The following is a 57,121-nucleotide window of genomic DNA, read 5'->3' as shown; positions in this document are numbered from 1 at the left end:
ACGATCAACAGGACGATGCACAGAACCGTCGCCAGGCCGAACGCCAGACTGATCAGGGCGTTGAATCCGCCCAGGGAGGTGACGGCGTTGCCCGCCGCGCCGAGGATGAGCAGTGTCCACAGCACGCCTCGGAACGCCGCACGTCGCCCCCTGGGGGCGACGTCACCTCGACGCCCCTGTTCGGCGGGGGTGTTCGAGAACCTGTAGGGGTCGGTCATGTCGTGTTCTCCTGTGGTCTCGGCCGCGCGGACGGGCGAGGGACAACCGTCATGACGGCCCGTGGGTTGGGCACGCACACCACCCTAGGAACCCCCCGTCCCGCCATCCATCCCGCTGTCTGCCCGCCCGGGGTACAGCAGGCTGTACCCGTCCGCTCGGCCCGAACCGCCGCCGGGTCGGGCGGGTAGGGTTCTGCCGTGCCCCCGCAGGAGACGAACACACCCCCCGGCCCGGCGACACGGAGCGGTTCGCCCACCCCCGTCCGGAACCTCACCGTGACCGGGCTCCACAACATGTTCCTCAGCCTGGAACGGCTCTCGGGAGGGCTGCTGACCGGGTTGGCCGCACTGTTCACCCTGATCTTCCTGGCCGCGGTCGCCCTCACCTCCTTCCTCGGGATCGGTCTGCTCCTCGTACCCGCCGCCCTGCGCCTGCTGCGCACGGTGGCCAACTGGGAACGGGACCGATTCCTGCGCTGGGGTTCCGAGATCATCCAGCCCTACAGTGACGAGGTCCCGCGCGGCCCCCTTCGGGCGCTGGGCTCACTCCACGACGACGTCCAGGTGGGGCGGAACCTCCTGTGGCTCGTGTGTCACTCCTTCCTCGGCCTGCCCCTCGGCCTGTTCGGGGTCCTGCTCCCGATCATCGCCGTCCGCGACGTCACCTTCCCCTTGTGGTGGCACCTACTGCCCCCGAACACTGCGGGCGCCTCGGTGGGGCTTCCCGTGCACAGCTGGCCCGGCGCCCTGGCCGTCGGCTTCCTGGGCCTGGCCTGGTGCGCCATCATGTTCGGCCTGAGCCCGACGTTGGCACGTGTCCAGGGCCTGCCGGGCAAGTGGTTGCTCGGATCGCGTTCCCAGGCCGTCCTCACCGAACGCATCCACCACCTCACCGCGACACGGGCCGCCGCGCTCCAGGCCCACACCACCGAGCTGCGCCGGATCGAGAGGGCCCTGCACGACGGCGCCCAGAACCGGCTGGTCGCCGTCACGATCCTGTTGGGGACCGCGCGGCGGGCCGTGCGCACGTCCCCCGAGGAGGCCGATGACGTCCTGGAACGGGCACAGAGCGCCGCGGAGGACGCCCTGGCCGAGATGCGTGGACTGATCCGGAGCATCCTCCCGCCGGCTTTGGAGAAGAGGGGCCTTGAGGGCGCGCTCAACGCGTTGGCCGGTGGCTGCCCGGTGCCCTGCATCGTGGAGGTCCATGGCCTGAAGCGATACGCCTCCAGCATCGAGGCCACGGCCTACTTCATCGTGGCCGAGGCCATCACCAACATCACCCGGCACAGCGACGCCACGCGCGCCCGGGTCAGCGTCACCGAAAGGGAGAACACGTTGCGCATCGACGTCCATGACGACGGCCGTGGTGGGGCCGGTGAGGGGGCCGGCACCGGTCTGGCCGGGATCCGCACGCGGGTCGAGGCACACGACGGGTCGTTGACCGTGACCAGCCCCATCGGTGGGCCGACCCACCTGCACGCGGAGCTACCGTGCGCATCATGATCGCCGAGGACGACACGCTCCTCAGGGAAGGGCTCGCCGCGCTGCTTCGGGGAGAGGGGTTCGAGATCGCCGCGACGGTGGGCGATCCCGACGCCTTGATCGACGCCGTGACCGAGAAGGCACCGGACCTGGCCATCGTGGACGTGCGCATGCCGCCGACCCACACCGACGAGGGGGTGCGGGCGGCGATCCGCGTCCGCGAGATCCACCCCGGTCTGCCGGTGCTGGTGCTCTCCGCCTACATCGAGCAGTCCTTCGCCAGCGACCTGATGGCGGTGAGCGCCTCGGGCGTCGGCTACCTCCTCAAGGAACGGGTCGGCCGGGTGGACCGGTTCCTTGAGGCCCTGCGCCGGGTGGCCAAGGGCCAGACCGTGATCGACCCCGAGGTGGTCACACAACTGTTCGCGCGGCAGAACGCCGACGAGGCGCTCGGCAGGCTGAGCCCGCGCGAGCGCGACGTGCTGGCGCTCATGGCCGAGGGCCTGGGCAACGCGGCCATCGCCAAGCAGCTGTTCGTGACCGACGGGGCGGTGCACAAGCACATCCGCAGCATCTTCGGCAAGCTCGGTCTCTCCCCCGACGACAGATCGGACCGGCGTGTGGCCGCGGTGTTGCGTTACTTGGACTCCGAACGCGCCTGACCCCTACCGCCGGTTCTTCCATGTGGGCGTCCACGTCCGCGCCCGACCGTTCTCCGGGCTCCAACCCTCGGGGTGACGCATCGCCTTAGTCTGTGTCCCGCACACACACGAGGAGGACTCAGACGTGGTCGGGATCCGCAGGCAGCGCCAGGAGCGCACCCGTGAGGCATTGCTCGACGCCGCCACGACGGTGTTCGCGAGTTACGGATACGGCGCCACTTCCATTCCACGGATCGCGCACGAGGCCCGGATGTCGACCGGTGCGATCTACTCGAACTTCAGCGGCAAGCAGGAACTCTTCCTGGCCGTGGTCCGACGCGTGGTCGAGGCGGGCGCGGCCTCGCGTCGACACCACGCCGACGTCACCGCCGACCACGACGAGCTGATCGCCCGGATGGTCACCAACTGGACCTCCACGATCGAGACCGCGCCCGACATCGTCCTCCTCATGGCCGAGTTCTGGCTGTACGCGCTGCGGCATCCTCCGTTGGAGGAGGCCGTCGCGCAGCTGTTGGCCGAGGTGCGGACCAACCTCTTGACGAACATCGTCGACGCCGGTGTGGTGGCCGATCCCGACGTGGCGAAACGGCTCGCCGGCGCAGTGCAGGCCATGGCGTACGGGTACGCGATGCAGCGGCTGGTCGACGAGAACGCGGTCTCGCCGGAGCAACTCGTCGAGTCGGTGGGCTGGCTCCTGCGCGGCGCCGTTCCGCCCGCACAGGGGGTTGTGGCGGGCACCACATCCCAGTAGCCTCCGATTTCAGAGAATGATCATTCTCTGAAATGCGACATGGAGGCCCTGATGGGAGAAAGCACGCAAAAATCCTCCGATCCCGGAAGTCGACCCGACGACGCCACACTCGAACGGTTCCGGCATGACGGCGTCGAGGTCGCGGTCCGACGTGCCGGCGACGATGGACCCGGCGTCGTCATGCTCCACAACGGCGGCACCTCCCACGGCATCTGGCGGCACCAGATCGCCGACCTCGCCGCCGACCACCGCGTGGTGGCCATCGACCTACCGGGCTTCGGTGCCTCTCCCATGCCGCCCGAGCCGATCGACCTCGCCGCGCACGTGGACCTGGTCGCGGCCCTCGTCCGGCACGACGGGCTCTCCCCCGTCACGCTGATCGGCAACTGCATGGGGTCGGCCATCGCCGCCGGGGTAGCCGCCCGCGACCCGAAGAACGTGCGGGCTCTCGTCATGGTCAACCCCCTGACGGACGCGACGTTCCGCCGCGGTGGCCTCGGGATCCTCATGGCCCCCACCGAGGCCTGGTCGCCGGTGACCGCTCCGGTGCGGGCGGCGCTGCGTCGAATCCGTGTCCCCCGCGCCGCCGTCCCCTTGGCGCTCCGCTTCCAGTTGGGTCCGGCCGGTGTCCGCGCCGGGCTCCACCACGACCCGGAACTGACCGCCTGCATGCTCCGGAACGACCAGACACCGGCCCTCACCGACGTCCTCACGGACCTGCCCGCCAGTTACCGCATCGTGCGCGGACCAGACGGGCCCCCGCTCTGCACCATCTGGGGCGCCCGCAACCGGGTCCTGTCACCGGTCGCCGGGGTGCGCCTCGACGCCCTGCTGCGCTCCGAGCACCGTGTCCTGGTCCACGACGCGGGCCACATGCCCATGCTCGAACGGCCCGAGACGGTGACCCAGGAGATCCGTTCCTTCCTGGACAACGTCGACTCCCCCGCCCGATGACCCCGGAGGTGCCCCCGATGACGGGACCGACCCCCACCACCCCCGACCGCATCCGCGTCGCCGACCGAGTCCTGGACGTGGCGCGCGCCGACCCCGACCGCGTCGCCATGGTCCAGACCGACAGTGGGCGCGACGGTGTCCTCATCCACCGCAAGCGGACCTATGGCGAGCTGTCGGACCGCGCCGAACGCCTGGCCGAAGGCCTGCGCGCCACCGGGATCCGAGAGGGCACCCTCTGCTCGTTCATGGTCCCGCCGAGCTTCAACGCGCTCGTGCTGGGCACGGCGCTCTTCCGTGTGGGCGCCACGCTGGTGGGCATCGAGCCCTACAGCCACGGCATGCGCCGGGTCCGGCAGTGCCTCGACCGGATCGGCCCGGAGGTGTTCTTCGGTACGCCCCGCGCGCACCTGGCCAAACGGCTCTTCGGTTGGGGCAGGCGGACGGTGCGTCAGGAGTTCGTCGTGGACGGCGCCTGGCCGGGCGTGCGGTCGATGGACGACCTGCTGTCGGACCGGGCTCCGGACGTACCGGAACCCGCCGACGTCGAACCCGGCGATCCGGCCGTCATCGCCTTCACCACCGGCAGCACCGGCAAGCCCAAACCCACGGTGCTGCGCCAACGCAACTTCGCCGCCATGGTCGAGTTGGTCGGCGCCCAATGGGCGCTCGGTGACGGCGGCGACGTGATCGACATGCCCACGTTCCCGATGTTCTGGATCATCGCGCTGTCGGCCGGCGGGCAGGTGGTGGTCCCCCCGATGGACTTCACCATGAAGGGGCCCGGCGACGCCGACCCGGCGGCGCTGCTGCGCACCATCGAGGAGCGCGGCGTCCGGTCGATGTTCGGTTCGCCCGCCCTGCTGCGAAACCTCTCGGCGCACGCCCGCCGCGAGTCGATCACGGTGGAGAGCGTGCGGCGTATCGTCGCGGGCGGCGCCGAGGTCCAGGGGCCGCTGTACGCGGCGGTTCGGGACATGCTCGGCCCCGAGGGCGAGCTGTACTCCAACTACGGGGCCACCGAGGCGCTTCCCCTGTGCGAGATCTCGGGAACGACGGTGTTGGAGGAGACCTGGGAGCGCACCGAACGCGGTGAGGGCCTGTGCGTGGGTCCGGGCCTGCCCGGTGTCGAACTCCGGATCGTCCCGGTGACCGAGGGGAACATCGCCGACATCGGTGACGTGGAGGCCCTGCCGGCCGGTGAGGTCGGTGAGGTCATCGCCCGTAGCCCGCACATCAGCGAGGACTACTTCCAAGACCCGGTCGCCACCGCCGCGAACAAGGTCCCCGATCCGGACGGCACGGTGTGGCACCGGTTGGGGGACGTCGGACACCTCGACGACCAGGGCCGTCTGTGGTTGGGCGGACGACGTTCGCATCGGGTCATCACCCGGGGCGGGATCTTCCTGCCGTTGCGGGTCGAGCCGGTCTTGGCCACCCACCCGGCCGTCCACCGGGCGGCCCTGGTCGGTGTGCCCCGGGCGGGGAGCATCGCCGCGGTGGTCTGTGTCGAACGCTCCGACGAGGACCGACGCGACTCCGCGACGGTGGCCGCCGAGCTGCGCGCGCTGGCGGAACGCAACGAGTCGACCCGGGGCCTCACCGAGTTCGTCGAGGTGCGGCGCCTTCCCGTGGACCGTCGGCACAACGCCAAGATCGACCGACCGGCGTTGGGGGCCTCGTTGGCCCGTCGAAGAAAGCGGTGACGCGGGGCCCGCTCGGGGCAGGGGCGGGTCCACGGTGGTGCGAACCGGGCCACCGATGATCGAGGACGTAGGACCCGCCCCTGGGCGATCGCGGCCATGCCGTCAGTCCATGGACGCCATGATCTCCTCGGCGACCCGGAGCGCGCCCTCCGACAGTTCGTCCTGGTCGGCCTCGCCCATACGGTCGTAGGTCACCTCCACGAGGACCTGGCCGTCCACGACCGTCACCCCGGCCCCGTCGCCGACGCCCTCACCGGTGACGGCGAACTCACCGAGGTCGACGTCCGGGTCGGCGTCCTCCTCGCTGTAGGAGGCGAGGGTGCTTTCGACGTAGGGCCCCTCGTGGACCTCCATCGAGAAGTGGATCGTCCCGCCCGCCGCCGAGACGAGCATGCAGCTCATCCGCAGCCGGTCGAGGTCGTCCAGGTCATCGGGGTCGGGGATGCCCGTCGTCCCGTGTGTGTCGCTGCGCGTGTCCTCCTCTCCGAGGAGGTCGTCCAGGGTCTCCTCGGAGAGCACGGTGCACAGGTTCTCGGGGGCGATCGTCAGGGGGTCGACGAGGTCTCTCTCCGGCCGATCGTTCTCCCCCTCCTCCGGTTCCCTTTCCGTCTCGGGTGCGTCGGCGGCGGCCGCGTCCGTTTCGGTCGTCTCCGGATCACCTCCGCACCCGCTCAACATCAGGGCCAGGGCCAGACCCGAGGAGAGGGCGGCGGAGGCGGACATGTGCTTGGGCACGAAGGGCCTTTCTCAAGAGGTTGGAACGACGTCGCCACCCTAGAACCCAGAGCGACGGGCCGATCGCCCGGGGCCGCGCACCTCGACGTGGTCCATGCCCCGCGTGACGGCGAAACCGCCTCGCGCGCTCCGGAGAATCGGCCGGTCACAAACCCGCCGAACCGACCGTCCCCTCACGATCGCCCTCTCACCTGCGCGAACACCGCACCACCGTTCGGGCGGAGTTTCGTGGTCGCGCTCAAGGGCAGGAGCCGCACAGGAGGTACCCCCCGTGGAGACCCAAACCATAGTCATCATCGCGATAGTGCTCGTGGTCGCGGTCGTCCTCGCCGGAGGTATCGCGTTCGCCGCGCGGTCCTCGATCCTTCCGGCCCGGCGCACCGCCCGGCTCAAACAGCGCTTCGGCACCGAGTACGACCACACCGTCGAGGCCCACGGCGACACCGCCGTCGCCGAACGGGACCTCGCGCGACGACTCGACCACCGCGAGGGCATCGACCTTCGCGAACTCACCGACGAGGAGCGCGGGGCCCACACCCACACGTGGACCTCCGTACAGCAGGGGTTCGTGGACGACCCCGTCCGAGCCGTACACGACGCCCGCGGCCTGGTCGAGACCATCATGCGGGACGTGGGCTACCCCGACGTACCGACCGTCACCGCCGACGACGACGGGTTCGAACGCCTGGCCAAGGTCCTGTCCGTGGACCACCCCACGGCCGTCGCCGACTTCCGCCGCGCCCACGCGGCCGGCCACCTCGCCGAGGCCGACCAGGAACAGACCGAGAGCCTGCGCGAGGCGCTCGTGGCCTACCGCGGTCTCACCGACTCACTGCTCGGCGGGCTCCCACCACGTGGGGAACCCTCTCCGGCCGGTGAACGAGCCATCGAGAACGCCGCCGAGGAGGGTCGGTGAGCGGGGCCGACCTTCCCGGTGGCTCCGGGCGCGGAGCCCGTTGGACCCTGCGGGCGCACCACGCAAGGATTCCACGACCGGGTCAGGAGGCACGACCAATGCAGACCCCGAAGGAACCGCACGATCCCCCGAAGGACCCCGCGTCCGCCGACGGCGGCCCGTGGCTCCCCGCACCCGACCACGTCGATCCCACCACCACCGAGGTCGAAGCCGTGGTGAAGGACCCCGACCCCCTGCCCAAGCGTGAGCCCAAGAGCGGTGCGGGACGCCGTAAGCGGGTCCCGGCGGCGCAGAAACGCCCGTCCTCCCCGGGGCGGCCCTCGAAACGGGACGGGGAGCCCTGGCGGCTCCGGCCCCAAGGGTTGGAGGGTTCCGGGCTCCTCGACCGTTGGAAGGAGGTGCAGATCGGTTTCGTGGACGATCCGCGCTCCTCCGTGGCCGAGGCGGACGCGCTGGCGGCCGAGGTCGCCGAAGCGGTGGTCGCGGCCCTGGAGGAACGGCGCACGGCGCTGCGTGCCGCCTGGGACGGCGCCGAGGACGTCGACACCGAGGTCCTGCGATTGGCCCTGCGCGACTACCGTTCCTTCGTCCGGCACCTCAGCGGGGAAGAAACCTGATTCCACTGCCCGGTGGGGCCTCGGCCTTCGATGGCGGGCCCACCGGGCGGTAGCATCTGTAGCGGTTTCTCCCCCCCGTCCGCGTGCCCCCGCCCCCTCGGAGAACGCCGTGTGACGGGGTCACCCCAGACACGGAAACGGACGGCATGGACGCTGAAGAGACCCAGGTCATGACAAGGACCGCCGAGTTCACCACCACCCAGGGTTGGGAGACCGAGGTCCGGGGGCGCGTGGCCGCCGCGGTCGACCGGCTCGCCGGCCCCCTCGCGGAGCTCGCCGAGCGCGACGCCAACGACGGTGACACCCGGCTGCTGGTCGCCGACTTCTTCGACGTCGGACTCAATTTCAGCAAGTACCGGGACATGACCACCGAGTACCGCACCAGTGGTGACTCCGTCGACTACGCGATCGTTTTGGACGGTGCGCTCTTCGCCCCCGTCGAGGTGTGCCGGATCGGTCAGGAACTGGACCTGCGCAACATCCAGGTGTCGCGGCGGCTGGCCGTCGACAAGGGCGCGGAGTGGATCTACCTCACCAACGGCCGGGTCTGGCGGGTCTATCACATGCGCCCCGACCCCGACGGCGGCGCGCCCCGGCCGGTCACCGTCGTCGACGTGGACCTGCTGGACCAGGACGCCTACGACCGCAACGTCGACGGTCTCTTCCACATGACCCGTGACGCGGTGGAGCACGGCCGCTTGGACGCACTGCGCCGTTGGCACGAGGCCATCGAGCCCGGTCCGCTCGCGCGGGCACTGCTCGGTGACGAGGTGGTCGCGGCCGTGCGCGCCCGGCTGCGGGAGGACGCCGAACACCCCGGTCACCTCGGTGAGGAGGAGGAGATCCGCCGTGTCCTCACCGAGGAGGTCATCCCGAGCGGCCTGATCGGCTGACCGGTTCCGGCCCTCCTCGGGCCGGGCCCCGGCGAGGCCCGCCCTGGTGGGGCCCCGGCCCCTGTCGTGAGGGCCGCGGGTCACTCCAGGGGCACGTTCATGACACGGTCGTCACCGTCGGAGGGCGAACCCCAGGCGTCGAGGTTGCTGGTGGTCAACCACAGCGCGGAGCCGTCGGGGTGGGCCAGAACCGTGCGCAGTCGGCCGAATCCGTCGACGAAGTGGGCCTGCGGTTCACCGACCTCGCCCCCACCGGTCAGTGGGATCTCCCAGAGTCGCGCGCCGCGCAGGGAGGCCACCCACAGGGAATCGCCGGCGATGGCCGCACCACTCGGTGAGGCCTCGGCCGGCTCCCAGGTGAGCAGCGGATCCGTGAACTCCTCTCCCCCGCCGGGCCCCTCGACGATCGGCCAACCGTAGTTGTCGCCCGGTTCGATCAGGTTGACCTCGTCCAGGGTGTCCTGGCCGAACTCGGTGGCGTACAGGTTCTCCTCCTCGTCCCAGGCCAGACCCTGCACGTTGCGGTGACCGTAGCTGAGGACGTGGTTGTCGAAGGGGTTGTCCGGAGCCGGGTCGCCGGCGGTGGTCATCCGGAGGATCTTGCCACCGAGCGAGTCGGTGTCCTGGGCGTTGTCGGTGTCCTGGGCGTCACCGGTGGCCACGTACAAGTGGCCGTCGGGCCCGAAGGCGATCCGGCCGCCGTTGTGGGTGTTCGCCGCGGGGATGCCGTCCAGGATCACCTCGGTCTCGCCCAGGTTCCCGGACTCCTCGTCGTAGGCGACCCGGGCGACACGGTTGTCCGAGGAGGTCGTGTAGTACACGTAGGCGTAGGGCTCGTCGGGGAACCCGGGGTCGATCGCGAGCCCCAGGAGCCCGCCCTCGCCGCCGTGCGCCACCCCGTCGATGGTTCCGGCCTCGGTCACGTCGCCGTCCGGGGTCAGGTGGGCGACGGCCGCGGAGTCCCGCTGGGCCACGAGCGCCGAACCGTCGGGGAGGAAGTCGACACCCCAGGGGACGTCGAGGTCCGTGGCCAGGTCCCTGGGTTCACCGAGGTCGAGGGCTCCGGCCCCGTTCGAGCCCGTCGTCTGGCCCTCTTGGTCACTCATGTTCCGGGTCTCCCCGTTGGCGCAGGAGGTGACGAGAAGGACGGTGCCCAGGAGGGCGATGGTGTTGGTCGTCGTTCTTCGGGATCCGATGGGCGTGGATGTGCGATCCATGCCGCAACCCTGCCCACCGGGCGCACGAGTACGCTCACCGATCGTCGGACCGCTCGGCGTTCTCGTAACCTTGGTCCACTTCCTCAAGAAGGCGCTCGACGTCGGTGAGCAGAGCGCTGTACACCGGCCACTGCTCATCACCCCACTCCCGACGCCCACGTTCGCGGACCCTGTCCAACTCGCGCAGGGCGTCGTCGACCATCGCGCACAGGTCGTCGGAGGCGGTGCTGCGCTCGGGTTCCTCCTGATCATGCACGACCCTGAAGATCTCCGAGGCCCGCTCCAGCAACGGAGCGAGTTCCCGTAGGAACGCGTCGTCGAGGACGGAGAACCGAGAGCCCGAACGTGTGGTGCTGCGCAGCGCGCGCACCAGGGACTGCACGTGCTGCGCGGCTCGGCTCAGGGCCTGAACCCAGTCACGGTAGATGTCGAACTGCGCGGGCGACGGTTCCTCACGTGACAGGAGCCGCCGTGGGTTGAACCACAACCGGTCTTCCTGCCGACGGATCGACTCCTGGGCATTGCGCACCGTCCCGTCGAACCCGTCCGCGGTCTCAGCCCAATAATCCGGGTCCAACCCCTCCTTGCCCTGGCTCAGCCCCGCAGCTATCTCACCGGTCAGGGAACGCAGGCTGTCGGAGAAGACCAGGACGGCGTTCTCGGCGTCACGGAAACGCACCGCCGGGGCCAAGACGATATTGGTCAGCAGGGCGCAACCCGCACCCACGCAAACCATCAGCAGGAGTGACCCCAGGTCCGAGAGGCTGGTGGCGGTTCCACCGGCCAGGGCGAAGGCCGCCACCACGGAGACCTGTGTTCCCTGTTCACCGAAGAAGCGTGTCTGCCCGACGATGAGGGCCGCTAGGACGACCAAGGCGAACATCCACATGGTGGGGCCAACGGTGAGACCACTGATTCCGGCCATCAGGGCGCCAACGAACACCGCCGCGACGTATCGACCGGATTGGAGCGCCGACCCGTACACGCTGGGTCGGACGACCAAGAGCGCGGTGAAGGGGGCGAAACCGATCTGGGTGGACGCGCCCATCAGGTGTCCCACCACGTAGGCGAGGGTCGAGGCGATCGCGCACTTGAGGATGAGGACGAAGGTCTCACGCTCGAATCCACGTCTGCGCCGGGCCCGGTCGATCCTCCGCCACAGTTGTTCCCAACCGCCCTTGGCCATTCCACTCCTCCTAGGGTCACAGTTCGTGTGGTGGCCACTACTACCCGAGGAAGGGGCGGGTCGAACCCTTCAATGACGGGCCCGGGTGGCTCACGGTCCGGCCCGGGGCCGCAGCAGGGAAACCGTTCGGAAGCCGGCCCAGAGGGAATCGGGTCAGCGTCGGACCATGACGAGGACCCCGCAGGACCAGCCGAGCAACGGTAGCCGTTCCCACCCCGCTCGGGACTCCAGGTCCTTGATCAGGGCCTCCACCGCCAGACAGTGGTCCTCGGGAAGGGAAGTGTTTCGCGGTTGCCGGGCCAGGTCGTCCACCACGTAGAAACCACCCGGGTCCACCAGGGACAGGGCTTCGTCCAGGTGGGTGAACTTCCCCGGCCAGGTGTCGGCGAAGACCATGTCGTACCCGGGTCCGTCGTCGGTGGCACGGTCGATCAGCCACTCACCGCCGTCGGCCTCGAAGAGGGTCACCCGAGGATCCCGGGTGTGGTGTCGGCGGGCCACACCCAAGCGCTCGGGATCGTTGTCGAGGGTGTCCAACCGGGCGTGTTCGTCCATTCCGGCGAGCAGCCACGCGGTGCCCGCGCCCATTCCGGTGCCCAGTTCGAGGAGGCGACCGCCGGGTTTGGACGCGGCCAGGGCCCGTAGGAGCTGTCCGACCGCCTCCTCACAGGACATGCCGAACCCGAGGCTCTCCGCGTCGGTCTCGATGGCGTCCAGGATGAGGGGCCGTTGCTGCGTCTCTGTCACGGGACACTCCCTGTTCGGTGCGGCCGGGACACCAGGCTAAGCCCGAGTGTCGCGTCGATCCAGGAAGGGGAGAGGTGACCGCCGGAATGGTTCCGTCCTCACCACTCCGGCGGCCGGAACCGCTCTTCTCCACCGGGGAGGGGGCGCCGGAGGACTGGGCGCTGGGTGGAGCGAGGGTCGGGGCATGGTGCCCGAAAGTCATTGTGTCGCTTTCAGGACCACCGGACCACCGATCAGTCCGCAATCCCTCACGCGTTCTCGTAGATCCCCTTCAACCGCTCCATGTCGACGATGACGACGTTGCGGTATCCGGACACCAGTATCCCCTCCGACCGGAAGCGGCGGATGGCGTTGCCGACCGCGTCGGTGCGCGCGCCGATGAGCTTGCCGAGGTCGGTGTGGGAGAGGCGGACACCCAGGTCGATCCCGTTCGGGGTCGGGATGCCATGACGCTCGGCCAGTTCGATGAGCACCCGGGCCAAGCGCGCCTCCACCTCGTAACCGACGAACTCGGCACGGTGGCGATCGGCCCACTCCAACCGTTCGGCCATCATCGTGATCAGTGCGCGCCAGGCCTTGGGGTGTTCCTCCAGGAAGGCCTCGAACACCGAGTGGGAAAAGGTCCGGACCGACAGCGGGGAACACGAGGTGACCGTGGCGATCGGAGCGGTGCCGCGGAACATGCTGAGCTCGCCGACGAGGTCTCCGCGTACCCGGATACCGAGCATCGCCTCGGTGCCGTTGCGCATGACCGAGGTGACCTTCACACAGGCCGCGTCCCAATTCCGCGCTTCCGGCGGTGGGCCGAGGAGCATGATCTGCTCGTCCTCGTCACCTTGGGAGATGAGCACCCGGTTGGCCCGCAGGTAGCGCGGTGGCGCCAGTGACAGGAGCCGCTCGGCTGCGGGTCCCCCGATCCTGGACATGAAGGTGCCCATCGGCCAATCGGTCATGCGTCCTCCCCATCACTCCCCCTTCATCATGCCCAGGAGACCACCCGATCGCGCGAATCAGCACGGAAACCGAGAAGATTCGTGATCCACGGACGTGGCCCGGTACTTCCCGGAATCGGTACCGGGGCCCGGGGTTCCGGGCCCCGGGTCGTCATCGTCGGGCCGGTTCGCGCTCCCGAGGTTTCCGGGTCAGGGCGACCACGGCGACCGACACCACCGCGACGAGCGCGGTGAGCAGTAGCGCCACCAGGTGCAGCGCCTCGGTGAAGTCCGCACCCGCCAACCGGCCACCGGTCAGTACCGCCAGGAGAGCGCCGACCACGGCGATGGAGACCGTCTCCAGGCTCAGCCGGGTCGCGTTGAAGACACCCGAGGCCGTACCGACGCGTTCGGGCGGGACGGCGGCCAGGCCCAGCCCGTCGATCATCCCGCCGGTGAGCCCGACACCCGACCCGACCAGAAGGAACGGCAGCATGACCGACCACATGGACGCGTCGGGGGCCAGGGTGGTGAAGCCGAGGACCCCCGTTCCCAGAAGCAGCAGGGCACCGACCACCACGGCGACGTGCGGCAGCCGGTTCACCAGTTCCGCGCCGACCGTGGGCAGCAGCAGGGTCGGCACGGTCAGGAACAGCAACCACAGGCCCGCCGTGCCGGCTCCCAGCCCGACCACGTTGATCAGGTACGACGGCAGGTACACGAGCAAGGGCACCAACACCGACATGAACGTGGCCGCGGCCAGGGCGTAGGCGACGAAACGACGGTTGGCCAACAGGGAGACGTCCACGAGGGGCTCCGACCGACGGCGTTCCACCAGCACGAAGCCCACCGCGGCGACGGCCGCCAGGGCGATGAGCCCCACCAGGACACCGACGCCCCGCGCGGGTCCCTCCACCAACCCACCGATCAGCAACAACAGCGCGACGGTGAACAGGGCTCCGCCCCACCAGTCGACGGAACGGCCATCGCCGCGCATCGCCGGGATTCGCGAAGCCGATAGCAGGGCCAGACCGGCAACCGTCGCGGGGCCGGCGAAGGCGAACCGCCAGCCCAGGGCCTCCACCAGCAGGCCGGCGACCGCGGGACCGAAGGCCGTGCCGGCGCCCAGGACGGTGCCGAGCAGACCGAACGCCCGGGCCCGAGCCGGACCCTCGAAGGCCAGGGCCAGCATCGACCCGCCACCCGCGACGGCCGCGGCGGCGCCGACCCCGCCCAGCGCGCGCAACGCGACCAAGGCCTCGATGCCGGGGGCGAACAGGCACAGCAGGCCGCTGACCAGGAACAGGCCGACCCCGAACACGTAGACGCGTTTACGGCCGGCCGCGTCCGCGATCGAACCGGCGCACACGAGGAAGGCGGCGAAACACGCGTTGTAGGCGTTGACGACCCACTGCGCCGAGGTGAGGCCGACCCCCAGGTCCGTCTGGATGTCGGGCAGCGCGACCGAGGCCCCGGTCAGGGACAACGGCAGGGTCAGAGTGGACAGCAGAACGGTGACGAGCACGAGGGTGCCGCCACCCGAAGGTGATTTCACGAGTGACATCCGGCGTGGTGAGTAGGACGCCGGGCAGCCCGAGAGACCGCACCGGCGAGGACGCTGATGCGGCGGTCGGAAACTACGAGGATCTGGCCGCCGCTAGAGGGCGGCCTGCTCTTCCGTGAGCGGCATGGGCACGAGTCAACCGCTTTCGGGGTCGTCTCGCCAAGGGATTTTCCGGTGGGGGTCCGGATCCGGCGCGGAGGAGGCGCGGAAACGGCCCTCACACGGGCGTCGTAGGCTTCCCCACGACCCCCAGCAGACGAGGTTCGTATGTGTTTCCTCCGGCGACGACGGCGATCCCGGCATGATCCAGGGACTTCCGCGTCACCCGAGCCCTCCGCCCCCGGGCCGTTGACGGGCGAACTTCCCGCGCACTACGACCACGTGGTGCGCATCGGGGTGGAGGTCGAACCCCGGGACGAGCCGGCCTTCCTCGCGACGGTGGGTGGACGTCCCTGGCAGACACGGCACCTGGGCGCGGGTCGGTACGACGTGCGTGTCGCGGTCTCCGGTGTGGCACTGGGCGCCACGCGGGCGGCCCTGGCGGAGTTCCAACACGCACTGTCCAAGTCCGGAACGGAGGTCCGGGTCACCTTCGCGGCCCGACCGCTGCACACTCCGTCGACGTCACGCCGGTACCTGGTGCTCCCCCGGGACCGGATGCCCCGGTGGGAATGGCTGGCGGCCCCCGCCCGTGTCCTGAGGTCGTGGCGTTCCCGGGGGACCATCCAGGCGTCCTCGCTCGCCGAGGCGAGGTCGATGCTGGAAGACTTCGTGAAGCGCAACCCCGAGGCCGGACCACCCGATGGACTCATGGTGGTGGGCCCACCGGACCCGCCCGGCGCCACGCCCCCCGCGGGGGACGGAAGGGGTTCGGCGGTGAGGGACCCGCTGGACGACCGGCGTTTCCTCCCGATCGTGACGCTCATGATCCTGGCCGTGGGAGGGGTGGCGCTCTTCGGCCTGTACATCGCCGCTTGGCGACCGGAGGGGAACCTGTTCCCGGTCGTCGTCGCCCCACTGCTCGCCCTGCCCTGTGGGTTCGGGGTGTGGCAGATGTTCCGCCACATCCCGGAGGGTCGGATCAACACCTGGCTCCCCTTGGGGCTGACCGCCCTGGTCCCGCCCCTCACGATCGCCCTGAGCACCGCCAACCAGGACGCCTACCTGGAGGCGTTCGGGATCTCTCCCGGGGACGTGGTGACCAGTGGTCCGGGCCGGCTCTTCGCCTTGGCCGGTTTTCTGCCGGTGCTGGTTGTCCTCCTCGTCTCGCTGGGGGCCTTCGGTCTCCTCCGCTACTTCCACATCGGTACCCCGGGAGCATCGTTCTTTCCACGGCTGCTGACGATCCTCGCGGTCTGTCTGTACGGGCTCGCCACCTTGTACGTACTCCTCACCACCATGAAGGGGCCCTTGGAACAGGGCGCCCAGGTCGGTTCCGACCACGTCGCCCACTACCGCTCGGAGGGTGGCGAACCGCGTGGCCACGTGGGGGTCACCCCGTCCGTCGTGTGCGTGGAACCGGGTGGTGATCCGATCCAACGGATCGGACCACCGCCGACCACCGACCGGCCGGTGTTGTACTTCGACGGAGCGAACGACGTCGACCTCCTGTGGGACCGCGAGCACGGCCTCACCAAGGTGCCCCGCTTCTCGGTGAGTCTGACCCCCGTGCCCGACCTGAACTCCGTCTGCCCCGAACCGGAGTCCATGGAACCGGCGTCCGCCGATTGAGGAGCCTCGTGGTTCGGCGGTCGCCCGTCCGGGGAGGCGGCATCGCCGGGAAGCCGGAGGTCCTCCGTGGATCTGCGCGTTCCCCCGCGGGGAAAGCCCCTGGCGTGCTGAACCTCTGATGTCGGGCACACCGGCACCACCGAATCGACCACTCCGACCCCGCTCCCAAGCCGCTCGGAGAGCACGGTGGAGGCCGCCGAGCGCGGCCTCCACCCCCGTTCGGGGGAACCTATCCGTCGAGGTGTTTGTCGACCCAGGCGTCCAGGGGCTGGTCCTGGATGGCGGCGGCCATCAGCTCGGGGAACACGTCCGGGGTACAGGCGAACGCCGGGACGCCCAGTTCGGCCAAGGCGGCGGCGTTGTGGCGATCGTAGAACGGCGCGCCCTCATCCGACAGGGCCAGCAGCACCACGACCTGGACCCCGGCGGCCCTCATCGCCGCGACCCGCTTGAGCATCTCCGCGCGAACGCCCCCTTCGTAGAGGTCGCTGATGAGCACGAAGATCGAGTCGGTGGGACGGTCGATCAGTCCCTGGCTGTAGGCGATGGCCTTGTTGATGTTGGTGCCGCCGCCGAGCTGGGTGCCGAACAGGACCTCGACGGGATCGGTGAGTTGTTCGGTGAGGTCCACGACGGCGGTGTCGAACACGACCAGGGACGTCTTCAGGGTGCTCATGGAGGCCAGCACCGCACCGAAGACACTGGCGTAGACGACGGAGGACGCCATCGAACCGCTCTGGTCGATGGCCAGCACCACGTCCTTCTGGACTCCCTGGCTGCGACGCCCGTGGCCGATGAGGGTCTGCGGGATCACCGTGTTGTACTCGGGCAGGTAGTGCGCGAGGTTGCGGCGGATGGTGGCGTTCCAGTCGATGTCGGCCACGCGCCGGGGCCGGTGGGTCTTGGTGGAACGGTCGATCGCGCCCTTGATCTCGGAACGGGTCTTCTGCGCGACCCGCTTCTCCAGGTCCTCGACGACCTTGCGCACGATCTCCCGGGCGGTCTCGCGCGCCTCCGCGGGCATCACCCGATTGAGGGAGAGCAGGGTCCCGACCAGGTGCACGTCGGGTTCCACCGCCTCCATCATCTCCGGCTCCAGCAACATCTGCTGTAGCCCGAGCCGCTCCATGGCGTCGGTCTGCATCACCCGGACGACGGAGGAGGGGAAGTACTCGCGGATGTCGCCCAGCCAGCGGGCCACCCGTGGCGCGGAACCGCTGAGGTCGGCGCCTCGGCCACCGGATCCGCCGAGACCGCCTCCGGAGGAACGGCCGGAGCGGTTGTACAGGGCGGCCAGGGCGGAGTCCATCGCCTGATCGGCACCGGACAGGGTGGCGCAGTTGGACTCCTGTCCCAGGACCAGCCGCCAGCGGCGGGCCCGTTCGGTGGTCTCGGCCTTGGTCGTGGCGTTCACGCACCGCTCCTTTCGAGTAGTCCCAGTACCGCGGCCACGGCCGGAGCCGCCCGGTTCGCGTCGATCGGCCGTCGTTCACGGCTGTCGGTGACCCCACCGCCGTCGATCCTGGTCACCGCCGAACCGATCTCCTGACGCTCGGCGCCGTCGAAGGCCCCGAAGGTGCGACGGAGAAGGGGCAGGATCGCGGTGAAACGCTCCTCGGGCAGGGCCAGCAGCCAGGTGTCGATCATGCCGAGCAGCTCTTCGTCGTGGACCAGGATCAGCCCGCTGCCCTGGAGGAATCCCTCCAACCAGGCGACCGCCTGGGCGGGTTCGGTGCCCGGCGACATCACCAGACCGAGCCTGCGGCGAAGCTCGGGGGCGTCGACCCGTCCGCTGTCGGACAGGATCCGGTTCACCCGACCGGCGATCCGGCCGGGCACGTTGTCCCGGACGGCGAGGTCGGCGAGGGTGTCCAGCCAGGCCGGCAGGTCGTCGTCGAGCAGGGTGGCGGCGTTGTGGGTACGGTCCAGGGCGTTGACGAAACGGGCCGCGGCGTCGTCGTCGAGCCCGCGAACGGCCGGCGCCAACCCGGCCCGGACCCTGGCCAGGATCTGCTGGGCGACCGTGCGCAGGTGGCCGCTGTCGGTTCCACGCACGTCGCCGTACCGGGTGGAGCGGGCCAACGGTGGCAGCGCGGACATCAGGTGGGTGATGTCGCTGTCGGTGGCGGCCTTGTCGGTGAGCGTGGCCAGCACGGCCGGCAACGCCTCGCCCAGTTCGGCGAACAGGCACTGTTCGGTGAGCGCGGTGAGGGTGGGCAGTTCGGCGTCGGCCGCGATCTCCACCACGCGGGCGGAGGAAGCGGACGCCACGGTGGTTCCGTACGGGGCCGCCTCGATCAGCGCCACGTCCATCTCGGGTTCCCAGCGCAGTCGCCAGCTCTCCCGGAACGTGCCGCGTTGACCGCCGTCGGGCGTGCGCGGCACACCCCATTCGACGCCCAGGAGCCGGAGCCGGTGCAGCAGCACGCTGCGTTCGTGCTGACCGTCCTTGCGCAGGTCGAGGTCGAGGTCGCGGTCGAAGGCCTCGGGCTTGAGGCGGAGCCGTTTCTGCGCGGCCATGAGGTCGCGCTGCAACGGCACCATGGGGGTCTCCGGTGGCACGGAACCGAGCCGTTCGCCGATCGCCATCCGCCCGTGCACGAGGGCGGCGCGTGTCTGCTCGCCCTCGCAGAGGACGGCGGTGGTCGCCTCGGCGACCTCGTCGAGTCCGGCGAGCGGTCGTCCGCGCAGGATGGCCAGGCTCTCGGCCAGCCGCACCCCCTCGATCACGTGCGAGGAGGACACCTGCTGGCCTTCCTCGCGCAGCATGCGGGCGGCCGCGGTGAGCCACCGGTGCACCGGACGATCCGTGGCGGTGAACAGGTGGTGGTACCAGCCCGGGGCGGTCACCCCGGCACCGTAGCCACTGGCGGAGGCGAGCCGCCCGTGGGTCCAGGGCACCCAGGTGGCGGCCGTCTTCACCTTGGGCAGCCCCTTGAGCAGGGCGGTGTCGTCCTTGATCGAGTAGTCGCCCAGGTCGCGCAGGGCCGGGGCGTGCCAGGCACCGCAGACCACCGCGATCCGCTCGTACCCCTGTTTGAGCGCACCGCGCAGGGTCTGGCGCATGTACGCCTCCCGGCGCGCGTCCCGCCCGGTCTCGGGTCCGGACTCGGCGCGCACGGCGGCCATGGCGTCGGCGATCGCGGGAAAGGGCGAGGGCTCACCGTCGGTGCGCTGCTCCACGACGTCGTCCCACCAGCGTTCGGCGTCGTCGTAGCCGGCGGCCTCGGCGAGCACCCCCAGCGGGTCCAACCGCACCCGTGGTTCCTCCGCCTGTTCTGGAACCTGTTCGGGCTCGGGGTCCTCCGCCTGTTCCGGGGTCTGGTCCGTCTCCTCGTTCTCCGCCGCCTCGCTCGCGGCCCTCTCGTTCTCGGCCTTCTCCCGCCGTTCCTCGGCTTCCTCGGCACGGGCGATACGTTCGGCGATGGTGTGGGCCGCGGGCAGGTCGCAGAACCGCACCGGTACGTCGTTGTCGTGGGCGTGGCGCAGGGCGGCCCACTCCGGGGAGAAGCTCGCGAACGGCCAGAAGCCCCAGCCCTGCCGCGATCGGACCGAACCGGCCTTGGGGGTGTCGGCCAGGTGCACCAACAGCGCCACGGGTGGTTCGAGCCCACCGACCAGGGAGGTGATGGAGTCGGCCTCTGGTGGCCCTTCGATCAGCACCAGGTCGGGCTTGATCTCGTCCAGGGCGGCCCGCACGGCCCGGGCGGAACCCGGGCCGTGGTGGCGGACGCCCAGGACACTCACCTTGGAGGTGTCCACTCGGGGGCGTCCCATCAGGCGCCCACCTCGCGGCAGGCCTGGTAGAAGTCGTTCCAGCCCTCGCGCTCGCGGGCGACGGTCTCCAGGTACTCGCGCCACACGACGCCGTCGGCGACGCGGTCCTGCACGACGGCGCCCTGGATGCCGGCGGCCACGTCGGAGGGCCGCAGCTCCCCGTCGCCGAAGTGCGCGGCCAGGGCGATTCCGCTGGTGATCACCGAGATCGCCTCGGCGGTGCTGAGGGTGCCGCTGGGCGACTTGACCTTGGTGGTGTTGTCCTCGGTGACCCCCGAACGCAGTTCCCGGAAGACCGTCACCACGCGCTGGATCTCGGTGAGGCTGGTGGGCACCTCCGGCAGTTCGAGCGAGCGGCCGAGCTGCTCCACCCGCTGGGTGACGATGCGGACCTCGTCCTCCGCGCTGTCCGGGACGGGCAGCACCACCGTGTTGAACCGACGGCGCAGAGCACTGGACAGGTCGTTGACGCCGCGGTCGCGGTCGTTGGCGGTGGCGATGATGTTGAAGCCGCGCCGGGCCTGGACCTCGATGCCGAGTTCGGCCACGGGCAGGGCCTTCTCCGAGAGGACGGTGATGAGACCGTCCTGCACGTCGGAGGGCATACGGGTGAGTTCCTCGATGCGACCGATCGACCCGCGGGCCATCGCGTTCATGATGGGGCTGGGCACGAGCGCCGCCTCGGAGGGCCCTTCCGCGAGCAGGCGGGCGTAGTTCCACCCGTACCGGACGGCCTCCTCGGAGGTGCCGGCGGTGCCCTGGACCAGCAGGGTGGAGTCACCGGCGATCGCGGCGGCCAGGTGCTCCGACAGCCAGGTCTTGGCGGTACCGGGCACACCGATGAGGAGCAGGGCGCGGTCGGTGGCCAGGGTCGCCACCGCGACCTCGACGACCCGACGGGAACCGATGTACTTCGGGGTGATCTCGGTGCCGTCGTCGAGGGTGGTGCCCAGCAGGTACCGCGTGACGGCCCACGGGGACAGCTGCCAGCCCGGAGGGCGCTGACGGTCGTCGACCTTGGCCAGAGCCTCCAGCTCAGCGGCGTAGGTCTGCTCGGCGTGGGGGCGCAGCGCGCTCGCGGAGTCGGTGCTGAGTGCGGTGGTGGTCACGAAAGCTCCTTGTGCATTTCGAGGCGGAATCGGAGGGTGTCGCGGAGGCGGAGGTATTCGTGCGCCTCCTCCTCGTTGGGCGAGGACTCCGGAAGCAGGTCCAGGTGTTCGGGTGGCATGGACTCGGCGGCGATCACGCAGAGCCGCTGGTGGGCGTGTGTGTCCGTGGGGCTGCGACGATCGGTCGATCGGCTCAGGACCTCGACGACGTCAGCCGACAGTTCCCGGGTCCACGGGGTGGGGAGGGCGGTCAGGACCTGGCACAGGGTGATCTTGCCCTTGGTCCGCCCGATGACCGCGCGGATCCGTTCGCACCGTTCGTCCACCGGCAGTGGGGCGAGCAGCTGCCGGATCCGCTGTCGTTGTAGATCATGGACCGACCCACCGACCATTCGGGACAATCCGACGGTCGGGTGGTCGAGCACCGCTCGTGCCCAGGTGGCGTCCCCGCGCAGGCCCACCGCGTCGATGATCGCCTCCCGCAGAAGGTCGTCCTCGGCGACTCGGGTGAGGACCCCGTCCGGGGTGGTGTCGAGGAGTTCGGTCCACACGTCCGGCGGTGTGTGCGTGATGAGGACCTGGTGACGCTCGCGGTGTTCGTCCTGGGGGCGTGGGTCCTTGACGCGCGACCGGGTCTTGGCGGCGACCAGGGCGAGGTCGCGCAGGAGTTCCGGTTCGTCGGGGTCGACGTTCTCCAGGTGGACGGGGTTCGGGGCGTCCGGGACCACCCGCAGCCGACGACGCAGGTACCCGCGCAGCCGGTGGGCGTGCGCGCCGTCGGGAAGCCCCACCAGGAGGGACAACGCACGTCCTCGGACGCTGGCGTTGCCGTCGTCCAGGGCCTGGTCGAGCAGCGGTTCGTCCTCGGGTTCCAGCGTGGGTTCGAGGGTTTCCAGGAGATCTCTGCGCACCTCGCCACGGCCCTCGTTCGGCCATGCCTTCCGGACCAGGTCACGGCCGGCCGCGGGGTCCTGGGCTCGGAGGGCGGACAGCGCACGGCGGCGTCGCTCCGGGGTGCCCTGTTCCCAGGTCCGCTGGTCGAAGGTGTCACCGGGCATCGGTTCCGCGGTGATGAAGGACCACGGCTTGTTGAAGCCGGCCAGCCAGACACCGCGCGTTCCCACGGCGGCGGCCACGGCCGGCCGCAGCTTGCGGTCGCGGGCCGCGCGATCGAGCAGGTCGGGGATGCGGGCGCGGGGCACGCACCGACCGGAGCGGACGAGCAGGTCGAGCCACTCGGCCAACAGTTCGGGACGGCCGGCGAGGATGACGTCGAGACGGTGTGTCTCGGCCACGCCGATCTCGGGGAGCGGGTCGGAGGGGTCCGGGTCGATGGGGGTGGCGGTGTGCGCGATGTACCCCGCCTTGGCGCGGACCGTCTCGACGACGGCGAGGTCGAGCAGCGCGGTGGCGTTCTCGGAGCGTTCGGGCAGACCGGGCGGGGTGGGCACGGTACGTCGGGCGGTGCCGACCAGGGCGGCGGAGACCAGCCGTCCCCAGTCCGTACCGGTGTTTCCACGGGGGTCGGAGGCGTCCGCCTCGTGTTCGGGGGTCGAGGGTTCCTGGTTCACAGGGCTAGGGCTCTTCCTTCGTCGTCCCACAACGTCATGGGGGCCAGTCCGGCCTTGGGCGACCATTCGGCGGCCACGGTGGTGGGCCGGCCTCCGGTCGCGGCGAGGACCGCCCAGAGGGTTCCGGTCTCCAAGGGCAGCGCGGCGCCGTTCGGGTCGGCCATGTACCAGCCGTTGCCCGCGCGGGCCGGAACGGCGTGCTCCAGCACCACGGGCCATTCCTCCAACCACGGGTCGTCGGCCAAGGCCCTCGCGTGCGAGTCCAGGGCCTGGTCGATACCGCCGCCCGTCGGTGGGGTGCAGGCCCGTTCGGTCATCCGGTCGGTCCGCACCGCCCGTCGCCCGTCCGGGTGGAAGGCGAGTTCGCCCTCGGCCTCGGTGCCGGACCGGAAGGGCGACTCCGGGGTCTGTCCCGTTCGCGCGTAGCTCAGGACCAGGGCCACACGCCCGGTGTCGGCCCCGCGCAGCCAGGTTCGACGGCTGCGCATGCCGTCGGGGGTGAGTCCGTCGTTGTGGCCCAGGACCCGCCAGGTGTCGTGGACGCGCTCACCGGAGGTGAGGACGTCCTCGGAACGGGTGCTGATACCGACTCGTGCGCGCAGCACCGCGCGGGTGCGTTCGTCGACCTCTTCCCTGGCCAGGTAGCCGTCGACCAGTAGGTGGAGCATGCCCAGACGTTCCAGGAGACGGTCCGGCCAGTGGTCGCCACCGCCCCGTTGTGGCAGTTGGGTGACCAGGGAGGCGGCGCCGGAGGCCTTGGCGTCCACCAGGCGTTTGGCCATGCGGTCCCAGTGGTCGTAGCCCAGACGCGGCACCTCGGCCAGACCGGCGTCGACCTGGTCGTGCAACCAGACCCTCAGCTCTTCGAGGCCCACCGCGACCGCGTCCTCCCTGGCCTTGAGGGTGGCGGCGGCCTTCTTCGGATCGACGGGCGCAGCGGCGGCCCCGCCGGCGGCGCGATCGGCTCGGGTCTGTCTCCCGGAGAGCCACTTGGCGACCCACTCGGGCCGTTCCTCCGCCGGTTCCACCGAACCCTGACTCCACAGGGCCAGCAGCGCGAGGACGTGCTTGCAGGGGATCTTTCGGCTGGGGCAGCTGCACTTGTAGGCGGGGCCCTTGTCCCCGTCCAGGTGCGCGGCGGCCAGGTACGGCTTGGACCCACTGCCCTTGCACTCACCCCACACCGCCGAGGTCGCTCCACCCTCGGCGGCGATCACGCCGCTCGCGGGCCAGGACCCGGACTTGGCCACCTTGAGAGCGGCCTTGTGGGATGAGGCGTCCGGTGCCAGCGCCCAGACTTCGTCGGTACTCCATCGATCGCTCACACAGGAAACATTAGTGATCACCACTGACAATCCAGGGGGCTTCGGGACAACTTCGACCCAACTCCGATGACCGTGTCACCGGAGCGTCCCGGCCGCCCCTCCGCGCCCCGGGGACACTTCCCGAAGGAGGGACGATTAGCGCTAAAGCACCGGAAACACGAAGGCGAATACCTATTGCCCTTTCTCTCACCGAAAGCCACAAATGAATACGACGCTGTTGTGAGGACGCCGGGCCGAACCTAGAATGCGACGACCGCGGTGGCCCATCCCCGACCACCGGTCCCCCGTTTTTCCAACCTCTCCCCCTTCCCATCACCACGGCAGTGTCACGACTTCTCGAAGGGAGGGAAGGGGGACCGCGAACCCTCATTCCCGGTCGCCCGTACACCCTGATGAACACGACCCGACCCGATGGAGAACACGGGATATCCGCCCTCGCCCAAGGAAATTCGGCCGAAGCCACGCCCCTGTACGGAACGACTCCGCCCGGTGGACGCGACGGCCTGTGGCGCAGGCTCCGCGAACGACACGGGCCCATCGCTCCGGTGGAGCTGGAACCGGGGGCCAAGGCCTGGATCCTGCTCGACTACCACGAGAACCTCACCGTGCTCCAGCAACCGCACCTGTTCTCGCGGGACACCCGTCGCTGGCGGGAGGTGGTCGAGGGCCGGATCGACCTCGCCAAGACCCTCCCGATGATGTCCTGGCTGCCCAACGCGCTCTTCGCGGACGGCGAGGAGCACCACCGCCTGCGCGCTCCGATCATGGACGGTATCGGCGGGATCGACATGTCCGCCATGGCCGGGACCGTGCGCGACATCGCCGACGAACTGGTCGATTCCTTCGTCATCCGTGGCGAGGCCGACCTGATCGAGGAGTTCGCCGCCACCCTGCCGGTCCTGGTCCTCAACCGGCTCTTCGGTCTGGCCGACGGTTACGGACACATGCTCGGAGACCTGACCACGACCGTGTTCGGTGAGGACGCCGGCCGCGCCGAGGAGGCGGTCGAGCGCATGCAGCAGTACTTCGCCGGGTTGGTCGCCCGCAAGGCCGAGCACCCGGGGCCCGACCTCGTCACCCGGATGCTCGAACACCGGTCGGGACTCAGCCCGAGCGAGGTCGCCTATACGGCCGCCCTCATCATCAGCGCCGGCCACATGCCCACCACCCACCTCATCGGCAACAGCGTGCGCACGCTGCTCACCGACGAGCGCATGCACGAGGCCCACACCGACGCGCGTCTGTCCACCCACGATCTCCTGGACCACGTCATGTGGACGGACACGCCCTTCCAGGTCCTGGCCGGGCGGATCGCCATGCAGGACATGCGGATCGGTGACGCGCGCATTCGCTCCGGCGACGCCCTCTTCATCGGTATCGACGCCGCACACCGGGATCCGAGCGTGCGGGGCGGCCACCCCGACCCCGACACCGGGTTGGCCAGCGGGCGCCGCGCCCACCTGGTGTTCGGGGCCGGACCGCACAGTTGCCCCGCCCGCTCACTGGGGCGGTTGGTGGCCTCCATCGGGGTGAACGTCCTTCAGGAACGGCTCGGCGGCCTGCGGTTGGCCGTGCCACCGGAGGAACTGAGCGTGGTGAACTCCCCGTTCCTGCGCGGGCTGCGTCGGCTGCCCGTCTCCTTCACCCCCGGACGACCGAGCGAACCTCCTGCCCTCCGGACCCGGCGGACCGAACAGGTGCCGGTCCCGGTAGAGGAGGAGGAACCCCCGGAGGACCTGCTGGGCCGCCTGCTCCGCTGGTGGCGCGGGTTGTGATCGCACGGCCCGGGTCGTCCGGTGTCGGGGCGTCCGGAGGAGGCCTCCCTCATGCGCCGACGGGTGTCCGCGTCATGTCCCGGATCGGCCCGGCCAGCTCTCTCTCGAAGAACTCGAAGAAGCCCTCGGTGTCGGGCCCGGCGTTGATCAGGGCCAGGTGATCGAATCCGGCGGACACGAAGGAACGGACCACCTCCAGGTGACGTTCCGGATCCGGGCCGTACCCGAACACGTCCGCCATGGCCTCCCGGCTGATCAGTGAGGTCGCCGCCTCGAAGTTCACCGGGTTGGGCAGCTCGGACTGGACCTTCCAACCGGTGAGCGCGAAGCGGAACAGCTCACGGGCCGATTCCAGCGCGGAACCGTCGTCGGCGGCCCAGGCCAAGGGGACCTCCCCGAAGCAGGGGCCGTCGCCGCCCTGGCCCCGGTAGGTCTCGGTGAGCGCCACTCCGGGTTCGGTCCCGAAGAGTCCGTCCCCGTACCGGGCCGCCAGGCGTGCCGACCTCGCCCCCGACGCGGCCACGATCACCCGTGGCGGCCGTTCGGGCAGGTCGAACACCCGGGCGTCCTCCAGGGTCAGGTGTTCTCCCTTGTAGGAGTGGTAGCCACCGGACCACAACAGCCGCATGATCTCGATGGATTCGCGGAGCATCTCGTGGCGGGTGGTGACGTCGGGCCACCCCTTGCCCACCACGTGTTCGTTGAGACGTTCCCCCGATCCCACCCCCAGGGTGAAACGCCCATCGGAGAGCAGCGCGGTGGTCGCGGCCGCCTGCGCGACGATCGCCGGATGGACCCTGATGAACGGGCAGGTCACACCTGTGACGATCTCGATCCGTTCGGTCCGCTCGGCGATCGCGGCCAGCATGGACCACACGAACCCGGAATGTCCGTGGCTGAACAACCACGGGTGGAAGTGGTCGCTGATCTCGACGAAGTCGAACCCGGCGCGTTCGGCGCGCACCGCCTGTTCGACGATTTCCCGAGGTCCGTATCCCTCGGCGAAGAGCTTGTAACCGACTCGCATGAGAACCCCCTCGTCCAGTGCCCTGACCGGCTCGGTCGCAACGGAAACACCACCGATCGGAAAAAACACCCTCCGGTCCGGGGCCACACCCCCTGACTCCATGTGTGGCCGCGCCACCGGTCGGGCAGGGCGGCCGGTGGGAGGGGAGAACACCATGAACCACGAACAACCGCCCGCTCAGAGCCAGCCGTACCCGGGCCGGACCGAACCCATGGATCCTCAGCCTCGGGACGAGATGCGCGACTACGAGGGGCGCGGTCTCCTCAGTGGCCGCCGCGCCCTGATCACGGGAGGCGACTCCGGTATCGGGCGTGCCGTGACGGTGGCCTTCGCCAAGGAGGGCGCCGACTCCGTCTTCGGTTACCTGAGCGAGGACGCCGAGGCCCAGCACACGGCCGACCTGGTGCAGGCGGAAGGTCGTAGGGCCGTGGGGATCCGAGGCGACCTGGCCGACGAGTCGCACTGCGGCCACCTGGTGCGACGGGCCGTCGAGGAGCTCGGCGGGATCGACATCCTGGTGGAGCACGCCGCCACCCAGACACCGGTCGAGAACTTCACCGACCTGACCACCGAGCAGCTGCGTCGGACCTTCGACGTCAACGTGATGGGGGTGTTCTGGACCATCCGGGAGGCCCTCCCGCACATGTCCGACGGGGGATCGATCATCATCACCGGCTCGATCAACGGGCTGCGGGGCAACGATTCCCTGATCGACTACGCGTCGAGCAAGTCGGCCGTGATGAACCTGTCGCTGTCCCTGTCCAAGGTGTTGATGAACCGGGGAATCCGGGTGAACTGTGTGGCCCCAGGCCCGGTGTGGACCCCGCTGATCCCCGCCACCCTGGGCGAAAGCGGCAGCGAGGGGTTCGGGAAGCAGGATCCCATGGGTCGGGCCGCGGACCCGGACGAGATCGCGCCCTCGTACGTGTTCTTCGCCAGCGAGCGGCTCTCGTCCTTCTACTCGGGCGAGACGCTCACGCCCACCGGGGGCGAGATCCAGGGCAGCTGAGGCACACGACCGACCAAGGGGAAGGGCGGCGCACCCGCGGGTGCGCCGCCCTCGTGTGTGGGCTCGTGTGTTCGGGCCCGCGTGCGAGGCCCGATGTTCAGCTGGAGCGCCGCGAGCCCGAGGTCCTGCGGTTGCTCTCCTTCTGCAGGGCCTTCACCAGCTCGTCCTTGCGCATCCGGGACCGCCCGGAGATACCCAACTGGCGGGCACGCTGGTAGAGGTGCTCCTTGCTGGCGTTGGCGTCGACACCACCGGCCGTGGGTCGGTCCGAGCCGGGACGCCGCCCCGCCGAGGGGTTCTTCGCCTGCTGGTCCGAGGGGCCCTTGCTCTCCTTCGGCTCCCAGCGGTCACCGACCTTCTCGAACTTGCGCTTGACCGCGGCGAAGGCGACCCGATGGGCGCGTTCGCCCTCCCCGTACTCCTGGACCGCGCTGTCGTGCGCCTCGATCCACGTGCGCTGTGCCTTCTCCGGCGACCGGCGCAGAGTGTCCGGTAGTTCGTCGACTCCTGGCACCGTCCTCACCCCCTGGGCTTCGGTTCCTTACGGGCCGCCCTGCCCGACCCCGCGCCAAGGGAAACACCGACAACCCTCTCGAACTGGGAACACACGGACGCTGGTGATTCGACGGATGCGCGTTCACACAATCGACCGCATAGTGAACCCACATCCCGAGAACCAGTAAGGGAAAGGCGATTCCCTCACCTTTGACCTTTCCTCGGGAAACCCCCGATCCGCGATAACCGAAAGGCCGCGGATTCCCGCTGCACGAGAAAGGGAAATCACGTGCTGACCGAAACTCCCCCGTCCCCCGAAGGGCGTACCCGCCCCAGAACGCGGGCCCGCTCCTGGATGTCCGGACTCGCCGCGAAGTCCGCCCTCGTCTTCGGACTGTCGCTGATCGGCGCCGGCACCACCGTCGGCCCGGCCCTGGCCGAGAGCCCGCACGAACGCGGCCCGGACCCCACCGAGTCCAGCGTCACCGCGCCCCGCGGGCACTTCGACACCGACACCACTTCCGTCTCCTCACTGGTCAGCGGCTTCGGTGGGGGCACGATCTACTACCCGACCGACACCAGCGAGGGCACCTTCGGCGGTGTGGTGATCGCCCCCGGTTACACCGCAGGCGAGTCCTCCATGTCCTGGTACGGGCACCGCCTGGCCTCGCAGGGGTTCGTGGTGTTCACCATCGACACCAACACCCGCTTCGACCAGCCGAACAGCCGCGGCCGCCAGATCGAGGCCGCGCTCGACTACCTGGTCGAGGACAGCGACGTCAACGACACGGTGGACGGTGACCGACTGGCCGTCATGGGGCACTCCATGGGCGGCGGCGGAACGCTCGCCGCGGTGGACGACCGGCCCGAGGTGCGCGCGGCGATCCCGCTCACCCCCTGGCACACCAGCAAGAACTGGTCGAGCGTCGAGACGCCCACGCTGATCGTCGGCGCCGAGAACGACGTGACGGCCTCGGTCCGCTCGCACGCGATCCCGATGTACGAGAGCCTGCCGAGTTCTCTGGACCGCGCCTACCTGGAGCTGCGCGGCGCGAGTCACTTCGCGCCGAACGTCTCCAACACCACGATCGCCAAGTACAGCATCTCCTGGCTGAAGCGGTTCGTGGACGAGGACGAGCGGTATGAGCAGTTCCTGTGCCCGCCGCCCAGGACCGGGTTCGGCACGGACTTCTCCGACTACCGGGACTCCTGCCCGCACGGCGGCTGACCCTCTCTTGTGAACATCCGACCCCGCACCACGGCGGCCCGGAGGAATCTTCCTCCGGGCCGCCGTTCGTCGTTCTCCCTCGCCGTCGGTTCGGGAGCGTCGGTACTAGTCGTGGAAGGGCAGGGTGTCCGGCATCAGGGGCTCGAAGTCGACCTCCTCGATGTCACCGCCCTCGCGGTCGGTGACACGCGGCTCCTGGACCACCTCGATGGCGCCACCCTCCTGGTACTGGACCACGTACACGCCCTGGTGGCCACCGTGGTCACCCTCGGAGGAGGAGAAGGGCACCGGGCCGGGTCCCTGCCACTCCTGGCTCTCCATGGCGTCGATCAGGGACTGGCGGGTGAGGCCCTCGCCGGCGGACTTGAGGACCTGGGCGAACATCACGGCCTGGGTCATGCCGAAGACGTGCGTGTTGGTGACGGTGTCGCCCTCGCCGTACTCGTCGTAGATCGAGAGGAAGAACTGTCCCCACTCGTCGTCCTCGTCCTCCACCCGGGGCATGTAGGTGGTGATCAGCATGTCCGACAGGAACTCGTCGGCCGGGACGTCCTCGGCGTCGCTGCCCTCGGTGAACGTCGCGAGCAGCCCCTGCAGGGTCGTGGTGTCACCACCGATGCTGGAGACCACCCACTGGGGCTCGTAGCCGATCCGCGCGGCCTCCAGCATGCCCAGCGCGACGAACGCCGGGATGCAGGAGCACACGACGACCTCGGCGCCGGAGCTCTCCATCTCGGCGATCTGCGCGCTCAGGTCGCTGACCTCGGACTCGTAGTGCTCACGGGCGACGACGTCGTCACTGAGGTACTGGTCGAGCCCGGCCTGGGAGTCCTCTCCGACGTCGTCGTTCTGGTACAGGTAACCGACGGACTCACCGGGGAAGTTCTCGGTGATGTACTCACCCTGGATCTTCGCTTCCTTGGTGTAGTCGGTCTGCCAACCGTAGGTGAGCGGGTGCTCGTCCGGGTTGTTCCAGGCCAGGGCGCCGGAGGAGGGGAAGATGTCGGGCACCCCCTCCTCGTTCAGGTAGTCCAGGACACCGCTGTGGGTGGGCGTGCCCAGACCGCCGACCATCGCGAAGATCTCGTCCTCGATGACGAGCTGACGGGTGACGTCGATCGTCTGGGACGGGTCGTAGACGTCGTCCTCGATCCGGTAGTCGATCTCGCGCCCGTTCACCCCGCCCTGGGCGTTGACGAACTCGAACACGGCCGCCGCCCCCTGGGAGACCGCCAGGTATCCGGCCGACGCCGGTCCGGTCAGGGGCTGGTGGGTACCGATGACGACGGCGTCGTCGGTGACGCCCGGGGACACGTCCAGGTCGACCTCGGCGCTGTCGCCGACCTCGCCCGCGCCCGTGCAGGCGGTGGCGAACAGGACCAGGGCCAGGCCCGGAGCCAGAAGGGCCCGGGTTCCGGTACTTGTACGCATGGTTCTCTCCTTTGAAAGGGGGTTAGGAGTTGCGGGCTCGGAGGCGGGCTCTGAGGCTCTGGAGGGCCCCGTGGACACCCAGGGGCCAAAAACGCAGGACGAGGATGAGCACGACGCCGAAGAACACGATGGGCAGGTTGTTCTCGACGTCCCGGCTCAGCTCCATGGCGCGTGCCAGGTCGGTCGCCCAGATCTGCAGGTAGACGATGGCGATGGACGCCCACAGGGCACCCCACAGGCTGCCGATACCGCCCAACACCAGCGCGGCGAGCAGGGTCAGCGACAGCACGAGCGTGAAGCTGCTGGGTGTGACGGTGCCCAGGACGTAGGCCTGCAGGCCACCGGCCAGACCACCGGCGGTGGAGGCGATGACGAACGCGACCACCTTGGTCTTGCCGACGGGGACGCCGGCCATGGCGGCGGCGGTCTCGTCGTCGCGGATGGCGCGCATCCGACGGCCGAGGCGACCGGCGGAGATGGTGGCGAGCACCGCCAGGCCGATGACGACGGTGGTCCACACGACCAGTGCCCGCCATTCGCTGATGCTGAGGACGCCCTGAAGGAAGGGCGGAACCCCGGCGGTGCGGATGTTGAGCCCGTTGCTGCCACCGAGGAGGTCGTGGAAGCGGTGCGCGAGTCCGGGCAGTCCGACCGCGAGGATGAGGGTGGCGCCGGCCAGGTAGGGCCCGTGCAGGCGGGCGGTGGCCGCGCCGACCGCGACGCCGGCGACGATCGACACCACGACGATGATGCCGAGGTTGGCGCTGATCGGCAGCATCGGCTGATGCAGTACGAGCAGGGCCATCGCGTAGGCGCCGATCATCATGAACGCGCCGTGGCCGAGGGACACCTGCCCGGAACCGCCGACCAGCAGTTGGAGCCCGGCGATGGCGAGCATGGTGTACCCGATGGCGGCGATGCGCAGGGCGGTGAGATCACCGGTGACGAACAGCAGCCCGGTGACGGCGGCCAGGCCGAGCGCGGCCAAGACCAGGTGTCGGACGGGTAGGGGCAGTGCCGCCCAGCGGGACGGCCTGGGAACGGCCGCGGCCTCGGTGGGCGCGGTGCGCTTCTCGCGCTGTGCGGTGGGCTGGGACATGGCTACACCTTTCGCGCGGTCGGCCGGGACAGGATGCCGTCGGGGCGCACGCTCAGGACGAGGACGACGATGACGAGGGCGGACAGGGTGGCCAGCTCGGGCCCGAGGTACCCGGACACGTACGACATGCCGAGACCGATGAGCAGGCCGCCGATGACCGCGCCGAAGGGGTTGTCGAGGCCGCCGACGACGGCGGCGGTGATCCCGAAGACGAACACCACGTCGAAGACGTTGGGCGAGATGAACGGGGGCCCGGCGAGCATGCCCGCGAGGGCGCCGATGAGGGAGGCGATGCCCCATCCCGCGGTGAGCATCAGACCGACCTTCACCCCGCTGAGCCGTGCGGCCTCCGGGCGGAAGGCCGCGGCGCGCATGCGCAGGCCCAGCGGGGTGAACCGGTACACCAGGAAGAGCAGGAGGGCGACGACGCCCACGGCCGCCAGCGCGAAGGTGTCCGCGGGTGAGAAGCGGCCCACGTAGCTGAACGCGTAGCTGAATCCGTGTTGTTCGTTGCCCCAGGTCATGCCGACACCGCCCTGGATCACCAGAAGGAGGCCGAGGGTGACGATGATGGCGTTGAGCTGTGAGGTCTTGGCGATGGGCCGGATGATGACGCGCTCGACGAGGGCGCCCGCGGCCAGGCCCACGATGAGGGCGGCGGCGAACCCGATCCAGTAGGAGCCGGTGAGTTGGGTGATGGTGTAGGCGGCGTAGACCGCCACCAACGCCAGGGCGGGTTGGGCGAAGTTCACCAGCCGGGTGGCCTGGTAGATGATGACCAGGGACAGCGCGAGGGCCGCGTACGCCGCCCCGGACGCCAACCCGTTCAGGGTCAGGTTGATGAAGTGGGTCATGGGGATCTCCCTCAGAAACCGAGGTAGGCGTGGCGCGTGCGGTCATCGGCGAGGAGGTCGTCGGAGGGGCCCTCCGCGGCGACGCCGCCCTGGTTCAGCACGAACCCGTGGTCGGTGACCGACAGGGCACCGGCCGCGTTCTGTTCGACCAGGACGACGGTGAGTCCGGTACGGTCGCGCAGATCGCGCAGCAGGGTGAAGATCTGCTCGGTGATGAGCGGGGCGAGGCCGAGCGAGGGTTCGTCGAGCAACAACACCTTGGGGCGGGCCATGAGGGCACGGCCGATGGCGAGCATCTGGCGTTCGCCACCGGACAACGTGCTCGCGGACTTGTTCCGGCGTTCCGCCAGGGGCGGGAAGAGCTCCAGGACCTGGTCGAACGTCGTTCGGTCACGCCGGTCCGAGCGCCACAGGGAGCCCAGGCGCAGGTTCTCCTCGACGGTGAGTTCGACGATGACCCCACCGCCCTCGGGCACGTGGGCCAGCCCACGGGTGATGACCTTCTCGGTCGGCAGCCGGGTGATGTCCTCGTCTTCGAGCAGGACCCGGCCGGAGGTGGCGCGATGCAGTCCGGTGAGGGTGCGCAGCAGGGTGGTCTTGCCCGCGCCGTTGGCGCCGAGCACCGCGCAGAGCCCCCGGGCCGGGACGTCCAGGGAGACGTCGTCGAGGGCGCGGACGGGGCCGTAGTGGGCGGTCAGTCCTTGGATGGACAGGAGGGGTTCGGCGCTCATCGGACGGCTCCGTTCCGTCGCGTTCCGTTGAGTCCCCGCTCGTCGGCGCCAGGGCCGCCGGCGGTCGGCGTCTCGTCCGCGGGGGTGCCGAGGTAGGCCTGGGTGACGGCGGGGTCGGCCCGCACCTCGTCGGGGGTGCCGGCGGAGATGACCTTGCCGAAGTCGAGGACGAAGATGTGGTCGCACACGTCCATGACCAGGTCCATGTGGTGTTCGACGAGGACGACCGCCATGTCCCGACTGAAGCCGCGGATCTGTTCGGCGAGGGCGTTCATCTGCTGACCGGACAGGCCGCTGGCGGGTTCGTCGAGGAGGAGGAGTTCCGGCTCGCCCACGCAGGCGCGGGCCAGGGCGACCTGCTTCTGCACGCCGTAGGGGAGGGTGCCGGGCAGCCGCGTGGCGTACTCGGCGATACCGAACCGTTCGAGGGTCGCCAAGGCCCGCTCGCGGAGCTCCCTCTCGTCCTTGTGGTGTCGTCCGAGCCCGCTGATCAGGGAGAACGGGCCACCGCCCGCGAGCCGGTCCGCACCGACCATGACGTTCGCGATCACGGGCATCATCGGGAAGAGGTTGAGTCCCTGGAAGGTGCGGGCGATGCCGGCCTTGGCCAGGTGGTGGGTCCGGCGTCCGGGCGGTGGTTCCCCCTTCCAGGAGATGGTCCCGGCCGTGGGGCGCAGGACCCCGGACAGGACGTTGAACAGGGTGGTCTTGCCCGCACCGTTGGGGCCGATGAGTCCGACGACGGAGCCCGGTGCGACGTGGAGTCCGACGTCGTCGAGCGCGGTGAGGCCTCCGAAGCGCACGGTCACCCCGTCCGCTCTCAGGAGGTGTTCCGGTGCTGTCGTTTCCATGACTGCCTTTCTGGTGACGGGCCGGACGTACCGACCGGTCGGCACGTTACGGTGATCCGTCCGCCCCATCGCGTCCGGACCGGGATGCCTCCCCCTTCAGTTGAAGAGGCGGGCCAGATCCACCCGGGACCTGATGTTGAGCTTGCGGAAGATGCCGCGCAGGTGGTGCTCCACGGTGCGCGGGCTGATGAACATGTGCGCGGCCACCTCACGGTTGGTGGCGCCTTCCGCGACCAACCGGGCGATCTGCTGTTGTTGCGCGGTCAGCTCACCGGTGGGAGGGGTCTCGGGTCCGCGTTCGGAGGTGCCGATGGCGCGCAGCTCGGCGCGGGTCTGTCGGACCCACAGCCGCGCCCCGAAACGTTCGAAGGTCTCCAGGGCGTTGTACAGGTGTTCGCGGGCCCGGCCGGGTAGGCGGCCCCGTCGCAGGTGGGCGCCGAACAGCAGCTGGGTGCGCGCGTGTTCGACGTCGTCGTCACCGCAGGCCCGGTGCAGGGCCAGGGCGGTCCCGAAGTGGTCGGTCGCCTCCTCGCCCGTGGCGAGGAGGCCGTCCCCGCGCGCGGCCAGGGCCAGGGCGCTCGTGCTGTCCACGGACTCGGCCCAGCCCCGGTATCCGGTCAGGGAGGCCCGTGCCCACTCCATCTCGCCCATGCGGACCGCCGCCTCCACGAAGTGCGGGGCGGTGAGCAACCGCATGGTGGGGTGCCCGTTCCCGGGGCCGGCGTGCACCAGGGAACGCAACCGGAAGAAGGCGTCGGCGGCGTTGCCTCGGGACAGTTCCAGGACCGCCAGCGCCCAGGAGGCCAGGGCGGCGGGGAGACCGAGGCTGTTCTCCCCCGCCTGGGTGGCGACCGCCCGTGCCCGGATCCGGCAGGTCTCGACGTCGCCCTGGATGGCGGCGATCATCGCCAGTGACGCCAGGTTCTGGGTCGCCCAGATGGCCTGACCCGATTCTCGGGAGGCCCTCAGCCCTTCCAGGGCGGTCCCGGCGGCGGACGGGAAGCGCCCGCTCCAGAACTCGGAGAAGACGAGGAAGGCCAGGGCCGAGGGGACGAAGGTGTGTTCGCCACGGGACCGGGCGGTCTCCGCCGCGCGCGAGGTCACGCTGCGGACGAAGGGCGCGTCGCCCAGACGCAGACCGCAGATGCCCGCCCACACCAACTCCGTGGGGGTGGACACCTCCGAGGAGAGCCGGACCGCCTCGCGCAGCAGCGGGGTGGAGCCCGTGTAGTCGCCCCGGAAGGAGATGCTGCACCCCTCCAGGTACGCGGCGGTCAGCCGCATCGGGGTGGGGTCGTCCGGGCGCACCAGCCGGATCGCCAGGGCGGCGGCGCGGTCGTGTCGTACCGGATCGCCCGCGTAGGAGGCACTGTCGGCGGCGCGGGCCAACGCGCGCAGAGCCAGGTTCCGATCGTGCGGGGCCAGGTCACGGCCGATCTCGAATAGGCGCTCGGCGGCGTCGATGGCGTTGGAGTCGCGCATCTTCAGCTGGGCGTCGATGAGGTCGATGATGGCGCGGCGTCGGTCCGAGACGGCGAGTGGTCTGGCCTGGGCGAGCAGCCGGGATGCCCGGCCCGTGTCCCCGGCGAGGTAGGCCTTGTGGGAGGCGCTGGACAGACGGCAGGCGCGTTCGTCCGCCTCCGGGGTGAGGGCGGCGGCGCGTTCGCTGGTGAGTGAGGCCGCCAGCGGGCCCTCCAAACGTCTGGCACCACGCGCGGCGACCGCGACCCGGTCGGCCAGGTCGGTGTCGGGGGCCTCGGCTCCCTGCGCGGTGTGCCGGGCGAACTCCACCGGCGCGAACTCGGGATCGGTGACGGCGGCCAGGGAGCGATGAGCGGCGCGCAGCCGACCGATGGGTGTGCCCTGGGGGATCGTGTCTCGTAACAGCGGGTCTGTGAAGGTGACGGTGTCGACGTCCACGACGACCAGGCCGCGTTCCTCGGCCGGCTCCAGCACGGAGACGGTCGCGTCGGGCCCGCCGGCCGCCAGGAGCAGGTGGAGTCGGGGGTCCGCGGACAGGGCGGCGAGCAACAGCACGTCCCGCGTGCCCTCGGGCAGCGCGACGTACGGGGCGAGGAGCGCCGAACTCAGCCGCACCGGGAGGGGTGGTGGTTCGGGTAGCGCCTTTTCGCCTTGGATCTGGGCCGTGCTCAGTCCACCGAGGAACCCGAGCAGCGCGGCCGGGTTGCCGTGGCAGGCGCGCACCAGGGCGGAGCGGACCGAGGAAGCGAGGTGGGCCGGGGCCCGGTCGGTGAGGAGGTCGTGGACGGCGCGGTCGCTCAGTGGGGCGAGCGGGTGTTCGGTGACGCCGTGAACCACGGGTTCGCGGGCTCCGTTGCCGGTAGGGCCGGGAACGACCCGGGTGTCGGTGGGTTTGCCGCGCCCGTCCTGGGCGGCGAAGACGAGGGCGACGGCGGTGCCCGTGAGCCGCCTGGCGGTGAAGGCGAGGGCGTCGAGTGTGGGGGTGTCGAGCAGGTCGGCGTCGTCGACGCGGATGAGGAGGGGTTGCTCGGACGCGACCAGGGAGACCAGGTCGAGGAGGGCGGTGGAGAGGGCGAACCGGTCGGACTCGGCGACACCCCCTCGGGTGACGGCTTCCCGGAGGAGGGCGCGTCGGTCCTCCGCGAGTCGATCCAGTGCGGGTTCGACCGGTCTGAGGAGTCGGTGGAGTCCGGCTAGGGGGATGTCGGATTCGTCGGCGACACCGGCCACGTGCAGGACGGTGAAATCACCGGCGATGGTGCGGGCGTGTTCGAGGAGGGTGGTCTTGCCGAGGCCGGGGCCGCCGGTGAACAGCATGGACACACCTCGTCCGGACCTCGCGTCGCCCAGAGCGTCGGCGAGTGTCCGCTGTTCGGCGTCCCGTCCGCGAAGACGTGGACCGGGGGGATCCGTGTACATGTGTGCCACGTGTCACACCGTTGCACAGAGGGACCCGGTTCCGGCAGGTTCGACCAGGGACACTGGTCGTTTCACCGATCCCCGCACCGAGTCACGCGCGCCACCTCGAACCGGGGGTTCGCGCGAGCGAAAGCGGGCCTCACAAAGAGACCCTGGGGGACTTGGAACCCTTACTCCACCTGTGGTTCCGCCGCTTCGTCTCGAAGAGGTCGGCGGCCCGCATCCACCCCCGAAAGCTCCCTGGGCACCGCTCGAACACGACCGCCCGGGTTATCAAGACGTTACGTGCGGGCAACACCCAACCCGCGAAACAGACAAATGGGACACATGCCACCATCGGCAGCTTTCCGCCGTCATTGGGAAAGCGGTGCGTGTTCGCGGACTCCCCCAGGAGTCGAAAGAACCACGCGCGGGCCATCCCGGCCATCGTGTTTCCACAGCCTGTGGACAACGCCTTCACCCCGGCCCGCGCTCCCGCTCACCTCCGGTCAGCGCAGGTCCCTCTTGGTCGTGTGGAGGAAGGCGTTCCACTCGGCCGGGCTGTAGATCAGCGCACCCAGCTCACGGTTCTGGGTATCGCGGACAGCGGCACCGATTGGCCAGTCCGCCACCTCCACACAGGCAGTCTGATCAGCGCTGTAGGAGGACTTGCGGAATTCCAGGCTCATGCTCATGTGGGAAGTCCTTCTACTAAGGGTTCCACCCGCGACTTGCGAGGCTCGCCTTCGGTCAGCGCAGGTCACTCTTGGCGGTGTGGAGGAAAGCGTTCCACTCGGCCTGGTCGTAGATCAGCGCACCCAACTCACGGTTCTGGGTGTCGCGAACAGCGGAGAAGGCAGGGGTGCCAGCCACCTCCACACAGTTGCCGTTGGCCCCGCTGTAGGAGGACTTGTGGAAGTCTGTCGGCACATGCGCCACCTCCACACAGGCAGTCTGAGAAGCGCTATAGGTGGACTTGTACCAGCTCTCCGCAGGAATGCTCTGGTTCATCTCATGCCTTACATAGATGTTCGAAGACCGTCGGAATGTTGTGACGTCCGGCGGGTCCCCCATGAAAATGTCAGCGGTTGGCCCTGGCATACCCACTGGTGCAGAAGTCATAGCGAAGATGAACTTGCTGATGCCGAGACCCGCGCTACGTACAAGGTCATCGGTGCCCGATCGAGCCTGGCGACTCTCCGGCCTTCCGGCCATCACGCTTTGTTCGGGAGCACGCGTGCGTGGTGGTGAAGCAGCAGCGCGGACCCGGGCCTGTTAGTCGCGGGTGGAGCCCAAGGGTTCCACCCGCGAGGCTTCGAACTGTTTCGCTAGCCGAGGTCGCGCTTGGCGAGGTTGAGGAAGGATTCCCACTCGCCACCGGAGAAGAAGAGTGCCCCGAGTTCACGGTGCTTAGTGTCTCGGACCCCGGTGGTCGGCCCTTCCGAGACCTCGACGCAGTTGTGGGCTCCGGAACTGTAGGTGCTCTTGTGCCAGGGTGTTGACGCTTGGCCCTGTTTCAGCATCAATGTACCCTTTCGTCTAGTTCTCTGATTTGTTCCTCGATGCGAATTATGCTCTCACGCTTGCCCAAGGCAGCCATCTGGAGTTTGTTGAAGACGAGTTCATAGACACCGGTGTGCTGAGGACGGTCCCAGAAGTCGGAGCTGGTGAGATCCTCCAGGTAGACATAGGTCGATTCGACCTCGTCCAGGTATAGGAGTGTGAACCCGGTTCCCATCGCTGCGTGCTCGCCTGCGGAGTAGGGGAGCACCTGAAGGTCAATATGGGGCTGATGAGCTAGTTGGCACAGGTGCTGTAGCTGATCCTGGAGAGTGGCGGGGCCGCCGACCGTTCGCATCAGAGCCCCCTCCCCAAGGATGAGCCCTACGTGGGGTGGATCTTCTTGGGTGAGTACGGCAGCACGGTCCATACGACCTTTGACAACCTGGTTGATATCAGCGGGTGCGATGGTGACTGATGTTGAACAGACGGCCTTGGCGTAAGCAAGAGTCTGGAACGGGGCAGGGATGAGTTCCTCGTAGAAAAACCTCAGATCTGTGGCGTCTGCCTCCATGCTCACGTAGCCACGGGCGAAGTCGAGGACCTTGCCATAAGAGCCACGCTTACGGGCGGAAGCAGCCAAGTCTCGAAAAACGGTCGCCTGATCGCCGCTCAACCCGAACAGTTCGACGAGGTTGTCGCACTCGGATGTGCCCAGTGTGCTGTAGCCGAGTTCGAGCTTGCTGATCTTCGAAGTTCCACAGCTCAGCGACTTGGCGAGTTCCTCTCTTGTGAGCGCCGCGCCCTCACGTAGCCGCCGGATTTCACGGCCCAGTTGGAGGCGTAGTACCCGTGGTCCTGAAGTCACCATGACTCAAATCCGCCCTTGAAGTCCGACTCGTCCGTCTGCCGAGTTCCAACCTGGTGGCCTGGTTCAGCCTAAGTGGAACTTCTACTTGACTTTCCCATGGCAACACTGTCTCCTGATTACAACGAGTATTCCACCGGTTCCAGAAGGTTGTCAGGGGCTTGGCGAGGTCGGATCGGCTTCCTCGAACTCAGTTGCTGAGTTCGGTCTCGCCCTACATGTGGAGGCTCGTGTGCCCGATCGAAACTCCATGTGTCCGGGCATGCAGAAGGCCCTGGCAGGTGCTAGAGACACCCGCCAGGGCCAGCCGACAACCAACCCTTCAACCAGGAGTTGCCGACATGTCCATTGTCCCTGAAATCCCCACGCCCGCCTACCCGGGGCGGCGGTGGCAGGCCCGCCACTACCCCGGAACCCGCTCCACCTGCACCCGCTTCCGGGCGGAACTGCGCTCTGACCTGCACGCCCTGGCCGGGGTACCCCGCTCCCTGTGCGAGGACATCGAACTGTGCGAAGCGAGGCCTTCGCCAACTCCGTCACGCACTCCCGCTCACAGCGCCCCGGTGGCACGGTGGTCCGCCTGCTCTCCACCCCGATCGTCATAGGGAGCCAGGCCACCGTGCGCCTGTCGGTCATCGACGACGGACCCCTGAACGCACGCCCGGTGTGCCCGCCCGCGCGAAGCTCCATCGAAGAGTGGGAACAGGCCGAGTCCGGGCGCGGCCTCCTGCTCATCCACCAACTGGCGAGCGAGTGGGGCACCCAGCGCTGGACCGATCCCACCTCACCGGCCGTGTCGGGCACGGTGCTGTGGGCGGAGTTCGCCTATCCCACGCCCGCCACCCCCACCGCTACCGCCGGCACCTCCACCACCTGCGCCTGCGGGGGTGTGCGATGAGCAACGCGACCATACCCATGGACCTGCGCCGGGTCCTGGACGCTCCCCGAGGCCGACGCTTCAGCCACACCCCGCACCGACCCGGAACCCGCCCGTCTCCGCGCCCCTCCTCAGGTGCCACAGCCGACCCGCTTCCGCCGCTGGTCTCCCTGGGCCGCACCCCCAGGGAACGCGAACTCCTCGCCCAGATGCCCGACACCCCCGGCCTACGCCGCCGAATCGAGCGCGGTGACCTGCCCGAACGAATACGCCGAGCCGCCTCTGAGGGCTCCTGTTGGCGGCAGGATCAGCGCCCCGACCACACCGCACAGCCCGAACCCGAGCCGAATCCCGCCCCGAAACCGGCTCACGAACCCGACGAGGACGTCGAGTTCGACCGCCCGCTACCGATCCCGCGCCCACGCCGGGAGTACGTGCCGCCGCCTCCGCTCCCTCGAAGGTCGGACCGCCCGCGCCGCCCGACGAGCCACCGCAGGCCCCGTCGCCGAATCGGCCACCTCATCACCGGCTACGCACTGGCCGCGCTGGCCGGCGCCTTGGCCCAACCGCTGATCACCTTCCTGAGCTGACCGAACGGGACCCACCCATGAGAAGGCCGCACCGGGCACACGAAGCCCGGTGCGGCTCGGGTCGGACAGACCACATCAGGTGACCGACGAATCAAGACGATACGGACCCCGGTCGGTGCGGACCGAGGGCCGGGGGCCGAGGTCCGGGACCGACGAACGCTACCCGGCCGTGGCCCGGGCCAAGGCGGCGTTCAATTCCTCCGACGTGGGCGGCTCGGCACCCTCCCGGGTGACCGTGTGCGCGGCCGCCGTGGCCGCGTGCGTCAACAGCGCCTCCAGGTCCGCCTCCGTCAGGCCGGCCAGACGTTCCCGGGGCGCATCCCCCAACCGACCGTCCAGATCCAACCGGTGCAGGAGGGCGCCCATGAACGAGTCACCCGCGCCGACGGTGTCCACCACCTCCGTCTTCGGGGCCGGTACCGAGGCCGACACCCCGTGGGAGAGCGCGAAGGCGCCCTCCGCACCCCGGGTGACCACGACAAGGACCGGGCCGAGGGCCGCCAGTGCCGAGGCGGCCTGTTCCAGGGTGTGGTCGGGATAGAGGTAGTCGAGGTCCTCGTCGCTGGCCTTGACCACGTGCGCCTGGGCGGCGTGCCGCAGGGCCAGGGCGCGGGCGTCGGACCGATCACCGATCACAGCCGCGCGAATGTTCGGATCGAGTGTGATGGTCACCCGGCCCCGCCCGTGTTCGCGACGCAGCAGGGCCTCGATGAGGGAGGCTCCGGGTTCCCGGAACAGGGCGATCGAGGCGGCGTGCACCGCGACGACCTCGGGTTCCAGGGTCTCGGGCAGCTCATCGGACCGCCAACGCCAGTCGGCGGCGTCATCCATCCGGAAGTCGTAGTTCGCCGACCCGTCCGCGGCCAGGGTGGCCAGGGCCAGGGCGGATGGTTCGTCCGCGTCGACGAGCCCGGCCGGATCCAGCCCCTCACCCAGGAGGCGTTCCCGGATCATCGACCCGAACCCGTCGGAACCGATCCGGGCCAGGAGCCGGGTGGGCAGACCCAGCCGGGACGCGGCGACCGCCGTGTTGGCGGGACCACCACCGGGGGCCGCCCACAGGGCCTGAGGGCCGTGCCGGGTGGGCAGCAGGTCCATGACGTTCTCCCCGACCACCACGAGCCGGGAGGGTGTCCGCTCGTTCACTCCGCACCCCCGTCGACATCACGGGCGGGCAGGGCGGACGCGAGCGAGGTGGACAGACCGATCTGGGGCAACAGCACCGCCTGGTAGGCGTGGTAGACGTCCGGTTTGCCGGCCCACACCGAACCCGATGGCCGATTCCGCGGATCCAACTCGTGCCACCAACTCCCGTTCTCCCGGTCCACGTGGTGCCGGTCGGCGTAGGCCCACCAACGGTCCAGGTGCTCGGTGTACTTCTCCGCGCCGGTGCGTTCGGCCAGGACCCACGCGGCCATGGTCGCCTCCGCCACCACCCAGTGCATGCGTTGCCGCACCACCGGTCGGTCCTGCCAGTCGAGCGTGTAGACGAACCCCTCGGCCCCGTCGACGTCCCAGCCGCGACGGACCGCGTTGTCGAAGAGGAGTTCGGCGTCGGTGAGCAGCCAGTCCGGCACCGGTTCACCGGCCCGCTCCAGGGCGAGTTCGAGGTGCACCAGCAAACGGGCCCATTCGAGCAGGTGCCCGGTGGTACTACCGAACGGGCGGAAGGGGTGGTCGGGGTGGTCCCGGTTGTAGTCCGGCAGGGGTGTCCAGTCCGGGGTGAAGTGCTCGGGCAGCCGCCAGTCGTGGTCGGCGGCCACCCCGTGGATCAGGCGCTCGGCGATCGCGAGCGCCCTACGGGTCCACAGGGTGTCACCGGTGACGTCGGCCGCGGCGAGGAAGGCCTCCACGCAGTGCATCGCGCTGTTGGCGCCACGGTAGGGCTCCGTGGTGGTCCAGTCGGCGTCCCAGCTCTCCCGCACGCACGCGGCGTCGGGTTCCCAGAACCTCTTCTCGATGACGCCGAGGGCCTCGTCCAGCAGGGCCCGCGCCCCCGGACGGCCGGCGTGGGCGGCGCTGGCGGTGGCCAGGACCACGAAGGAGTGCGGGTAGGCGGCCTTCTCCGGCAGCGCTTGGGAGCGCTCCCGAAGACTTCTCGGATCCCCGCCCTCCGGCACCTCCTCGAACCATCCGCCCAGCTCCGCGTCGCGCAGCGGACCCGCCAGGGCGGCCAGCCCGTGATCGGCGAGATCGGCGGCGTTGGGGACCCCTCGCAGGTGCGCCAGGGAGAACACGTGGGTCATGCGCGAGGTGATCCAGGCGGCGGTCGCGCGTTCGGGCTCCACCCCGCCCTTCGCGTCCAACCAGCCGAAGCCCTCCGGGACCGCGGCCCCGGAAGCGAAGCCCACCAGGCCTCGCTCCTGCTCCCTCAGCCACGCGGCCCCTCCCGGGACCGGGTGTGTCGATGCGGTCAAACCAGTGCCTCCTCGGGGAGTTGTTCCGCGCGCAACGCTATCCCGCCCCGACCACCTCGGGAAAGACCGTGGGGCCGGGTGGTTCGAACCGAAGGCGGAAGTCGTGCCCACGGCCGCGGTCTCGGTCTCGGTCCCCTTCCCATGGCCGGGGCGGGCCAGGACGGAGACCGGAGGTCGGAGACGGGAACCAGGGGCGCAGGGGACGGGAAGCCGAGGGCCGAGGGCCGGAGATCGAGGGCGGGAACGGCACCGGCGGCGCGCGTGCGAAAAGCGATGGCGATCACCCCGGTCGGATGACAGAGTGCCGCCAACCGATGAGTCTTCGTGCCCCCATCCGCCGAATCGACAGGAGACGAACATGGACCATCCGCCCCAGCCCCACCACGAAGAACCGGAGCAGTCACCGATCCCCCTCTCACCGCTCACCCGTGACCCGCTCCCCCTCCGTGGGCGTGTCGCCCTGGTCACCGGGGCCAGCCGACGCGAGGGCATCGGCTACGCGGTCGCCCGCCGCCTCGCCGCCTACGGGGCCTCCGTGATGCTCCACCACTTCCGCCCGCACGACGAGTCACAGCCTTGGGGCGGCGACGACGTCGAGGCGGTGGCCGACGGGGTGCGCTCGGTGCTCGGTGACCCGAACGCCCGCGTGGCGCACATCGGCGCCGACATGGCCGATCCCCAGGCCCCCGCGCGAGTGGTCGAGGCGACCGTCGCCGAGTTCGGCCACCTGGACGTCCTGGTCGCCAACCACGCCCGCAGCGGCGGGGACGGCACCCTCGCCGAGATCACCGCCGACATGCTCGACGGGCACTGGGCGGTGGATGCCCGATCCCCGTTACTCCTCGCCCAGGCCTTCGCCGCCCGACACGACGGTCGCCCGGGCGGGCGGGTGCTGTTCATGACCTCCGGGCAGATGCACGGGCCGATGGCCGGCGAGGTCGCGTACGCATCCGCCAAGGGCGCGCTGGCCCAGATCACCCCCACCATCGCGGCGGAGCTGGGGCCGCGCGGCATCACCGTCAACACGGTCAACCCGGGCCCGGTGCAGACCGGCTACATCGAGGGGGAACTCCTGGAACGGGTGGTGCCCATGTTCGCGCTGGGCCGGTTGGGTGAACCGGACGACCCCGCACGGCTATTGTCCTGGCTGGCCACCGACGAGGCGGCGTGGATCACCGGCCAGGTGATCAGTTCCGAGGGAGGGTTCCGGTTCACCTGATCCGGGCGACCAGCCGATCGGCGGCGTTGCAGGTCCACCTGATGTGTTCGGCCACCGCGAGCGGATCGTCGGCCATCGGGATGTGACCGGCCCCGAGCAACGACACCATGCGTGCCGACGGAACCCGCTCGTGGGCGTGCCGGGCGCTGGAGGGCAGCAGGGTCCGGTCGTGGTCACCCCAGGCGATCGTGACCGGACAGTCGATCGGGCGCGAGACGAAGTCGTACTCGGCGATCTTGGGCACCATGCGCACGTACGGAGCGCCGGGTTCGAGCCCCTGCACACCGAACCTGGTGGCCTTCGCCTCCGGAGAGGAGGGGTCCCCGCGCAGGGCGACCCGGGCCGCCGCCCGGGCGGGAGGGGTGTCCGCCAGGCGTTCCTTGACCGGCATCGGGATACGGGTGGCCAGGTTGGCGACCACCCCCACGGTGCGCATGCCCCAACGGGCGAGGTTGTCGGAGAACCCCGCGGGTGAGAACACCGTGACCGAACCGGCGACCCCCTGCACGCCCAACTCCAACGCGATCGAACCACCCAGCGAGTTGCCCGCCAGGTGCGGGTGCTGGAGGCCGTGCAGCGCGCAGAACTCCCGGATCACCCGCACGAGGCTGTGCACGTCGTAGGGCTCGTCCGTGGAGGGCGCCGGCGACTCACCGAAACCCGGCAGGTCGATGGAGACCACCTCGTAGTCGGCCACCAACTGCGGCGCCACGGCCCGCCAGCTCTGTCTGCGGTCCCCGAGTCCGTGCAGGAGAACGATCGGTCGTCCACTGCCGTGCCGTTCGTAGGCGATGTGTCTGGGGTCCATTGGTCGTGTCTACCCTCGCGCGCCCATCAACGCCACACCGTTCGGGTGTGAATCTGGACAAGAGGTGGATTCCCGTCGACGCCTCGTGACGGCCGATTCACCCGGTGGTCAGACGCGGACCGCTTCGCGTACGGTCTCCCGCACCCGGGCGCGCGGGGCGGCGGTGAGCAGTAGACCGCAGATGACCGCGATCAGTCCGAGCACCGGCAGCGGCCCGAACCCGAGACCGCCCACCGTGAGGACCAGCAGGCCCCCGCCGATCAGGGCCGCGGCGGCCAACACCCGGATCAGGCCGGGGTCGCCCTTGAGCATCCGCGGTGGCTCCTCGAAGCGCACCGCCCAGTGTGCCAACGGCAGGATGAGCGGGATCAACACCACCATCCCGAGGACGCCCCACAGCAGCCACAGACCCGTCATCGGTTCGGGGGTGTCGATGCCCAGACCGAACACCAGCACACCGGCGACGACACTGATCGGCAACATGTGCCAGAGGTACACGGTCATCAACTGCGGGCTGATCCGGTCCATCATCCGCGCCGGCCCTGGTCGGTTCACCCAAGCGGAGATCACGTCGCGCAGCAGCACGGAGACACCGATCTGCAGGGCCCCCAGCGCCGCCAGGACGAGCGTGGGCGGGGCGACGTTCGAGGTCTCGGCCGCGAACACACCCGTCATGTTCAGCGAGTACGGACCGAACCAGGCCAGCAGCAGAGCGGCCACGCCACCCACGACGGCCAACCCGGCGGCCTGTGCCTTGCCGATCGAGCCGGTCGCGTACCGGAAACCCATCTGGTGCACGCCCAACCAGACGAACGCCACGTTCAGGTAACCGAGCCACTCGACCCCGGAGTTGAACCGGAGCGTGTCCACGACCACCGCGCAGGCGAGCAGCACCGCCGGGACCCACCAGCCGAACCGCTTCTGCGCGGCGACCAGCGGCGGCGTGGCCATGACCACGATGACGTAGGAGGCCAGGAACCACAGGATCATGCCCGCGGCACCCGCGCCGACCAGGACAGGCTGCGCCGGCGCCCCACTCAGGACGATCAGGTGGCAGGCCACGATCCACACGACCGCGAGGGGCACCACCGGCCAGGCGAGCCGGCGTAGCCGCTTGGCCCACCACACCCGGGCGGGCTCGCCCCGCCCCGAGGCCGAACGCCAACTCAAGTAGTTGGCGGCGCCGCCCACGAAGAAGATCAAGGGCATGACCTGGGAGATCCAGGTGAGCGCGAAGCCGCCCTCGGAGCTGAGGACGCTGCCCGCGGACAGTTCGCCCTGGGTCTGCACGCTGAGTACCGGAAGCCACCAGTGCTGGCTCACCACCAGGACCATGACGAACAGACGCAGTACGTCGAGGAAGCGGTCGCGGGTACGGGGCGCGGGCACGGCGGCCTCGGCTGCGGTGGTGGGCGGTCGCCCACCCGCGGGTTCGACGGTCATGGTCATCGGTATGTCGCTCCTTGGTCGTCCCGCACGACCGGTGAGCACACGAAGGCGCCCGCTGGTCGCGGTGACCGGGATACAGGGGGTGTCGACACGTCCCCGCGGAGGCCCTGGAGTGAGACCGCGAGTGGCACTCGATGACGCGTCGTCGAAAACGACCCTAGGCGCGGAGGCCGTTCGGTCGCGATGGCACAGGATCCCCTCCTCGACGGCGGCAGGCCCACCCACCGAGGTAGGGCCTGCACTACCTTGCACCCGAGAGGACGGGTGTCGGAAGGGCTTGGTGAGAAAATACCCGATCCGCGGCCCACCGGTCAGAGGCCTGTGGATAACGATGCCGGGACCATGGCACCACCGACCGGTGGGCCGCCCCGGTGAAGGCGACGGCCGAAGGGGACGGCGGCGGTCAGGGAGCGGTGGGCATGGCCCGCTTGTGGGCGGTGGAGCGGTAACGGCCCACCAGGAGACGGGTCACCTCGTCGTCGACGGGCAGTCCCTCCAGGAAGTCGTCGATCTGCTCGTAGGTGAGGCCGAGGGCCTCCTCATCCGGCTTCTGCGGGGTGAGTGTCTCCAGGTCGGCGGTGGGCACCTTGTGGACCAGGTCCTCCGGGGCGCCGAGCGCCGCGGCGACCGCGCGCACCCGGCGCTTGGTGAGCCCGGCCAGCGGGACCAGGTCGGCCGCGCCGTCGCCGTACTTGGTGAAGAATCCGGTGACGGCCTCGGCGGCGTGGTCGGTGCCGACCACCAGACCACCCAGGCCACCGGCGACCGCGTACTGGGCGATCATCCGCTCACGGGCCTTGACGTTGCCGATCACGAAGTCCTCGGCGGCGCCGTCGGCGTAGCTCATCCCGGAAGCGGTGAGGGCGGCCGCCATGGCGTCGGTGGCGGGTTGTACGTCCACGGTGAGGCAGCGTTCGGGTGCGTCGAACTCCACGGAGCGGGCGGCGTCCTGCTCGTCCTTCTGGACGCCATAGGGCAGGCGCATCGCCACGAACTCGGCCTCGTGCCCGGACTCACGGGCACGGTCCACGGCCAGTCGGCACAGTCGCCCCGCGACGAGCGAGTCGACACCGCCGCTGATGCCCAGCACCAACGCGCGCGCTCCGGTCGTGGTGAGCCTCTCGGCGAGGAAGGCGACACGACGCTCGATCTCGGCGTCGACGTCGAAGTCCGCGGGGACCCCGAGGTCGCGGATGATCTCGCCGCGCGCCCGGCTCGGATCGGTCTCGGTCACGTGTGCTCCCTCGATGTACTGCGGCTGTTCCCCTCGATTATCGCCCGCCTCGTGTTACGCGCGGGTTTCCAGGGTCCGCGCTTCGACGTTCCCCGATCCCGGCGCCCCTTCGGTCACCTCGGGGTCTGGCGGGAGGGCACGTGTCGAGGGGGTGGGGAACCCGGGTGAAGCCTGCGGGCGAAGCGTTCGTAGTCCACCACCACACCGTCCCCGTCCACGGACATCCGGTACTCGCCGTGCAGGGGGTCGCGGTAGGTGTACCACTCCAGGCCGCCCTCGGCCGCGTGCCGGATGTAGCGCTGGCGAACACGTCTGACGCGCAGGGAGGGGACGTCGATCCACACGACCGTGATGTCGCGGTGCTCCCCCGGTCTCAGGCCCAGTCTGCGGATGGGGAGGGTGTTGGTGAGCGGTGTGGCGGCGACGTCGACGTCGAGGCAGCCCACCAGTTCGGGCAGTTCACGACCGTTGGCGTCGCTCCAGTGGCCGCCTTGGGCCCGGAGGGTGATCGATTCCGTGCCGCCGGCGGAGAGGACCTCGGCGCGGACCTCCGTGGTCGCCCAGGCCAGGTCCGTTCGCACGGTGAAACGGGTGAAGAACCTCCCCTCGTCCTCGACGACGGTCTCCCCGGCCTCCAGGCGGAAACCATCGGGCTCGGGCAGGAGGGCGCCGAGCCCCAGTCCTTCGGGGACGTCGGTGCGGGTCCAGGCTGCCGGGTGTTCCGTCGGTGACGACATGTCACCGTTCTACCGTTCCAGGACCGGGCGACGCCAGAGCGCGACCGGGCCCGTGCCGCACGTGACACGGGCCCGGAAGCCTTTCGTTACAGGACCTGTGGACCTTGACGATCCGATGCCCCGACGGACTCAGGCGGTGGTGGTGGGTTCCTCGTCCCTTCCACCGTTCTTGATCTCGGCCTCGACGCGGTCGAAGTCGGCCTCCATCTGCGAGCTGACCTTGCCCAGGCCGTTGAAGACGAGCATGCAGGCGAAGCTGAGGATGACCGCGGGGACCATGGCGTACAGGCCCCATCCCAGGAAGGCCTCGTCGATGAAGTCCCAGAGGATGGCCATGCCGCCGCCGGCCACCATGCCGGCGAGGGCGCCCGCCCAGGTCATGCGCTTCCAGAAGACGGCCATGAGGAGCACCGGACCGAAGCCCGCGCCGAACCCGGCCCAGGCGTAGCCGACCAGGTCCATCACCGAGCTGTCACCGAACAGGGCGACCAGGGATGCGACCACGGCCACGACCACGACGGTGCCGCGGCTGACCCACATGAGGAAGCGGGGGTCCGCGTCCTTGTTGACGAAGCCCTTGTAGACGTCCTCGGTGATGGCCGAGGCGGCGACCAGCAGCTGGGAGTCGGCGGTACTCATCACGGCGGCCAGGATGGCGGCCAGGAGGAGCCCGGCCACCGCCGGGTGGGAGAGGGCCTCGATCAAACGCGGGAAGACCTGTTCCGGGTCACCCAGCGGGGTGTCGAAGTAGGCGATGCCGATGAAGCCCACCAGGACCGCGAGGATCATGGCGGAGACCGCCCAGCTCACGCTGACGACCGCGGCCTTGGGGATGTCCTTCACCGAACGGATCCCCATGTAGCGGGCGAGGATGTGCGGCTGACCGAAGTATCCGAAGCCCCACGCGAGTCCGGAGATGACGACGACCCAGCCAAAGGTCTCCGCGCTCACCCAGGTTCCGAGGTCCGCGTCCAGGGAGGTTCCACCGAATGCCGACATCAGACCGTCGGCCTTGGCGCCGACTCCGTCCGCGAGTCCGCCGAACCCACCTAGGAGCGAGATGGCGAGCACCGGGACGATGAGCAGGGCCAGCCACATCATGACGGCCTGCACCACGTCCGTGTAGGAGACCGCGAGGAATCCGCCCAGCACGGTGTAGAGCACCACGATGCCCGCACCCACCGCGATGGCGGGTACGGGTGACAGCCCGAGGACCATGTCGAAGAGTGATGCCATCGCCACGAGGCCGGAGGCGACGTAGAAGAAGTAGAAGACGATGATCAGGACGGCGGAGACCCCGCGCAGCATTCGGGTGGGGTCGTTGAAACGGTTCTCCATGAAGGAGGAGATCGTGAGGGAGTCGGAGTCCCCGCCGGACCGGGTGTCGGTTACCCGTTCGGTGTAGACGCGGAGCCGCGGAGCGAGAAGGATCCAGCTGCCGGCGAAACCGGAGGCCAGTCCGACCGCGATCCAGGCCTCGCCGAGGCCTGAGACGTAGATGGCTCCGGGAAGCCCCAGCAGCAGCCAACCACTGAAGTCACTGGCGTTGGCGCTGAGAGCGGTGACCCAGCTGTTGAGCTGCCGGCCGCCGAGCACGAAGTCGGCTTGTGAGACGGTGCGCTTGTAGACCCAAAGGCCGATCGCGACCATCCCGGCGAGGTACACACCGAAGGTCAGGATCGACCAGATCATGGAGTCGTTCAACCGTCCCCTCCTTTCCCTGAAAAACGCCAACGTCGGACCGTTATGCGTAACTTATGCGGAACAAACAGATCATCACCTTGGCCCGCCTGGACCACAATGCCCGTGTGCGGAAAAACACCCGTTCGAGACCTCGTCGAGTCTTCGACCAGGAACAATTGTCCGTCCCGCCACCGCCCGGGCATCTCCTTTGTCTGATCGGACATGCCAGTCATCAGGTCATGGGACCTCACGACAATATGGGCGCCCGGTCGCCGGGGCACGTGCGGGCTGTGGGTGGGCGATCGGCGGACCGCTCGGGTCGGCCCCTCCGCCGTGGACGGTTGGCCGCCCAGGGCGTACGTACCCGCCTCCAGACCACACAGGTAGGCCGGCGGGTCCTCCGGGCCCGTGCCCGAACCGGCGAGGTCGCGTTCGGCCCGCTTGTCCGGAAAAACCCGAGAACCCGACCGGTTCGGCGTTCTTCGGGGAGGAGTGGACCTCCGGCCGACCTTCCACGGCCGAGGGTGGTGGAAAGCGGGGTGAGCGCGTTAACGTTGCCGCATGGACGCACAGCCCGCCGCCATCCGCGCCCGCAGTATCGGACCATCGGGGATATGTCCTCGCGGTGAGCACGACTGGCAGCCCTCCTCACCAGGGTCGGCCCGCCACCTGTGCACCAAATGCAACTCCATGATGATGCGCAACTACGAACCCGAACCCACTTCGGGCTGACGCGCGCCCGGTAGGAGTTCCCGCCCCTCCATTTCCTTTCCATGGCCTGGCCTGCGCATTTTCGGATGGCACCACATCTCCTTTTTCACGTGGCAAAAACGCGCGTTCAGGCCGGTTTTTCGCTTCCGCGGACTCGTTCCGGCAACCGTTGTCCACAGGCTGTGGACAACTATCGACAGAAACGAAGGCAGAACCTAGCCTGGGACCAAGCGCCCGCTGTCGGCCCCGTCCACCCACAGCGGGAAACCCGCCCGGTCCGGTGATGGTCTTCATGTCCACCGGACCCGTCGTCACGCGAGGCATGGGGATCACGCCATGAACCGGTGCCCCGGACCCCCAGGGTCACGGATCACGCGGGCGGTGGACGGACACCGCACGTCCCCCCACCATGCCCCGGGCACGCCCTCCTCACCGCGGGAGACCCCTGCGCGCGCACATCCTCGCGGCCGCGCGCGCACCGCGTATCCCTCTCGGGACTCGCCTCGGGCACCGGGCCCGACCCGGCCCGCCCCATCCGTGTGCTCGACCCGTGACCGTCCGAGAGTCCCCGGTGAACGGTCATCCCCGGCCCGCGTCGCCGGGCCCCTCGCTCAGCGCCATATGAGAAAGCTGGTGGACCGATGACGACCGGCCGCCTCCGGAAGAGGGACACCACCCGTCTCCCGGTGATCGGCGGGGTTCCCCGCGCCAACCCGCACTTCACCGGTAGGGAGGCCATTCTGGAGCAGATCCACGAGGTCTTCTCCCGGCCCGGATCCCGGTTCCTGATCGGTGGGGGAAGCGGTGTCGGCAAGAGCCGCATCGCCACCGAGTACGCGCGCCGTCACTCGGAGGAGTACGACCTCATCTGGTGGATCCCCGCCTCCACCGACATCGACTCGCACCGCGCTTACCTGCGGCTCGCCGAACACATCGGACTGCCGGTCGCCTACGAACACGTTCCCCGCGCCGTCCAGACCGTACGCGACGCCCTCTCCGGCGGGCACGCCGTCGGCCGCTGGCTCCTGGTCTTCGACGACGTCACCGACGTCGAACGGCTGGCCACCGACTACTTCCCCACCGGAGGGGACGGCAACATCCTCGTCACCTCCCGCGACCACCGTCGGACCACCCGGACGCTCCCGGCGGGCCGGTTCGACGGACAGGTCGTCCCCCGGCTCACCAACGCCGAGAGCCTCTCGCTGCTGCGCCAGGTCTGCCCGAAACGCCTCGAAGACCCCCGGGACGGTGAACGTCTGGCCGAACTGCTCGAATACCTGCCCCTGACCCTCAACCAGGTCGGCGCGTTCCTGCGCGAGTCGGCGGTTCCCACCGCGGAGTTCCTGGACACGTTCGAGGAACGCTACAACCGGATGCTCTGCTACTCCGGCCCGGACGACCACACGATCCCCCTCAAGGTGGCATGGAGCATCCAGTCCGAGGAACTGGCCTCGGGCGGCGAAGAACACGAGATCGAGCACATGGTCCTGGAGCTGATCCGGCTCTGCGCGTTCTTCGCGCCGCGTCCCCTGGGGCGCGCCCTGTTCTCCCGCCCCCGTGACCTGGGCCCGACCCCCTCGGGCACCGCGCTGCTCGGCGACGACGCACTCCTGGGGCGAGTCCTCGACTTCATGAGCCGCCACCACCTCGCCTACCTCGACCACGAGCGGAACACCCTCCAACTGCACGAGCTGTTCCAGTCGGTCATCCGCGAGTCCCTGCCGCACGCCGAACGGGTGCGGTACCGGGACCTGGCACACCTGATCCTGGCGCGGAGCGACCCGGGCAACCCCACCGACCCGGCCTACCGGACCATGTACCTCCGGCTGTACGCGCACGTGAAGGCCTCGCAGGCCTGGCTGAGTCGGGATCCACGGGTGCGCGGCCTGGTGCTGAACGTGGTCGACCTCCTCACCGAGGTGGGCGACTACTCCAACGCCACCAGCCTGGTCGAACAGGCCGTCAACTCCTGGTCCGACGACCCCGCCCTCCGTATGCACGCGCGGCTGCGCCGCAACAAGATCCGGCGCATCCACGGCGAGTACGTGACGGCCCTGGCCGAGGCCGAGCGGATCCACGCCGACCAGATCGAACGCGTGGGCGGTGACGACGACGAGTCCCTGGAGTCACTGCGCGCGGTGGCCATCTCCTTCAGCGGACTGGGCCGCTTCGAGGAGGCGGGTCGGCACTTCCGTCGCATCCTCGAACACCGACGCTCCGAGTACGGCGAATCCGACCCGCAGACCCTGGAGGCCGCGCACGACTACGGCCAGGTCCTCCAGGAACAGGGCCGGTTCGAGGCCGCCCTCGCCATCGACCAGCACACCTTCCGGGGCCGGCGTTTCGTGCTGGGCCCCAACGACGTGCACACCCTGCGCAGCGGCCTGTCGGTCGGCCTCAACCTCATCCTGCTGGGCCGCCTGGAGGAGGCACGAATCCAGATCGAGGAGTGCATGGACCGCTTCACCTCCGCGGCCCAACCGGACAGCCCGCACGTGCTCCAGGGAAAGATGTTCCTGTCCGTCACCTACCGCAGACTTGGCCGCACCGGACCGGCCACCGAGCTCTCGCAAGGAGCTCTGACCATGTACCGACGCAACCATCCCGCCGATACCCGGCAAGTGCTGTACTGCCGAGTGATCAACATGGTGAACCTGGCGGGCACGGGCTCCGACGAACACCTGGAAGAGGCGGTCCGTGAGGCCGAGGCGCTCATGCGTCCGCTGGACGAGCGTTATCCGAACGAGCACCCGTTTCCCGCCACCGCTCGTCTCAGCGCAGCCATCGTGCTGCGGGCCGCGGGTCGTTACACCGAAGCACTCAAACTCGATCAAGAGGGACTGGAACGCCTAACGCGCATCTACGGCCCGGGAGCGTTCAGCTGCTTACCGGCCACATTGAACCTGGCCACCGATCTGTTCCACCTCGACCGTGTCGAGGAGGCACACCAGTTGGAGGCCATGACGGTCGCGGACTGTCTGCTTCGGTTGCCCTCCGACCACCCGACCTTGTTGACCACGCATCGGAACCATCTGGTGACCCGGCATGCCATGGGTGAGGACATGGCTGCCAAGTGGAGTGAACTGCGGGCGGTATTCATCGATCGGTTCGGTTCCGATCACCCTGGTGCGGCGTCGATGTCCACCTTCACGCGGCAGGACTGCGATGTCTTCCCCATCGCACCCTTGTAACACGAACTTCTTGGTGCAGGTTTCATGTCAGGCCGTTTCGTATCAGGCCTTCGATTCTCTCCCGAAGTCCGGACGAATCGGCCTCGATGGAACCCTTCAAGACCTCCAAGGCCTCCTCATACTCTCGCCGCGCGTGGTGGTCTCGTCCTGCGTCACGGTGCAGTTCACCAAGCCGATACAGACAGTGCGCGAGGGACCGACGGTAATGGTCGCCGGATCGATAACCCTCGATCGCTCGGGCATAGGATCGCACCGCGTCATCGGCACGTCCCATGGCCAGGTGGGCATCCGCCGTCGCTTCGAGCACTCGGGCCTCACCGATGAGGTCCCCGCCCTGTCGATAGAGCACCGCCGCCCTTTGGTACGCGGCGATCGCCTCGTCCCAGGAACGGACCCGGACAAGCAGCATCCCGAGTTCGAGCAGAGCAAGTGCCTCACGAAGCGAACCACCCAATTGTGCGGCGACCTCCAGAGCCAGCCGCACCGCCATGAACGCCTGCTCGGTGTGCCCCGACTCTCTCTGTGCCACGCACAGGGTCGTCAGGCAAGAGAACTCGCTCAACCGGTTACCGGTCTCGTGGTGGATGCGCGCCGCCCGCTCAGCCAATGACCAGCTCTCCTCGAACCGTCCCTCTTCCAAGTGGGTCCTGGCCAGATTGCCGAGAGCGATCCCCGACCAGGTTCTTTTCGAGAGCGGCTCCAGGATCTCCAGGGATCGACGGAAGTGCTGTGCGGCCTGGTCGAGCCGTCGGACCCTCAGATGGACGATTCCGATGGCGTTGAGGGACATCGCCACTCCGAATTCATCCTTCATCGTTCGCCTGAGCTCATGGGCCCGGCGGTGGCGTTCCAAACCCTCCGGGTAGCGATGGCCTTGCACACAGGCCATGCCCGATGCTTCGAGTAGATCGGCCTCTGCTTCCCTGTTCCTCTCGCGAGTGGCCGCGATCATCCCCGATTCGATCATTCGTTCCCACTCGGAGCCGCAGGCGTAGAAGACGTACACATGGCGCAGGATGACGGGAAACCGCCAAGTGAGCGCGTCCAGTCCGGCTTCGGCCGTGGCCTCCACGAGTGCGGACATGTTCAGGGACTCACGATCGAACCAGCGAAGCGCATCCTGGTGACCAGAGAAGGTGGGCACCTCCGTCTCCGGCCTCGGAACCCCACCCAGATCGTGATGACGCAGGTGGGAGTCGGTGGCCCGGGCCGCGGCGTCAGCGGAGTACAGGTACCAATGGGCCAAGTTCTCCAAAGCGGTACGCCTCTTCTCTTCGGGATCCTCGTTTCGCGCCCTGTCCAACGCGAAGGAGCGCAGCAGATCATGGACTTGGTAAAGATCGGCATCCGTTTGCTCGACCAGATGGGCTCCTACGAGAGCGTCCAACGCATGGCGAACCACCGTCGTGGACATTCCGCAGAGTGCGGCGATCGCGTTCGTCCCGAAGGTCACCCCCGGGTACAGGCCCAGGGAACGGAATACTCCAGCCGTCTCTTCAGGCAAGGGCCGATAGGACCAGGAGAAAACCGAACGAACAACGTGCGACTCGTCCTCGGGTTCGCTCGCCAAAACGGTCCACAAGGTGGACTCGTCCCGGAGGTCCCTCAGGAGGTCGCCCAAGGGCATGTACGGGCGGCTCACCGCGCGTTCAGCCGCGACTCGTAACGCTAGAGGAAGGTGACCACAGAGTCGGGCCAGTTCGGCGACTTCCTCCGGAGAATCATCTGGACGGTGCCGGGCGGCGGCCCCTTCCAAGAGGGCCACTCCTTCAGCGGACTCCAAAGCCCGAACCGTCAAGCGTCGTGCCCCCTCCAGCGCCACCAGACCGGACAGCCTGTCGCGGCTCGTTACCAGTACGGCACAGGTGGATGTCCCTGGAAGCAGAGGACGTAATTGGGCTGTGGTCGCCGCGTTGTCCAGGATGACGAGAATGCGACGGTCCGCGATGAGAGATCGGAACAGACCCGCTTTGCCATCGACATCGTGTGGAACGACGTCCGCTGTCGCTCCGAGTGCGAGTAGAAAGCGGTCCAAGATCTGGTCCGCTGAGACCGGTCGGCCGGTGCCATATCCCCGAAGGTCGGAGTAGAGCTGCCCATCGGGGAAGCGACGCCGGACTCGGTGGGCCCAATGTAGGGCCAGTGCTGTCTTCCCTACTCCGGGAGTGCCCACGATGGTGTGGAGCAGGGTCCCACGCAAATCACCGATGTCATGATCATCGAGATGGACGTCGAGGGTCTTGAGTTCCGCGACACGGTTGACGAAGCCGTGAGCCTTTTTCATCCTGAAGGTGCAGGTCACAGCCCCGTACCGGTCTCCCCGAACCCCTTCTGAACAGCAAGAAGCCCCTGGTAGGTGGGTTA

50 protein-coding genes and 1 pseudogene (1 of these 51 cut by a window edge) are annotated in these 57,121 nt (G+C 69.3%); 18 read left to right on the top strand and 33 right to left on the bottom strand.

All coding sequences use genetic code 11. The features are described 5' to 3' along the window. Positions 1-218: the 5' portion of a hypothetical protein gene (locus ACWGKS_RS26240; protein ID WP_358511964.1), read on the bottom strand. It extends 25 nt beyond the left edge of the window; 218 of the gene's 243 nt are visible here — the first part of the coding sequence; it begins with the start codon at positions 216-218; the stop codon falls past the left edge of the window. Positions 219-494: 276 nt separating this feature from the next. Between ACWGKS_RS26240 and ACWGKS_RS26235 the strand changes: the two genes are divergently transcribed. From ACWGKS_RS26235 to ACWGKS_RS26215, 5 genes are all read left to right on the top strand, one after another. After that, on the top strand, positions 495-1,724 hold the full coding sequence (locus ACWGKS_RS26235) for a sensor histidine kinase (protein ID WP_358511961.1): 1,230 nt from the start codon (positions 495-497) through the stop codon (positions 1,722-1,724). Beyond that, positions 1,712-2,365, top strand: coding sequence for a response regulator transcription factor (locus ACWGKS_RS26230; RefSeq protein WP_358511958.1), 654 nt, complete (start codon positions 1,712-1,714; stop codon positions 2,363-2,365). Before ACWGKS_RS26235 ends, ACWGKS_RS26230 begins: the two co-directional genes overlap by 13 nt. 124 nt (positions 2,366-2,489) lie before the next feature. Further along, positions 2,490-3,116, top strand: a complete 627-nt coding sequence (locus tag ACWGKS_RS26225; protein ID WP_452524348.1) for a TetR/AcrR family transcriptional regulator — start codon at positions 2,490-2,492, stop codon at positions 3,114-3,116. A 51-nt stretch (positions 3,117-3,167) separates the two neighbouring features. Further along, positions 3,168-4,070, top strand: a complete 903-nt coding sequence (locus tag ACWGKS_RS26220) for an alpha/beta fold hydrolase (RefSeq protein ID WP_358511952.1) — start codon at positions 3,168-3,170, stop codon at positions 4,068-4,070. Between the two features lie 17 nt (positions 4,071-4,087). Next, on the top strand, positions 4,088-5,773 hold the full coding sequence (locus ACWGKS_RS26215) for a fatty acid CoA ligase family protein (RefSeq protein WP_358511949.1): 1,686 nt from the start codon (positions 4,088-4,090) through the stop codon (positions 5,771-5,773). A 102-nt stretch (positions 5,774-5,875) separates the two neighbouring features. Here the strand turns inward: ACWGKS_RS26215 and ACWGKS_RS26210 are convergent, their stop codons facing one another. Next, entirely contained in the window at positions 5,876-6,508 is a 633-nt protein-coding gene (locus ACWGKS_RS26210; protein WP_358511946.1) for a hypothetical protein, read from the bottom strand. Between the two features lie 271 nt (positions 6,509-6,779). On the opposite strand from ACWGKS_RS26210, the gene ACWGKS_RS26205 reads away from it, so the two are divergent. The 3 genes from ACWGKS_RS26205 (at position 6,780) to ACWGKS_RS26195 (ending at position 8,934) form a co-directional block, all read left to right on the top strand. Beyond that, a complete protein-coding gene (locus ACWGKS_RS26205; RefSeq protein ID WP_358511943.1) occupies positions 6,780-7,424 on the top strand; it encodes a hypothetical protein in 645 nt (214 codons plus the stop codon). Positions 7,425-7,522: 98 nt separating this feature from the next. Continuing rightward, a complete protein-coding gene (locus tag ACWGKS_RS26200) occupies positions 7,523-8,041 on the top strand; it encodes a hypothetical protein (RefSeq protein ID WP_358511940.1) in 519 nt (172 codons plus the stop codon). A 146-nt stretch (positions 8,042-8,187) separates the two neighbouring features. Continuing rightward, entirely contained in the window at positions 8,188-8,934 is a 747-nt protein-coding gene (locus ACWGKS_RS26195) for a hypothetical protein (protein ID WP_358511937.1), read from the top strand. A gap of 80 nt (positions 8,935-9,014) precedes the next feature. On the opposite strand, the gene ACWGKS_RS26190 is transcribed toward ACWGKS_RS26195, so the two are convergent. The 5 genes from ACWGKS_RS26190 to ACWGKS_RS26170 all read right to left on the bottom strand — a co-directional run bounded on the left by ACWGKS_RS26190 (position 9,015) and on the right by ACWGKS_RS26170 (position 14,580). Further along, positions 9,015-10,151: a PQQ-dependent sugar dehydrogenase gene (locus ACWGKS_RS26190; RefSeq protein WP_358511935.1), complete on the bottom strand. Its 1,137-nt coding sequence runs from the start codon at positions 10,149-10,151 to the stop codon at positions 9,015-9,017. Positions 10,152-10,185: 34 nt separating this feature from the next. Then, complete coding sequence (locus ACWGKS_RS26185) at positions 10,186-11,337, bottom strand: FUSC family protein (protein WP_358511932.1); 1,152 nt, start codon at positions 11,335-11,337, stop codon at positions 10,186-10,188. A gap of 153 nt (positions 11,338-11,490) precedes the next feature. After that, positions 11,491-12,084, bottom strand: a complete 594-nt coding sequence (locus tag ACWGKS_RS26180; protein WP_358511929.1) for an O-methyltransferase — start codon at positions 12,082-12,084, stop codon at positions 11,491-11,493. 248 nt (positions 12,085-12,332) lie between these two features. Continuing rightward, positions 12,333-13,037 (bottom strand): Crp/Fnr family transcriptional regulator, encoded by a 705-nt coding sequence (locus tag ACWGKS_RS26175; RefSeq protein ID WP_358511926.1) that lies wholly within the window; start codon positions 13,035-13,037, stop codon positions 12,333-12,335. 151 nt (positions 13,038-13,188) lie between these two features. Next, positions 13,189-14,580 (bottom strand): MFS transporter, encoded by a 1,392-nt coding sequence (locus tag ACWGKS_RS26170; protein WP_452456188.1) that lies wholly within the window; start codon positions 14,578-14,580, stop codon positions 13,189-13,191. Between the two features lie 348 nt (positions 14,581-14,928). On the opposite strand from ACWGKS_RS26170, the gene ACWGKS_RS26165 reads away from it, so the two are divergent. Further along, positions 14,929-16,311, top strand: coding sequence for a hypothetical protein (locus tag ACWGKS_RS26165; protein WP_358511922.1), 1,383 nt, complete (start codon positions 14,929-14,931; stop codon positions 16,309-16,311). A gap of 229 nt (positions 16,312-16,540) precedes the next feature. Here the strand turns inward: ACWGKS_RS26165 and ACWGKS_RS26160 are convergent, their stop codons facing one another. The 5 genes from ACWGKS_RS26160 to ACWGKS_RS26140 are packed head-to-tail and all read right to left on the bottom strand — an operon-like array spanning position 16,541 to position 24,018. Then, positions 16,541-17,725: a VWA domain-containing protein gene (locus ACWGKS_RS26160; RefSeq protein WP_358511919.1), complete on the bottom strand. Its 1,185-nt coding sequence runs from the start codon at positions 17,723-17,725 to the stop codon at positions 16,541-16,543. After that, on the bottom strand, positions 17,722-20,088 hold the full coding sequence (locus ACWGKS_RS26155) for a DUF5682 family protein (RefSeq protein WP_358511916.1): 2,367 nt from the start codon (positions 20,086-20,088) through the stop codon (positions 17,722-17,724). Before ACWGKS_RS26155 ends, ACWGKS_RS26160 begins: the two co-directional genes overlap by 4 nt. Continuing rightward, positions 20,088-21,197 carry an ATP-binding protein gene (locus ACWGKS_RS26150; protein ID WP_358511913.1) on the bottom strand — a complete coding sequence of 370 codons (1,110 nt, stop codon included), beginning with the start codon at positions 21,195-21,197 and terminating at the stop codon, positions 20,088-20,090. The genes ACWGKS_RS26155 and ACWGKS_RS26150 overlap by 1 nt, the downstream gene beginning before the upstream one ends. After that, the gene (locus ACWGKS_RS26145) at positions 21,194-22,768 is read right to left on the bottom strand and encodes a DUF5691 domain-containing protein (protein WP_358511910.1); all 1,575 of its coding nucleotides are present in this window, start codon (positions 22,766-22,768) and stop codon (positions 21,194-21,196) included. The genes ACWGKS_RS26150 and ACWGKS_RS26145 overlap by 4 nt, the downstream gene beginning before the upstream one ends. After that, on the bottom strand, positions 22,765-24,018 hold the full coding sequence (locus ACWGKS_RS26140) for an SWIM zinc finger family protein (RefSeq protein WP_358511981.1): 1,254 nt from the start codon (positions 24,016-24,018) through the stop codon (positions 22,765-22,767). Before ACWGKS_RS26140 ends, ACWGKS_RS26145 begins: the two co-directional genes overlap by 4 nt. A 467-nt stretch (positions 24,019-24,485) precedes the next feature. Between ACWGKS_RS26140 and ACWGKS_RS26135 the strand changes: the two genes are divergently transcribed. Beyond that, a complete protein-coding gene (locus ACWGKS_RS26135; protein ID WP_358511907.1) occupies positions 24,486-25,868 on the top strand; it encodes a cytochrome P450 family protein in 1,383 nt (460 codons plus the stop codon). Between the two features lie 49 nt (positions 25,869-25,917). On the opposite strand, the gene ACWGKS_RS26130 is transcribed toward ACWGKS_RS26135, so the two are convergent. After that, the gene (locus ACWGKS_RS26130) at positions 25,918-26,895 is read right to left on the bottom strand and encodes a TIGR03557 family F420-dependent LLM class oxidoreductase (RefSeq protein WP_358511904.1); all 978 of its coding nucleotides are present in this window, start codon (positions 26,893-26,895) and stop codon (positions 25,918-25,920) included. 154 nt (positions 26,896-27,049) lie between these two features. Between ACWGKS_RS26130 and ACWGKS_RS26125 the strand changes: the two genes are divergently transcribed. Further along, entirely contained in the window at positions 27,050-27,904 is an 855-nt protein-coding gene (locus tag ACWGKS_RS26125; RefSeq protein WP_358511901.1) for an SDR family oxidoreductase, read from the top strand. A 97-nt stretch (positions 27,905-28,001) separates the two neighbouring features. Here ACWGKS_RS26125 and ACWGKS_RS26120 read toward each other — a convergent pair whose 3' ends face one another. Further along, on the bottom strand, positions 28,002-28,418 hold the full coding sequence (locus ACWGKS_RS26120; protein WP_452456182.1) for a ChaB family protein: 417 nt from the start codon (positions 28,416-28,418) through the stop codon (positions 28,002-28,004). 270 nt (positions 28,419-28,688) lie between these two features. Here ACWGKS_RS26120 and ACWGKS_RS26115 point away from each other — a divergent pair, with 270 nt between their 5' ends. Beyond that, positions 28,689-29,627, top strand: a complete 939-nt coding sequence (locus ACWGKS_RS26115; RefSeq protein ID WP_452524339.1) for an alpha/beta hydrolase family protein — start codon at positions 28,689-28,691, stop codon at positions 29,625-29,627. A gap of 105 nt (positions 29,628-29,732) precedes the next feature. Here ACWGKS_RS26115 and ACWGKS_RS26110 read toward each other — a convergent pair whose 3' ends face one another. The 10 genes from ACWGKS_RS26110 to ACWGKS_RS26065 all read right to left on the bottom strand — a co-directional run bounded on the left by ACWGKS_RS26110 (position 29,733) and on the right by ACWGKS_RS26065 (position 39,844). Continuing rightward, positions 29,733-31,058: an ABC transporter substrate-binding protein gene (locus ACWGKS_RS26110; protein WP_452524337.1), complete on the bottom strand. Its 1,326-nt coding sequence runs from the start codon at positions 31,056-31,058 to the stop codon at positions 29,733-29,735. A 22-nt stretch (positions 31,059-31,080) separates the two neighbouring features. After that, the gene (locus ACWGKS_RS26105; protein WP_358511892.1) at positions 31,081-32,157 is read right to left on the bottom strand and encodes a branched-chain amino acid ABC transporter permease; all 1,077 of its coding nucleotides are present in this window, start codon (positions 32,155-32,157) and stop codon (positions 31,081-31,083) included. Positions 32,158-32,159: 2 nt separating this feature from the next. Then, positions 32,160-33,011: a branched-chain amino acid ABC transporter permease gene (locus ACWGKS_RS26100; protein WP_358511890.1), complete on the bottom strand. Its 852-nt coding sequence runs from the start codon at positions 33,009-33,011 to the stop codon at positions 32,160-32,162. A gap of 11 nt (positions 33,012-33,022) precedes the next feature. Further along, positions 33,023-33,742 (bottom strand): ABC transporter ATP-binding protein, encoded by a 720-nt coding sequence (locus ACWGKS_RS26095; RefSeq protein WP_452456178.1) that lies wholly within the window; start codon positions 33,740-33,742, stop codon positions 33,023-33,025. Further along, positions 33,739-34,593, bottom strand: a complete 855-nt coding sequence (locus ACWGKS_RS26090; protein ID WP_452456177.1) for an ABC transporter ATP-binding protein — start codon at positions 34,591-34,593, stop codon at positions 33,739-33,741. Before ACWGKS_RS26090 ends, ACWGKS_RS26095 begins: the two co-directional genes overlap by 4 nt. Before the next feature lie 96 nt (positions 34,594-34,689). Continuing rightward, positions 34,690-37,494 carry an AAA family ATPase gene (locus ACWGKS_RS26085; RefSeq protein WP_358511881.1) on the bottom strand — a complete coding sequence of 935 codons (2,805 nt, stop codon included), beginning with the start codon at positions 37,492-37,494 and terminating at the stop codon, positions 34,690-34,692. A 488-nt stretch (positions 37,495-37,982) separates the two neighbouring features. Continuing rightward, a complete protein-coding gene (locus tag ACWGKS_RS26080) occupies positions 37,983-38,168 on the bottom strand; it encodes a DUF397 domain-containing protein (RefSeq protein ID WP_358511879.1) in 186 nt (61 codons plus the stop codon). A 55-nt stretch (positions 38,169-38,223) separates the two neighbouring features. Beyond that, the gene (locus tag ACWGKS_RS26075) at positions 38,224-38,403 is read right to left on the bottom strand and encodes a DUF397 domain-containing protein (RefSeq protein WP_358511876.1); all 180 of its coding nucleotides are present in this window, start codon (positions 38,401-38,403) and stop codon (positions 38,224-38,226) included. A gap of 398 nt (positions 38,404-38,801) precedes the next feature. Continuing rightward, complete coding sequence (locus tag ACWGKS_RS26070; protein ID WP_358511873.1) at positions 38,802-38,996, bottom strand: DUF397 domain-containing protein; 195 nt, start codon at positions 38,994-38,996, stop codon at positions 38,802-38,804. Then, positions 38,996-39,844 (bottom strand): helix-turn-helix domain-containing protein, encoded by an 849-nt coding sequence (locus tag ACWGKS_RS26065; protein ID WP_358511871.1) that lies wholly within the window; start codon positions 39,842-39,844, stop codon positions 38,996-38,998. Before ACWGKS_RS26065 ends, ACWGKS_RS26070 begins: the two co-directional genes overlap by 1 nt. Positions 39,845-40,349: 505 nt before the next feature. On the opposite strand from ACWGKS_RS26065, the gene ACWGKS_RS26060 reads away from it, so the two are divergent. Both ACWGKS_RS26060 and ACWGKS_RS26055 read left to right on the top strand, forming a co-directional pair. Next, positions 40,350-40,739: an ATP-binding protein gene (locus ACWGKS_RS26060; RefSeq protein WP_358511868.1), complete on the top strand. Its 390-nt coding sequence runs from the start codon at positions 40,350-40,352 to the stop codon at positions 40,737-40,739. Further along, positions 40,736-41,308, top strand: a complete 573-nt coding sequence (locus tag ACWGKS_RS26055; RefSeq protein WP_358511865.1) for a hypothetical protein — start codon at positions 40,736-40,738, stop codon at positions 41,306-41,308. Before ACWGKS_RS26060 ends, ACWGKS_RS26055 begins: the two co-directional genes overlap by 4 nt. A gap of 159 nt (positions 41,309-41,467) precedes the next feature. On the opposite strand, the gene ACWGKS_RS26050 is transcribed toward ACWGKS_RS26055, so the two are convergent. Together ACWGKS_RS26050 and ACWGKS_RS26045 are read right to left on the bottom strand one after the other, a co-directional pair. Further along, positions 41,468-42,406: a PfkB family carbohydrate kinase gene (locus ACWGKS_RS26050; RefSeq protein WP_358511976.1), complete on the bottom strand. Its 939-nt coding sequence runs from the start codon at positions 42,404-42,406 to the stop codon at positions 41,468-41,470. 44 nt (positions 42,407-42,450) lie between these two features. Next, the gene (locus ACWGKS_RS26045) at positions 42,451-43,725 is read right to left on the bottom strand and encodes an AGE family epimerase/isomerase (protein WP_452524332.1); all 1,275 of its coding nucleotides are present in this window, start codon (positions 43,723-43,725) and stop codon (positions 42,451-42,453) included. A 358-nt stretch (positions 43,726-44,083) separates the two neighbouring features. Here ACWGKS_RS26045 and ACWGKS_RS26040 point away from each other — a divergent pair, with 358 nt between their 5' ends. Further along, positions 44,084-44,944 carry an SDR family oxidoreductase gene (locus ACWGKS_RS26040; protein ID WP_452524330.1) on the top strand — a complete coding sequence of 287 codons (861 nt, stop codon included), beginning with the start codon at positions 44,084-44,086 and terminating at the stop codon, positions 44,942-44,944. Here the strand turns inward: ACWGKS_RS26040 and ACWGKS_RS26035 are convergent. The 5 genes from ACWGKS_RS26035 to putP all read right to left on the bottom strand — a co-directional run bounded on the left by ACWGKS_RS26035 (position 44,937) and on the right by putP (position 50,864). Next, positions 44,937-45,752, bottom strand: a complete 816-nt coding sequence (locus tag ACWGKS_RS26035; protein WP_358511856.1) for an alpha/beta fold hydrolase — start codon at positions 45,750-45,752, stop codon at positions 44,937-44,939. The two genes, ACWGKS_RS26040 and ACWGKS_RS26035, sit on opposite strands and share 8 nt — an antisense overlap. Before the next feature lie 108 nt (positions 45,753-45,860). Continuing rightward, complete coding sequence (locus tag ACWGKS_RS26030; RefSeq protein WP_452524328.1) at positions 45,861-47,201, bottom strand: acyltransferase family protein; 1,341 nt, start codon at positions 47,199-47,201, stop codon at positions 45,861-45,863. A gap of 403 nt (positions 47,202-47,604) precedes the next feature. Beyond that, positions 47,605-48,435 (bottom strand): ammonia-dependent NAD(+) synthetase, encoded by an 831-nt coding sequence (gene nadE, locus ACWGKS_RS26025; protein WP_452524326.1) that lies wholly within the window; start codon positions 48,433-48,435, stop codon positions 47,605-47,607. Positions 48,436-48,548: 113 nt separating this feature from the next. Next, entirely contained in the window at positions 48,549-49,172 is a 624-nt protein-coding gene (locus ACWGKS_RS26020) for a putative glycolipid-binding domain-containing protein (RefSeq protein ID WP_452524324.1), read from the bottom strand. Between the two features lie 129 nt (positions 49,173-49,301). Next, entirely contained in the window at positions 49,302-50,864 is a 1,563-nt protein-coding gene (gene putP, locus ACWGKS_RS26015) for a sodium/proline symporter PutP (RefSeq protein WP_452524355.1), read from the bottom strand. A gap of 552 nt (positions 50,865-51,416) precedes the next feature. On the opposite strand from putP, the gene ACWGKS_RS26010 reads away from it, so the two are divergent. Together ACWGKS_RS26010 and fxsT are read left to right on the top strand one after the other, a co-directional pair. Then, the gene (locus tag ACWGKS_RS26010) at positions 51,417-51,587 is read left to right on the top strand and encodes a hypothetical protein (RefSeq protein WP_358511845.1); all 171 of its coding nucleotides are present in this window, start codon (positions 51,417-51,419) and stop codon (positions 51,585-51,587) included. A gap of 620 nt (positions 51,588-52,207) precedes the next feature. Then, the gene (gene fxsT / locus ACWGKS_RS26005) at positions 52,208-54,757 is read left to right on the top strand and encodes an FxSxx-COOH system tetratricopeptide repeat protein (protein ID WP_452456166.1); all 2,550 of its coding nucleotides are present in this window, start codon (positions 52,208-52,210) and stop codon (positions 54,755-54,757) included. 22 nt (positions 54,758-54,779) lie between these two features. Here the strand turns inward: fxsT and ACWGKS_RS26000 are convergent, their stop codons facing one another. Next, positions 54,780-56,171: a tetratricopeptide repeat protein gene (locus ACWGKS_RS26000; protein WP_452524353.1), complete on the bottom strand. Its 1,392-nt coding sequence runs from the start codon at positions 56,169-56,171 to the stop codon at positions 54,780-54,782. 243 nt (positions 56,172-56,414) lie between these two features. Beyond that, positions 56,415-56,930, bottom strand: a pseudogene (locus ACWGKS_RS25995) (NB-ARC domain-containing protein); the annotation flags it as partial. Positions 56,931-56,969: 39 nt separating this feature from the next. Here ACWGKS_RS25995 and ACWGKS_RS25990 point away from each other — a divergent pair. After that, positions 56,970-57,092 carry a hypothetical protein gene (locus tag ACWGKS_RS25990; protein ID WP_452524358.1) on the top strand — a complete coding sequence of 41 codons (123 nt, stop codon included), beginning with the start codon at positions 56,970-56,972 and terminating at the stop codon, positions 57,090-57,092. The last annotated feature ends 29 nt before the right edge of the window (positions 57,093-57,121 follow it).

Source organism: Nocardiopsis sp. NPDC055879 (genome assembly GCF_053615935.1).
The sequence above is the reverse complement of the archived record's forward strand: the minus strand, read 5'-3'. Positions and strand labels throughout refer to the sequence as shown.

What these genes read in the sequence shown, in the direction of transcription:
- ACWGKS_RS26220 (WP_358511952.1), top strand. Translation starts at nt 3,168, where the DNA reads ATGGGAGAAAGCACGCAAAAATCCTCCGATCCCGGAAGTCGACCCGAC.
- ACWGKS_RS26215 (WP_358511949.1), top strand. Translation starts at nt 4,088, where the DNA reads ATGACGGGACCGACCCCCACCACCCCCGACCGCATCCGCGTCGCCGAC.
- ACWGKS_RS26200 (WP_358511940.1), top strand. Translation starts at nt 7,523, where the DNA reads ATGCAGACCCCGAAGGAACCGCACGATCCCCCGAAGGACCCCGCGTCC.
- ACWGKS_RS26195 (WP_358511937.1), top strand. Translation starts at nt 8,188, where the DNA reads ATGGACGCTGAAGAGACCCAGGTCATGACAAGGACCGCCGAGTTCACC.
- ACWGKS_RS26190 (WP_358511935.1), bottom strand. Translation starts at nt 10,151, where the DNA reads ATGGATCGCACATCCACGCCCATCGGATCCCGAAGAACGACGACCAAC.
- ACWGKS_RS26185 (WP_358511932.1), bottom strand. Translation starts at nt 11,337, where the DNA reads ATGGCCAAGGGCGGTTGGGAACAACTGTGGCGGAGGATCGACCGGGCC.
- ACWGKS_RS26175 (WP_358511926.1), bottom strand. Translation starts at nt 13,037, where the DNA reads ATGACCGATTGGCCGATGGGCACCTTCATGTCCAGGATCGGGGGACCC.
- ACWGKS_RS26170 (WP_452456188.1), bottom strand. Translation starts at nt 14,580, where the DNA reads ATGTCACTCGTGAAATCACCTTCGGGTGGCGGCACCCTCGTGCTCGTC.
- ACWGKS_RS26155 (WP_358511916.1), bottom strand. Translation starts at nt 20,088, where the DNA reads ATGGGACGCCCCCGAGTGGACACCTCCAAGGTGAGTGTCCTGGGCGTC.
- ACWGKS_RS26135 (WP_358511907.1), top strand. Translation starts at nt 24,486, where the DNA reads ATGAACACGACCCGACCCGATGGAGAACACGGGATATCCGCCCTCGCC.
- ACWGKS_RS26130 (WP_358511904.1), bottom strand. Translation starts at nt 26,895, where the DNA reads ATGCGAGTCGGTTACAAGCTCTTCGCCGAGGGATACGGACCTCGGGAA.
- ACWGKS_RS26125 (WP_358511901.1), top strand. Translation starts at nt 27,050, where the DNA reads ATGAACCACGAACAACCGCCCGCTCAGAGCCAGCCGTACCCGGGCCGG.
- ACWGKS_RS26110 (WP_452524337.1), bottom strand. Translation starts at nt 31,058, where the DNA reads ATGCGTACAAGTACCGGAACCCGGGCCCTTCTGGCTCCGGGCCTGGCC.
- ACWGKS_RS26105 (WP_358511892.1), bottom strand. Translation starts at nt 32,157, where the DNA reads ATGTCCCAGCCCACCGCACAGCGCGAGAAGCGCACCGCGCCCACCGAG.
- ACWGKS_RS26100 (WP_358511890.1), bottom strand. Translation starts at nt 33,011, where the DNA reads ATGACCCACTTCATCAACCTGACCCTGAACGGGTTGGCGTCCGGGGCG.
- ACWGKS_RS26095 (WP_452456178.1), bottom strand. Translation starts at nt 33,742, where the DNA reads ATGAGCGCCGAACCCCTCCTGTCCATCCAAGGACTGACCGCCCACTAC.
- ACWGKS_RS26090 (WP_452456177.1), bottom strand. Translation starts at nt 34,593, where the DNA reads ATGGAAACGACAGCACCGGAACACCTCCTGAGAGCGGACGGGGTGACC.
- ACWGKS_RS26085 (WP_358511881.1), bottom strand. Translation starts at nt 37,494, where the DNA reads ATGTACACGGATCCCCCCGGTCCACGTCTTCGCGGACGGGACGCCGAA.
- ACWGKS_RS26080 (WP_358511879.1), bottom strand. Translation starts at nt 38,168, where the DNA reads ATGAGCATGAGCCTGGAATTCCGCAAGTCCTCCTACAGCGCTGATCAG.
- ACWGKS_RS26070 (WP_358511873.1), bottom strand. Translation starts at nt 38,996, where the DNA reads ATGCTGAAACAGGGCCAAGCGTCAACACCCTGGCACAAGAGCACCTAC.
- ACWGKS_RS26065 (WP_358511871.1), bottom strand. Translation starts at nt 39,844, where the DNA reads ATGGTGACTTCAGGACCACGGGTACTACGCCTCCAACTGGGCCGTGAA.
- ACWGKS_RS26055 (WP_358511865.1), top strand. Translation starts at nt 40,736, where the DNA reads ATGAGCAACGCGACCATACCCATGGACCTGCGCCGGGTCCTGGACGCT.
- ACWGKS_RS26050 (WP_358511976.1), bottom strand. Translation starts at nt 42,406, where the DNA reads ATGGACCTGCTGCCCACCCGGCACGGCCCTCAGGCCCTGTGGGCGGCC.
- ACWGKS_RS26040 (WP_452524330.1), top strand. Translation starts at nt 44,084, where the DNA reads ATGGACCATCCGCCCCAGCCCCACCACGAAGAACCGGAGCAGTCACCG.
- ACWGKS_RS26035 (WP_358511856.1), bottom strand. Translation starts at nt 45,752, where the DNA reads ATGGACCCCAGACACATCGCCTACGAACGGCACGGCAGTGGACGACCG.
- ACWGKS_RS26030 (WP_452524328.1), bottom strand. Translation starts at nt 47,201, where the DNA reads ATGACCATGACCGTCGAACCCGCGGGTGGGCGACCGCCCACCACCGCA.
- ACWGKS_RS26020 (WP_452524324.1), bottom strand. Translation starts at nt 49,172, where the DNA reads ATGTCGTCACCGACGGAACACCCGGCAGCCTGGACCCGCACCGACGTC.
- putP (WP_452524355.1), bottom strand. Translation starts at nt 50,864, where the DNA reads ATGATCTGGTCGATCCTGACCTTCGGTGTGTACCTCGCCGGGATGGTC.
- ACWGKS_RS26010 (WP_358511845.1), top strand. Translation starts at nt 51,417, where the DNA reads ATGGACGCACAGCCCGCCGCCATCCGCGCCCGCAGTATCGGACCATCG.
- fxsT (WP_452456166.1), top strand. Translation starts at nt 52,208, where the DNA reads ATGACGACCGGCCGCCTCCGGAAGAGGGACACCACCCGTCTCCCGGTG.
- ACWGKS_RS26000 (WP_452524353.1), bottom strand. Translation starts at nt 56,171, where the DNA reads ATGTCCACGACGGTGGTTCGCCATGCGTTGGACGCTCTCGTAGGAGCC.
- ACWGKS_RS25990 (WP_452524358.1), top strand. Translation starts at nt 56,970, where the DNA reads ATGATCATCGAGATGGACGTCGAGGGTCTTGAGTTCCGCGACACGGTT.